Origin of the sequence: Flavobacterium celericrescens (genome assembly GCF_011392075.1) — a bacterium.
Lineage (GTDB): Bacteria > Bacteroidota > Bacteroidia > Flavobacteriales > Flavobacteriaceae > Flavobacterium > Flavobacterium celericrescens.
Map to the genome: position 1 here is coordinate 1 of NZ_JAAJBV010000003.1, position 57671 is coordinate 57671.

The 57671-nt window shown below is 31.8% G+C and carries 51 protein-coding genes and 1 other RNA gene (1 of these 52 running past the window's edge); 30 read left to right on the forward strand and 22 right to left on the reverse strand.

The window, feature by feature from the left end; all coding sequences use genetic code 11:
- The 4 genes from G4L40_RS04815 to G4L40_RS04830 form a co-directional block, all read left to right on the forward strand.
- On the forward strand, window positions 1-1436 hold a 1436-nt coding region (locus G4L40_RS04815; RefSeq protein WP_166236028.1), incomplete at its 5' end, for a gliding motility-associated C-terminal domain-containing protein.
- A gap of 34 nt (window positions 1437-1470) precedes the next feature.
- Complete coding sequence (locus tag G4L40_RS04820) at window positions 1471-2379, forward strand: PorP/SprF family type IX secretion system membrane protein (protein WP_166236368.1); 909 nt, start codon at window positions 1471-1473, stop codon at window positions 2377-2379.
- An 11-nt stretch (window positions 2380-2390) separates the two neighbouring features.
- Window positions 2391-4298, forward strand: coding sequence for an OmpA family protein (locus G4L40_RS04825; protein ID WP_166236029.1), 1908 nt, complete (start codon window positions 2391-2393; stop codon window positions 4296-4298).
- A 120-nt stretch (window positions 4299-4418) separates the two neighbouring features.
- Window positions 4419-4916, forward strand: coding sequence for an SMI1/KNR4 family protein (locus tag G4L40_RS04830; protein WP_166236030.1), 498 nt, complete (start codon window positions 4419-4421; stop codon window positions 4914-4916).
- Between the two features lie 206 nt (window positions 4917-5122).
- Here G4L40_RS04830 and G4L40_RS04835 read toward each other — a convergent pair whose 3' ends face one another.
- The 7 genes from G4L40_RS04835 to G4L40_RS04865 form a co-directional block, all read right to left on the reverse strand.
- Entirely contained in the window at window positions 5123-5614 is a 492-nt protein-coding gene (locus G4L40_RS04835) for a CAP domain-containing protein (RefSeq protein ID WP_166236031.1), read from the reverse strand.
- Between the two features lie 236 nt (window positions 5615-5850).
- The gene (gene pdxH / locus G4L40_RS04840) at window positions 5851-6495 is read right to left on the reverse strand and encodes a pyridoxamine 5'-phosphate oxidase (protein WP_166236032.1); all 645 of its coding nucleotides are present in this window, start codon (window positions 6493-6495) and stop codon (window positions 5851-5853) included.
- A gap of 26 nt (window positions 6496-6521) precedes the next feature.
- Entirely contained in the window at window positions 6522-7427 is a 906-nt protein-coding gene (locus tag G4L40_RS04845) for a ribonuclease Z (RefSeq protein WP_166236033.1), read from the reverse strand.
- Window positions 7428-7496: 69 nt separating this feature from the next.
- Entirely contained in the window at window positions 7497-7829 is a 333-nt protein-coding gene (locus tag G4L40_RS04850; RefSeq protein WP_166236034.1) for a ribonuclease Z, read from the reverse strand.
- Between the two features lie 30 nt (window positions 7830-7859).
- On the reverse strand, window positions 7860-8789 hold the full coding sequence (locus tag G4L40_RS04855) for an aspartate carbamoyltransferase catalytic subunit (protein ID WP_166236035.1): 930 nt from the start codon (window positions 8787-8789) through the stop codon (window positions 7860-7862).
- A 29-nt stretch (window positions 8790-8818) separates the two neighbouring features.
- The gene (gene pyrR, locus G4L40_RS04860) at window positions 8819-9358 is read right to left on the reverse strand and encodes a bifunctional pyr operon transcriptional regulator/uracil phosphoribosyltransferase PyrR (protein WP_166236036.1); all 540 of its coding nucleotides are present in this window, start codon (window positions 9356-9358) and stop codon (window positions 8819-8821) included.
- A gap of 94 nt (window positions 9359-9452) precedes the next feature.
- Complete coding sequence (locus tag G4L40_RS04865) at window positions 9453-11072, reverse strand: ABC-F family ATP-binding cassette domain-containing protein (protein WP_166236037.1); 1620 nt, start codon at window positions 11070-11072, stop codon at window positions 9453-9455.
- A gap of 156 nt (window positions 11073-11228) precedes the next feature.
- Here G4L40_RS04865 and G4L40_RS04870 point away from each other — a divergent pair, with 156 nt between their 5' ends.
- Window positions 11229-12632 carry a TlpA family protein disulfide reductase gene (locus G4L40_RS04870; RefSeq protein ID WP_166236038.1) on the forward strand — a complete coding sequence of 468 codons (1404 nt, stop codon included), beginning with the start codon at window positions 11229-11231 and terminating at the stop codon, window positions 12630-12632.
- A gap of 53 nt (window positions 12633-12685) precedes the next feature.
- Here G4L40_RS04870 and fsa read toward each other — a convergent pair whose 3' ends face one another.
- Both fsa and G4L40_RS04880 read right to left on the reverse strand, forming a co-directional pair.
- Window positions 12686-13342: a fructose-6-phosphate aldolase gene (gene fsa, locus G4L40_RS04875; RefSeq protein ID WP_026726663.1), complete on the reverse strand. Its 657-nt coding sequence runs from the start codon at window positions 13340-13342 to the stop codon at window positions 12686-12688.
- A gap of 153 nt (window positions 13343-13495) precedes the next feature.
- Window positions 13496-14299 carry an SDR family oxidoreductase gene (locus tag G4L40_RS04880; protein ID WP_166236039.1) on the reverse strand — a complete coding sequence of 268 codons (804 nt, stop codon included), beginning with the start codon at window positions 14297-14299 and terminating at the stop codon, window positions 13496-13498.
- A 130-nt stretch (window positions 14300-14429) separates the two neighbouring features.
- On the opposite strand from G4L40_RS04880, the gene gcvT reads away from it, so the two are divergent.
- From gcvT to G4L40_RS04925, 9 genes are all read left to right on the forward strand, one after another.
- Window positions 14430-15512, forward strand: a complete 1083-nt coding sequence (gene gcvT, locus G4L40_RS04885) for a glycine cleavage system aminomethyltransferase GcvT (protein WP_166236040.1) — start codon at window positions 14430-14432, stop codon at window positions 15510-15512.
- A 9-nt stretch (window positions 15513-15521) separates the two neighbouring features.
- Window positions 15522-17549 carry a S41 family peptidase gene (locus G4L40_RS04890; RefSeq protein ID WP_166236041.1) on the forward strand — a complete coding sequence of 676 codons (2028 nt, stop codon included), beginning with the start codon at window positions 15522-15524 and terminating at the stop codon, window positions 17547-17549.
- 10 nt (window positions 17550-17559) lie between these two features.
- Complete coding sequence (locus G4L40_RS04895; RefSeq protein WP_166236042.1) at window positions 17560-18597, forward strand: LIC11966 family surface protein; 1038 nt, start codon at window positions 17560-17562, stop codon at window positions 18595-18597.
- Window positions 18598-18680: 83 nt separating this feature from the next.
- The gene (locus G4L40_RS04900; protein WP_111567191.1) at window positions 18681-19400 is read left to right on the forward strand and encodes a YebC/PmpR family DNA-binding transcriptional regulator; all 720 of its coding nucleotides are present in this window, start codon (window positions 18681-18683) and stop codon (window positions 19398-19400) included.
- A gap of 148 nt (window positions 19401-19548) precedes the next feature.
- On the forward strand, window positions 19549-20127 hold the full coding sequence (locus G4L40_RS04905) for a hypothetical protein (protein WP_166236043.1): 579 nt from the start codon (window positions 19549-19551) through the stop codon (window positions 20125-20127).
- Window positions 20128-20203: 76 nt separating this feature from the next.
- A complete protein-coding gene (locus G4L40_RS04910; protein ID WP_166236044.1) occupies window positions 20204-20698 on the forward strand; it encodes a hypothetical protein in 495 nt (164 codons plus the stop codon).
- A gap of 539 nt (window positions 20699-21237) precedes the next feature.
- Window positions 21238-21657: a hypothetical protein gene (locus tag G4L40_RS04915; RefSeq protein WP_166236045.1), complete on the forward strand. Its 420-nt coding sequence runs from the start codon at window positions 21238-21240 to the stop codon at window positions 21655-21657.
- A gap of 81 nt (window positions 21658-21738) precedes the next feature.
- Window positions 21739-22188: an SRPBCC family protein gene (locus G4L40_RS04920; protein ID WP_166236046.1), complete on the forward strand. Its 450-nt coding sequence runs from the start codon at window positions 21739-21741 to the stop codon at window positions 22186-22188.
- A gap of 104 nt (window positions 22189-22292) precedes the next feature.
- A complete protein-coding gene (locus G4L40_RS04925; RefSeq protein WP_166236047.1) occupies window positions 22293-22688 on the forward strand; it encodes a hypothetical protein in 396 nt (131 codons plus the stop codon).
- A 54-nt stretch (window positions 22689-22742) separates the two neighbouring features.
- Here the strand turns inward: G4L40_RS04925 and hutH are convergent, their stop codons facing one another.
- Window positions 22743-24245, reverse strand: coding sequence for a histidine ammonia-lyase (gene hutH / locus G4L40_RS04930; RefSeq protein ID WP_166236048.1), 1503 nt, complete (start codon window positions 24243-24245; stop codon window positions 22743-22745).
- 240 nt (window positions 24246-24485) lie between these two features.
- Here hutH and dnaK point away from each other — a divergent pair, with 240 nt between their 5' ends.
- The 3 genes from dnaK to G4L40_RS04945 all read left to right on the forward strand — a co-directional run bounded on the left by dnaK (window position 24486) and on the right by G4L40_RS04945 (window position 28115).
- Window positions 24486-26369 (forward strand): molecular chaperone DnaK, encoded by a 1884-nt coding sequence (dnaK, locus tag G4L40_RS04935; RefSeq protein WP_166236049.1) that lies wholly within the window; start codon window positions 24486-24488, stop codon window positions 26367-26369.
- A 117-nt stretch (window positions 26370-26486) separates the two neighbouring features.
- Window positions 26487-27116, forward strand: coding sequence for a hypothetical protein (locus G4L40_RS04940; protein ID WP_166236050.1), 630 nt, complete (start codon window positions 26487-26489; stop codon window positions 27114-27116).
- Between the two features lie 48 nt (window positions 27117-27164).
- Window positions 27165-28115 carry an NAD(P)H-dependent flavin oxidoreductase gene (locus tag G4L40_RS04945; protein WP_166236051.1) on the forward strand — a complete coding sequence of 317 codons (951 nt, stop codon included), beginning with the start codon at window positions 27165-27167 and terminating at the stop codon, window positions 28113-28115.
- Here G4L40_RS04945 and G4L40_RS04950 read toward each other — a convergent pair whose 3' ends face one another.
- Both G4L40_RS04950 and G4L40_RS04955 read right to left on the reverse strand, forming a co-directional pair.
- Window positions 28116-28796 carry a carboxypeptidase-like regulatory domain-containing protein gene (locus G4L40_RS04950; RefSeq protein WP_166236052.1) on the reverse strand — a complete coding sequence of 227 codons (681 nt, stop codon included), beginning with the start codon at window positions 28794-28796 and terminating at the stop codon, window positions 28116-28118.
- A gap of 1 nt (window position 28797) precedes the next feature.
- Window positions 28798-29865 (reverse strand): glutaminyl-peptide cyclotransferase, encoded by a 1068-nt coding sequence (locus G4L40_RS04955; protein ID WP_166236053.1) that lies wholly within the window; start codon window positions 29863-29865, stop codon window positions 28798-28800.
- Between the two features lie 88 nt (window positions 29866-29953).
- Here G4L40_RS04955 and ffs point away from each other — a divergent pair.
- The 3 genes from ffs to G4L40_RS13180 all read left to right on the forward strand — a co-directional run bounded on the left by ffs (window position 29954) and on the right by G4L40_RS13180 (window position 31992).
- An RNA gene (gene ffs / locus G4L40_RS04960) (signal recognition particle sRNA small type) lies at window positions 29954-30051 on the forward strand.
- A 160-nt stretch (window positions 30052-30211) separates the two neighbouring features.
- Window positions 30212-31627 carry an L-serine ammonia-lyase gene (locus G4L40_RS04965; protein WP_166236054.1) on the forward strand — a complete coding sequence of 472 codons (1416 nt, stop codon included), beginning with the start codon at window positions 30212-30214 and terminating at the stop codon, window positions 31625-31627.
- Window positions 31628-31839: 212 nt separating this feature from the next.
- On the forward strand, window positions 31840-31992 hold the full coding sequence (locus tag G4L40_RS13180; RefSeq protein WP_394367764.1) for a hypothetical protein: 153 nt from the start codon (window positions 31840-31842) through the stop codon (window positions 31990-31992).
- Window positions 31993-31997: 5 nt separating this feature from the next.
- Here G4L40_RS13180 and G4L40_RS04975 read toward each other — a convergent pair whose 3' ends face one another.
- On the reverse strand, window positions 31998-33956 hold the full coding sequence (locus G4L40_RS04975) for a KUP/HAK/KT family potassium transporter (RefSeq protein WP_166236055.1): 1959 nt from the start codon (window positions 33954-33956) through the stop codon (window positions 31998-32000).
- A gap of 188 nt (window positions 33957-34144) precedes the next feature.
- Window positions 34145-34579, reverse strand: a complete 435-nt coding sequence (locus tag G4L40_RS04980; protein ID WP_166236056.1) for a nuclear transport factor 2 family protein — start codon at window positions 34577-34579, stop codon at window positions 34145-34147.
- 59 nt (window positions 34580-34638) lie between these two features.
- On the opposite strand from G4L40_RS04980, the gene panB reads away from it, so the two are divergent.
- The 6 genes from panB to G4L40_RS05010 all read left to right on the forward strand — a co-directional run bounded on the left by panB (window position 34639) and on the right by G4L40_RS05010 (window position 39829).
- Entirely contained in the window at window positions 34639-35457 is an 819-nt protein-coding gene (panB, locus tag G4L40_RS04985) for a 3-methyl-2-oxobutanoate hydroxymethyltransferase (protein WP_166236057.1), read from the forward strand.
- Window positions 35458-35459: 2 nt separating this feature from the next.
- Window positions 35460-36155, forward strand: a complete 696-nt coding sequence (locus G4L40_RS04990) for an RluA family pseudouridine synthase (RefSeq protein WP_166236058.1) — start codon at window positions 35460-35462, stop codon at window positions 36153-36155.
- A gap of 10 nt (window positions 36156-36165) precedes the next feature.
- Complete coding sequence (locus G4L40_RS04995) at window positions 36166-36936, forward strand: hypothetical protein (protein ID WP_166236059.1); 771 nt, start codon at window positions 36166-36168, stop codon at window positions 36934-36936.
- 41 nt (window positions 36937-36977) lie between these two features.
- Window positions 36978-37832 (forward strand): KPN_02809 family neutral zinc metallopeptidase, encoded by an 855-nt coding sequence (ypfJ, locus tag G4L40_RS05000; RefSeq protein WP_166236060.1) that lies wholly within the window; start codon window positions 36978-36980, stop codon window positions 37830-37832.
- A gap of 148 nt (window positions 37833-37980) precedes the next feature.
- Window positions 37981-39336 carry a hydroxymethylglutaryl-CoA synthase family protein gene (locus G4L40_RS05005; protein ID WP_166236061.1) on the forward strand — a complete coding sequence of 452 codons (1356 nt, stop codon included), beginning with the start codon at window positions 37981-37983 and terminating at the stop codon, window positions 39334-39336.
- Window positions 39337-39460: 124 nt separating this feature from the next.
- Entirely contained in the window at window positions 39461-39829 is a 369-nt protein-coding gene (locus G4L40_RS05010; protein ID WP_166236062.1) for an SET domain-containing protein-lysine N-methyltransferase, read from the forward strand.
- Here the strand turns inward: G4L40_RS05010 and G4L40_RS05015 are convergent.
- The 5 genes from G4L40_RS05015 to G4L40_RS05035 form a co-directional block, all read right to left on the reverse strand.
- Window positions 39815-40729, reverse strand: a complete 915-nt coding sequence (locus tag G4L40_RS05015; RefSeq protein WP_166236063.1) for an alpha/beta hydrolase — start codon at window positions 40727-40729, stop codon at window positions 39815-39817. The genes G4L40_RS05010 and G4L40_RS05015 overlap by 15 nt on opposite strands.
- A gap of 16 nt (window positions 40730-40745) precedes the next feature.
- Window positions 40746-42281: a YifB family Mg chelatase-like AAA ATPase gene (locus G4L40_RS05020; protein ID WP_166236064.1), complete on the reverse strand. Its 1536-nt coding sequence runs from the start codon at window positions 42279-42281 to the stop codon at window positions 40746-40748.
- A gap of 86 nt (window positions 42282-42367) precedes the next feature.
- Window positions 42368-44371 (reverse strand): protein-disulfide reductase DsbD family protein, encoded by a 2004-nt coding sequence (locus G4L40_RS05025; protein ID WP_166236065.1) that lies wholly within the window; start codon window positions 44369-44371, stop codon window positions 42368-42370.
- Entirely contained in the window at window positions 44371-45678 is a 1308-nt protein-coding gene (gene tilS, locus G4L40_RS05030; protein WP_166236066.1) for a tRNA lysidine(34) synthetase TilS, read from the reverse strand. Before tilS ends, G4L40_RS05025 begins: the two co-directional genes overlap by 1 nt.
- A 16-nt stretch (window positions 45679-45694) precedes the next feature.
- On the reverse strand, window positions 45695-46984 hold the full coding sequence (locus G4L40_RS05035; protein WP_166236067.1) for an anthranilate synthase component I family protein: 1290 nt from the start codon (window positions 46982-46984) through the stop codon (window positions 45695-45697).
- Between the two features lie 201 nt (window positions 46985-47185).
- On the opposite strand from G4L40_RS05035, the gene G4L40_RS05040 reads away from it, so the two are divergent.
- Complete coding sequence (locus tag G4L40_RS05040) at window positions 47186-48085, forward strand: DUF4349 domain-containing protein (RefSeq protein WP_166236068.1); 900 nt, start codon at window positions 47186-47188, stop codon at window positions 48083-48085.
- A 28-nt stretch (window positions 48086-48113) separates the two neighbouring features.
- On the opposite strand, the gene G4L40_RS05045 is transcribed toward G4L40_RS05040, so the two are convergent.
- Together G4L40_RS05045 and G4L40_RS05050 are read right to left on the reverse strand one after the other, a co-directional pair.
- Window positions 48114-48734 carry an L-threonylcarbamoyladenylate synthase gene (locus tag G4L40_RS05045; protein WP_166236069.1) on the reverse strand — a complete coding sequence of 207 codons (621 nt, stop codon included), beginning with the start codon at window positions 48732-48734 and terminating at the stop codon, window positions 48114-48116.
- 38 nt (window positions 48735-48772) lie between these two features.
- Window positions 48773-51100, reverse strand: coding sequence for an ATP-dependent helicase (locus G4L40_RS05050; RefSeq protein WP_166236370.1), 2328 nt, complete (start codon window positions 51098-51100; stop codon window positions 48773-48775).
- Window positions 51101-51278: 178 nt separating this feature from the next.
- Here G4L40_RS05050 and G4L40_RS05055 point away from each other — a divergent pair, with 178 nt between their 5' ends.
- Entirely contained in the window at window positions 51279-51803 is a 525-nt protein-coding gene (locus G4L40_RS05055) for a DUF7935 family protein (RefSeq protein WP_166236070.1), read from the forward strand.
- Window positions 51804-51834: 31 nt separating this feature from the next.
- On the opposite strand, the gene G4L40_RS05060 is transcribed toward G4L40_RS05055, so the two are convergent.
- On the reverse strand, window positions 51835-53898 hold the full coding sequence (locus G4L40_RS05060) for a M1 family metallopeptidase (protein WP_207785329.1): 2064 nt from the start codon (window positions 53896-53898) through the stop codon (window positions 51835-51837).
- A gap of 274 nt (window positions 53899-54172) precedes the next feature.
- Here G4L40_RS05060 and G4L40_RS05065 point away from each other — a divergent pair, with 274 nt between their 5' ends.
- The gene (locus G4L40_RS05065) at window positions 54173-56710 is read left to right on the forward strand and encodes a DUF559 domain-containing protein (RefSeq protein ID WP_394367763.1); all 2538 of its coding nucleotides are present in this window, start codon (window positions 54173-54175) and stop codon (window positions 56708-56710) included.
- Window positions 56711-56873: 163 nt separating this feature from the next.
- Window positions 56874-57671, forward strand: partial view of an efflux RND transporter periplasmic adaptor subunit gene (locus G4L40_RS05070; protein WP_166236071.1) — the 5' portion only. It continues 261 nt past the right edge of the window; only the first 798 of its 1059 coding nucleotides appear in the window; the start codon lies at window positions 56874-56876; its stop codon lies beyond the right edge, outside the window.

Consider the following 57671-nt stretch of genomic DNA (forward strand, 5'->3'; position numbering starts at 1 on the left):
GTGCTGTTTCGGTTGTTTTTACTGAAACCACTACAGCAGGTACTTGTGCTAATTCATATACGCTAACACGTACTTGGACGGCTACTGATGTTTGTGGAAACTCCGTATCGGATTCACAAGTAATTACAGTGCAAGACACCACTGCTCCAACATTCGATATGGTAATTCCAGCAGATGTAACAGCAGAGTGTAATGCTATTCCAACAGCTGCAGTGATTACTGCTTCAGATAATTGTGATAGTGCTGTTTCGGTTGTTTTTACTGAAACCACTACAGCAGGTACTTGTGCTAATTCATATACGCTAACACGTACTTGGACGGCTACTGATGTTTGTGGAAACTCCGTATCGGATTCACAAGTAATTACAGTGCAAGACACCACTGCTCCAACATTTACAAGTGAATTACCTAATGATATTAGTGTTTCATGTGATGCTATTCCTGAAGCACAAACTTTATATGCAATAGATTCTTGTGATAATGAAGTCACAATCTCTATGACTGATACAATTAATGCAGAAAATTCAAATTGTGCTGGTCAATACATAATTATAAGAACATGGACAGCAACAGATGATTGTAATAATAGTACAAGTTTTTCTCAAACTATCACTGTTTCCGATACAGCTGCACCAATTATTGTTACGCCTTTAGAAGCCGTTATCAATGTTAGTTGTTCAGAAATACCTGCAACTCCAATTCCTGAATTTACTGATAATTGTTCAGGAATATTTGAAGTAATTCATACTGAAACAACTAATACTATTTCAATCTATCAATATACCATTACACATGAATGGGTTGTATCTGATAATTGTGGAAATGAGGCAACCTTCTCTCAAATTATTAATGTAACCGTAGAAGATCCATTTGATGCTATTCCATATGCAATTTGTACAGAAGAGGAGCCTATAAATTTATTTACTATATTAGACGATTCAATTCCTACAAATGGAACTTGGATAGAGATTACAAATTCAGGTGGATTAGCTGGTAATATTTTTAATCCTGAAAATGTTCAACTTGGCTATTATACTTTACAATATATTGTTTCACAAGAAGATAGTGATTGTCCGATGATATATGAAATCTATCTTAATGTTAATGATGATTGTGTAGTTTTAGCTGCATGTGATATTACCGTTTATAATGCGGTTTCACCAAATGATGATGAGTCAAACGAAATATTATTAATTGATGGTATTGAATGTTATCCTGATAATACGGTTGAAATATACAACCGTTGGGGAATATTAGTTTATGATGAACAAGGCTATGATAATGCATTAAAATCTTTTAAAGGTAAATCTGAAGGTAGAAATACATTTAATAAAAACGAACTTTTACCAGATGGAACTTATTTCTATATTTTGAAATATACGGATGAAGAAAATAAAAAGCATGATAGATCAGGTTATTTATACCTTAACCGTTAAGAATTGAATTATGGCAACTAAAAATATGAACATGATGAAAACATATATCACTACAATTTGTGCATTCATTTTACATGGGTTGTGCTATTGTCAACAGGATTCTCAATATACCCAATATATGTATAATACAGCTAACGTAAACCCTGCCTATGCGGGTTCTAGAGGTACGTTAACTGCTTTTCTTCTACATAGAAATCAATGGGTGGGCTTAGATGGAGCACCTGTAACAAATAATTTTACCGTAAATTCTCCTCTTGGTGATTCAAATTTTGGTATTGGAGTTTCTTTTACAAATGATAAAATTGGACCAACTTCTGAAAACGAAATTTCTGCTGATTTAGCTTATTTTATTCAAATTTCTGAAAATTATAAATTATCTCTTGGATTAAAAGGTACGGCTAATCTATTTAACTTAGATGTCAATAAATTAACTATTTATGATCCATTAGATCCGCAATTTCAAAACGTTGATACCGAATTTTCACCAAACGTTGGCGCTGGATTGTATTTGTTTTCTGAAAATACTTATGTTGGCTTGTCTGTTCCTAATTTCTTTGAAAGTTATCGTTATAACGACAATAATGTTGCTATTACTAAAGAAAAAATGCACTTTTACTTTATTGCAGGTCATGTTTTCGAACTAAATCCAAACTTAAAATTCAAACCAGCATTAATGACAAAAGTAGTTGAAGGCTCTCCTTTACAAGCAGATATTACCGCTAATTTCTTATTATTTGACAAACTAACACTTGGAGCTGCTTATCGATGGGATGCTGCCGTGAGTGGATTAGCTGGATTTCAAATTTCGGATTCTTGGTTTATTGGATATGGTTATGATATGGAAACTACTAAATTAGCTAGATATAATTCAGGTTCACACGAAATATTTCTTCGTTATGAACTTTTCAATAGAACACGCGTTTCTGCACCTAGATTCTTTTAAACGATATGATTATGAAAGCAAAATATACTTTAATTTTACTTGTAGGCATAACACTTTCAGCCTTTGGACAATCTTCTAAATTAAAAACTGCCGATAAAAAATACGACACTTTTTCCTATATCGATGCAATTGAGATTTATGAAAAAGTAGCTGAAAAAGGTTACAAATCTGCTGATTTATTTCAAAAATTAGGAAACGCCTATTATTTCAATGGAGAATTAGATAAAGCCGCCAAATGGTATGGTGATTTATTTGCGCTTAATCAAGAAGTAGATCCAGAATACTATTTTAGATATGCACAAGCTTTAAAATCTCAAGAAAAATATGATAAAGCTAATGAGTACATGGAACTCTTCAATCAAAAAACCAACGATAATAGAGGAAAATTATTTGCCCAAAACAAAGATTATGTAGCTAATATTGATGCTGTTTCAGGAAAATACACAATGGATAAAACTGAAATCAACTCTGAATTTTATGACTACGGACCTTCTTTTTTGGGCGATCAAATTGTGTTTACATCTTCTCGAAGTGAAGGAAATTCTTCTTCAAGAATCCATGATTGGACCAATCAAAATTTTACCGATTTATTTGTAGCCACAATAGATAATAACGGAAAATTAGGTGGTGTTGAAAATTTTTCAAAAGAAATTAACACCAAATTCAATGAGTCATCCCCTATTTTTACTAAAGATGGTAAAACAATGTATTTTACTAGAAATAATTATAATAATGGTAAAAAAGGAAAAAGTGATGATAAAGTTAGTATTCTTGAAAAAATTTATAAAGCCGAACTAATTAACAACGAATGGACAAATATTACAGAACTTCCTTTTTGCAATGACAATTATAAAACAGCACATCCAGCTTTGAGTCCAGATGAAAAAACAATGTATTTTGCTTCTGATATGCCAGGAAGTTATGGAATGTCTGATTTATATAAAGTAACCATTGATTCGAATGGAAATTTTGGAACACCAGAAAACTTAGGAACTACAATTAATACAGAAGGGCGAGAAACTTTTCCTTTTATCGATGCAGACAATACTTTATTTTTTGCCTCTGACGGCCACCCAGGCTTAGGAGGTTTAGATGTATTTGAAAGTAAATTAGAAAATAAGCAATATTCAAAACCGCAAAATATTGGCAAACCAATTAATAGTTCAAAAGATGATTTTGGTTATACCAATAAAGAAAAACTTGGCTTCTTTACATCTAACAGAGAAGGCGGAACTGGATATGATGACATTTACACATTTACTATATGTACACATACGCTAAGTGGATTAATTAAAGATATTGATAATCAACAAATTTTACCAAATTCAAAAGTTGTATTATTTGATGAAAACATGACTAAAATTAGTGAAACAACATCTTCAGATAAAGGATATTATGAGTTCAAATTAGATTGTAATAAAAAATACTTCATTAGAGCTTCTAAAGAAGAATATGAGACTGCTGAAAAAACATTCAATCCTGCAACAACGTCTGGAAAATCGGAATTGGATATAGCATTAAAACGCAATATTATTCCAATTGAAAAAGGAACCGACTTAGCAAAAGTATTGAATATAAGTATCATTTATTTCGATTTAGACAAATGGAATATTCGCCCTGATGCAGCTGAAGATTTAGAAAAAATTATTGCGGTAATGAAACAATATCCTACCATGGTGGTTGACATTCGTTCGCATACCGATTGTCGCCAAACGCATCAATACAATGAATTACTTTCTGATAGAAGAGCAAAATCTACATTAGAGTTTATGGTAAAAAATGGCATCGAGCGCAACCGTTTAACCGCAAAAGGCTATGGTGAAACACAACTATTAAACAATTGTGCCGATGGAGTAAATTGTAGCGAAGAAGAGCATCAAAAAAATCGTAGAAGCGAATTCATTATCATAAAAATGTAAACACCTAAACACACAAAGATAGCAGTTATTTATAAAGAAAATAGCTGCTTTTTTATGTGAAAAATGTTGTATATCTTTGAGATGTTTACTAGTTAGTGGAAATCCAAAAAGAAAATCGAAGTGGAAGACAAAATCCTAAATACATACGAAGAATTATTAAAATTTTCAAATTCAATTTTGAACTTAGGAAGTCCAATAATTGACTCTCGAATTGAAGATTTTGAAAGCAAAATTGAATATAAACTGCCGAAGGATTTTAAATATTTTATTAAAAAAAACAATGGTTTTTCTTTAAGTGTAACAGAAGTATATGGAATTGGAAAAGAGTTTTTGAATTCTTCACTTGATGAAATATATGATTTTGAACATAATGAAGTCGGTAATCCTATGCCAAAATATTTTTTACCATTTTCACCTGATGGGTATGGAAATCATTATTGTATAGATTTATCTCGAATTGAAAATGAGATATGTCCAATTGTATTTTGGCAACACGATTGTAATTATGAAAATATTTCCGAAGTAGAAACTTGTAATAAAAACTTTGTTGAATGGATTAACGAAGTAATGATTGAATGGACTCTTGGAGAATATAATTTAGACGGAACAGAAAAGTAAAAATGGGCTATCCGCTAACACACGTTTAGCGCAATTGCGAATTTTGTAGTAAATTCACGTTTATATTTCGCAAGAAATCTTATCTTAGCAGAAAATAAGCCGTTACGAAGCTCGCAACAGACGCCAAGCGCCGAAACCTTTAACTCACAAAAAAAGCAGCTATTCTCTCAAATAGCTGCTTTTTTTTTATAAACAAACATGAAATCTTATTTTTTAATAAACATATTGGTGTAGTATTTTTTACCATCAGCATCCATTTTGATTGATGCTCCAAAATGTGTATAATTTCCTTCTAAATTAGCTTTATGACTTGGACTGTTTACCCAAGCGGCTACTGTAGATTGAGCTGATGAATAGGCATAGGCAACGTTTTCTCCTACTCTAGCCGCTCCAAGAACTTCTTGTAAATTGGCTTTTCTTTCTTCAAATCCATCATGGTTTACATCATGAATAGCAATCATATATTCATTATGCTCATTTGATTTGTATGAAATATGTTCAATGATTTGTAATGCATTTAATCCAACAGAAACTCTGTAAGCATTTACTTCGTCTAATAATTCTAATTCAGCGGCTGAATGGGAATAATTTTTTTCAGTTTCATTCGAGCCAGAAACACTTTCTGAATCAGATGAACATGAGGTTAATAATGGTAGGGAGATTGTAAGGGCAAAAAAGGTGATCATTATTTTTTTCATAATTTCCTTGTTTAAGAAACACTCTGCCAAAAAATAAAAAAAAATCGACTAAGTGTTTGATTTACAAGACAAATGTACGTAATCGTCGATAACATGCAAATAAAATCGATGAAATACACTAAAATTTAACATATTAACACCTTGTAATTCAAATACTTACAATTTTACTTACAAAAAATAAAAAATCTCGCCAAAGTTTGACAGGATGTAAATGTAAAAACATATAAAATTGATAATCAAGGTGATAATCGTTCAATTTTCCAGTTATAATCTTCTTGTAATTGATATCTTATGCGATCATGCAAACGATTAGGACGACCTTGCCAAAACTCTACTTCAACAGGTCTAACGATAAAACCTCCCCAATGTGCTGGACGAGGAATCTCTTTCCCTTCAAAATCTTTTTCTAATTGCTTTAAATTATTTTCCAAAAAAGTTCTATCCGGAATTACATCACTTTGTGGAGAAACAATAGCTCCAAGTTTACTGCCATCTGGTCTAGAGGCAAAATAATTATCTGAAATATTTGCAGCCGTTTTTTCTGCAATCCCTTTAATAATTATTTGACGCTCAACTGTAGGCCAAAAAAATGATAAACAAATATTAGGATTGTTTAAAATTGCTTTTCCTTTTTCAGAATTATAATTGGTGTAAAAAATGAAACCTTCCTCATTGAACTTTTTGAGCAATACCACTCTTGATTTTGGAAATCCATCCAAACCTATAGTTGAAACGGTCATTGCATTCACTTCATCTGCAGCATTTAATTCTTCTGCTTCATAAAACCATTTATGAAAAAGATTTATAGGGTCATCTGGAATTTGATTTTCCAGTAACTCACTTTTTTCATAGGATTTTCTGTAATTACTTAAATCTTTCATCTTTCTATTTGTAGAATTTGGAAGTACTAAAATACGAATTCTTTGCCATCATCGGCTAAAAGCACATTCTCAAAAATAGTTTTTGCTTCCGTTTTAAATGGATCAATAGAACCATATCTTGTAGAATAATGTCCTAAAATTAAATGCTTTACATTGGCAAGCTTAGCAATTTGTGCAGCTCCTTTTGCTGTAGTATGCTTGGTTTTTTCAGTATAATGCGCTTCTGAATCTAGAAAAGTTGCTTCGTGATACAATACATCTACATCTTTTATAATCGGTACAATCGATTCATCATACAAAGTATCGCTACAAAAAGCATAACTCATTGTAGCATCTGGAGGCAATGAAAGTAATTCATTATCAATTACTTCACCAGAATCTAAAGTCACACTTCCACCCGATTTGATTTTATCAAAATAACATTTTTCTATTTTATATTTTGCAACGGCTTCAATATTCAAATGACGTTTTCCTACTTTTTCCTGAAACAAAAATCCGTTCGTATACACACGATGATTTAGTGGAATAGTTTTTACAATTACCGTCTCGTCCTCAAAAATGACTTCACTTGCTGTAGATTCTAATTCATGAAAATATAAATTATATCCAGTAAACGAACCCGAAGCGCGTAATTGCAATAAAATAATTTCTTTGATTCCTTTTGGACCATAAACATGCAAATCATTTTCGCGATTTAGCAACATAAACGTTGAAATCAAACCGATTAATCCATAAAAATGATCACCGTGTAAATGGGAAATAAAAATATGATTAATACGAGAAAACTTGATTTTATGCTTGCGCAATTGCACTTGCGTTCCTTCGCCACAATCAATTAGAAACAAATGGTTTTTCATCTCTAAAACTTGTGATGTTGGATTTGTTATGGTTCTTGGGGTGGCTGCATAACAACCGAGTATTTGTAGTTTCATTTTTTAGTGTTCAGTCGCAGTTTTCAGTCGCAGTTACTGAATACTGTAAACTGAGACTGTAAACTTTTATTAAAATCCTAAATCGCGTTCAATTTCGTCCATTTCAATCATATCGTGGGCTTCTAAGACAGATGGAACTACGTTTAAATAATTAGGCACTTTATCAAAATCAACTGCATCAGAAACTATAATCATTGATTTTTTTGCCTCTTTATGATTTTTTGCCAATTCTTTAAAATGAACTAAATCTCCATTGGAAATTGCTTTGTCATGCGATAAGTCCAAAATTAAATTTTGACTTTGAAATACATGATATTCATTGGTAATCTTGCCCACAAAAGCTTCAATATTATTTTGCGTGTCTTTGATGATAGTGGTATGTCCTTTTTGATCGACTTTCATTTGTTGAATTTCTGATTTTATGCTAAGATACTAATTTTTAATCTTACTTGCCAATAAATAAATCACTGCCATACGAACCGCTACTCCATTTTCTACTTGCTCCAAAATAACCGATTGTTGTGAATCAGCTACATCTGAAGTAATCTCCACACCTCTATTAATTGGTCCCGGATGCATAATTACAATTTCTTTATTTAGCGAATCTAACAATTCTTTAGTTACACCATATTGCTGTGAATATTCTCTTGTAGTTGGGAAATAGCTCACATCTAAACGCTCATTTTGAACGCGTAACATATTTGCTACATCACACCATTCTAAAGCTTTACGTAAATTTGGCTCAACTGTTACTCCAAGTGATTCAATGTATTTTGGAATTAATGTTTTTGGTCCGCACACTTTCACTTCTGCGCCTTGCATTTGTAAAGCAAAGATATTGGACAAGGCTACTCTTGAGTGTAAAATATCGCCAACGATTACGATTTTCTTTCCGCCTACATCGCCTAATTTTTCTCTAATCGTAAAACTATCCAATAAGGCTTGAGTTGGATGTTCGTGTGCTCCATCACCAGCATTTACAATACTTGCCTTTACATTTTGTGATAAAAAATGAGCAGCTCCTGGGCTACTGTGACGCATCACCACCATATCTACTTTCATAGATAAAATGTTGTTAACCGTATCAATTAAAGTTTCTCCTTTTTTAACAGAAGATTGTGCTGCTGAAAAACTAATTACATCCGCAGAAAGTCGTTTTTGAGCTAATTCGAAAGATAATTTAGTTCTTGTACTGTTTTCAAAGAAAATGTTGGCAATCGTAACATCTCGTAAAGATGGTACTTTTTTGATGGGACGATTGATAACTTCTTTGAAATGGTCAGCCGTTTCGAAGATTAAATCAATATCTTGTTTGGTAATATATTTTATTCCGATTAAATGATTTACTGATAATTCTTTCATTTATATGTAGTTGTGTGTTTGTAGTTATGTTATTTTGTGATTAGATAAACGGCATCTTCTCCATCGTTTTCAAGCCATTTTACTAATACTTTTTCGTTGTTTATAGCATCTACTTGTCTTCCTCTATAATCAGGTTGAATAGGTAAATGACGGCTAAATCTTCTGTCAATTAAAGTTAATAATTCTACTTCTGATGGTCTTCCAAAGGATTGAATCGCTGTTAAAGCAGCATTGATACTTCTTCCAGTATATAAAACATCATCAATAAAGACTACTTTTTTATCTTCAACTAAAAAATCAATTTGGGTTTTGTTAGCTTCCAATGGTTTTTCGCCTCTTCTGAAATCATCACGAAAGAACGTAATATCTAAAAATCCCAATTGAATGTTGGATACTTGATACTCTGATTCTAAAATTTGTTTGATTCTTTCGGCTAAAAATTTACCTCTAGGTTGTAAACCGATTAAGATAGTATTTGAGAAATCTAAATGATTTTCAATTAGTTGACAAGCTAATCGATGCAAGATAATGTGTACTTCTTTTGAAGTGAGCAAAACTTTTTGACTCATAGTGTGTTGTTTGTACAAATTTAGAATTTATATTTCTAATAGCAATTGTAATGTAAAAAAAATCCCGTTACTAAAATTAGCAACGGGAATGATATTAAGAATACATTTTTTGTCTCAATTCTTTGATTTTATCATCTTCTAAATATTCATCGAATGTCATGTATCTGTCGATAGCACCATTTGGTGTTAATTCTAAGATTCTGTTGGCAACTGTTTGCGCAAATTCGTGGTCATGCGTTGTAAATAAAACCGAACCTTTGAAATTATTTAATGAATTATTAAAAGCCGTAATCGACTCTAAGTCTAAGTGATTCGTTGGTTCGTCTAACATTAATACGTTTGCTCTAATCATCATCATTCTTGACAACATACAACGTACTTTTTCTCCTCCAGATAAAACGTTACATTTTTTTAAGGCTTCTTCTCCAGAGAAAATCATTTTTCCTAAGAATCCACGAACATAAACTTCATCACGTTCTTCTTCTGTTTTTGCCCATTGACGTAACCAATCTACCAAGTTTAAATCAACTCCATCAAAAAACTCATGATTTTCAACTGGCAAATACGATTGTGTTGTAGTAATTCCCCAATCAAATGTTCCTGAATCAGGTGTCATTTTATTATTTAAGATTTCATAAAAAGCGGTTGTAGCTCTCGAATCTTTAGAGAAAACTACAATTTTATCGCCTTTCGCCATGTTTAAATCTACATTTTTAAACAACGTTTCACCATCTATAGAAGCTGCTAAATTTTGTACATTTAAAATTTGATCTCCTGCTTCTCTTTCTGTATCAAAAATGATGGCTGGATATCTTCTGCTTGAAGGTTTAATCTCGTCTAAATTTAATTTTTCAATCATTTTTTTACGAGAAGTAGCTTGTTTTGACTTTGCTACGTTTGCACTAAAACGACGGATAAATTCTTCTAATTCAGCTTTTTTCTCTTCAGCTTTCTTATTCTGTTGTGCTTTTTGACGGGCTGCTAATTGCGAAGATTCGTACCAAAACGTGTAATTTCCAGAATAATGTGTGATTTTTCCAAAATCAATATCCGAAACGTGTGTACAAACCGCATCTAAAAAGTGACGGTCATGAGATACAACTAATACTGTGTTTTCATAATTCGCTAAGAAATTCTCTAACCAACCAATGGTCTCAAAATCCAAGTCGTTGGTAGGCTCATCCATAATCAACACATCTGGATTTCCAAATAAAGCTTGTGCTAATAACACACGAACTTTTAGCTTTCCGTCCAAGTCACCCATTAATGTATAATGATGTTCTGCTCCTATTTCTAAGTTAGACAACATTGTAGCCGCATCACTTTCTGCATTCCAACCGTTCATTTCGTCAAATTGCAATTGCAATTCTCCGATTCTGTTGGCATTTTCATCTGTATAATCGGCATATAAAGCATCCATTTCAGATTTAATAGCATGCAATACTTTATTTCCCATCAAAACTGTTTCTAAAACAGTATATTCGTCAAATAAGTTGTGATTTTGGTTTAAAACCGACATACGTTTTCCTGGCTCAAGAATAACTCTTCCTGAAGTTGGCTCCATCTCTCCAGCAATGATTTTCATGAAAGTAGATTTCCCAGCACCATTGGCTCCAATGATTCCGTAGCAGTTACCTTGTGTGAAAGTTGTATTTACTTCATCGAATAAAATTCGTTTCCCAAATTGAACCGATAAATTTGAAACTGTTAACATTTTTGTATTTTTTTATAAAACTGTTGCAAAAGTAGTAAAAATAGTAGATTTTTGAACGCTTTATTTAGAATAAATATAGGTTTATTTTAACTGAACATTAACAAGCTAGTTTGAATATATCCAATACATTTGTTTTAGAAATTAATAATCTATTGAATGATTAAGAATTACATAAAATATTTTTTGCCCTTATCTATTGTTGTATTTTCTACTTTAACCTCTTGTAAAAAGACATTTGAAGCAGAAAACTATGTGGCATATTTTGGTGGCGAAGTACAAAATCCTCAATCAAAGTTTGTGCTATTTCTTAAAGATAACGAAGTTATTGATACTATTTATTTAGACAAAAACAATCGTTTCATGCACAAGTTTGACTCTTTAGCTCCTGGTTTATACACTTTTAAACACGAGCCAGAGTATCAATATGTTTATTTTGACAAAAACGATAGTTTAATGGTTAGAATGAATGCATTCGATTTTGATAACTCAATCGTTTTTTGTGGTCGTGGCGATGAAAAGAACAATTTCTTAATGGAAATGTATCTTAAAAATGAAGAAGATAAAGCTACCATGTTTGATGTTTTTGATCGAAATGTAAAATCATTTATAAAAAATATTGATTCAAGTTTTGCAATTCGTAAATCTTTTTATTTAAAAAGACGTGCAGAAATTGGTTGGGATGAAAACTTTGATGCAGTTGCAAAAGCTAGTTTAGATTTTCATCATATTACAAAAAAAGAAATCTATCCTTACGCACACCAATTCAGAACAGGCGAAAACATAAGAACTTCTTTACCGTCCGATTATTATACTCACAGAAAAGAAGTTGATTTTGAAAATAATAATTTGACTAATTTTTCTCCTTTTATAAAGTATATTAGTGTGATGTTGAATAATATTGCTTTTGAAAAAAACAAAGGTAGTATTGATGAAAACTCAATAGAAAACAACATTGAAAAACTAAACATTACCGATACACTAATCAAAAACAAAAAGGTAAAAAATGTTGTTCTTAATAACGTTGCTCTTATGTACTTGTTAGAAGATCAAAACATGTACAACAACCAAAAATTTATTGAGCGTTATTTACAACTTTCTACAGACAAAGAACAACAAAAAGAAGTAACCGAGATATATAATTCGGTACAAAATTTAAAAGTTGGCAATCATTTACCAATTATTGATCTTGTTGATGCCAACAATCAAAAAGTAGATTTAAAGGCTACAATTACAAAACCAACAGTACTTTATTTTTGGACAACTCATGCAGAATCACACTTAGTAATTGCTCATGATAAAATTAAAGAATTAAAAGAAAAATATCCAAACTACAATTTCATAGCCATTAATATTGATGATACCCAGCCTAACTGGAATAATGCCTTAAAAAAATATAAACTTAGCCCAACAAATGAATTACATGCAGTAAATTTTGAAGCAATTAGAAAGAAATGGGTAATTACTAAAGTGCATAGAATCATTATCTTAAATAATGATGGTACGATAAAAAATGGTTTTGCAAATTTATTTGACATGAATTTTGAAAACAATTTGAAATAAAAAAAGCGTTCTGAAATTCAGAACGCTTTTTTTTGTTTTATATACTTCAGAAATTATTTATTTCCTTTTTCGTAATCCGCAATAAACTGAGCAATTCCAATATCAGTTAATGGATGTTTTAACAATCCAGTAATTGATGATAAAGGTCCGGTCATAACGTCAGCACCAATTTTAGCACAGTTAATAACGTGCATGGTATGACGCACAGAAGCTGCTAAAATTTGAGTTTCAAATCCGTAGTTATCATAAATTTGACGAATTTCATCAATTAAATTTAAACCATCTGTAGAAACATCATCTAATCTTCCTAAGAAAGGCGAACAATATGTTGCTCCCGCTTTTGCCGCTAATAAAGCTTGTCCAGCAGAGAAAATTAAAGTTACATTCGTTTTAATTCCTTTATCAGAGAAATATTTACATGCTTTTACACCTTCTTTAGTCATAGGTAATTTCACTACGATTTGTTCGTGTAAATCAGCTAACTCCTCACCTTCTCTAATCATTCCTTCTAAATCCATTGCATTTACTTCTGCACTTACATCACCGTCAACAATGTTGCAAATATCTACGTAATGTTTTAGGATGTTATTTTTTCCTGTAATGCCTTCTTTAGCCATTAACGATGGGTTTGTAGTAACGCCATCTAAAATTCCTAATTCTTGTGCTTCTTTAATTTGCTCTAAATTAGCTGTGTCAATAAAAAATTTCATCTTTTTTAAATTTTAATGTATTGTGTGTTGTTTTGAAATGCAAAAGTAAGAAATCAAAATGCAATGGCAATGACAATTTCAAAAATCAATTTCAAAAACAAAATAATTCATTTAAACAATTGATATTGAACTTGATATTGAATTTTGATATTGTTAAAGCTTATAATGATTCATCAACATTTTTTCATACACCGTATCCGGTAAAATGCGTTTTAGAACAATAGAAAACTTTTGCATGAAAGCCCCAACTTTATAATGTACTTTTGGTTTATCGGTTTGAATGATAGCAAAAATTGCTTCTGCCATTTCGTTTGGATTACTGCCGCTATCTACGTGTGAATCCATTTCTTTTAAGGTATTTCCGTAAGGAACTTCGTAGGCCGAACCTTTAACCACCGGAGCATGAAAACGTCCTGCTGCTATGTTTGTAGCAAAATCGCCTGGAGCTACATTAGTAATTTGAATTCCGAAGGATTTTACTTCCATTCGTAACGCTTCGGTGATTAATTCTAAAGCGCCTTTTGAAGCGGAATAAATGCCACGATAAGGCAATCCCATATAACCTGCAATTGAAGTAATATTGATAATTAAACCCGATTTTTGCGCACGCATTTGAGGTAAAACCGCTTTCATCACTTCAATTGGACCAAATAAATTCGTTTCGAAATTATTTCGGATTTCCTCTGTTGGGATTTCTTCAATTGGCCCTGTAATTCCTACTCCAGCATTATTAATTACTATATCTAAGCGTCCTGATTTCTGAATCACTTCTGCTACGCAATTTACAATACTTTGCTTATTGCGAACATCCAATGCTACCAATGGAAATATCGAATTTGCAATTTTTTCAGGATTTCGACTTGTACCATATACTACAAAACCTTTTTCATGCAAAAACTCGCCAATTGATTTTCCAATTCCTGAGGAACCACCAGTAATTAATACTACTTTGCTCATGATATTAAATTTGAATTGCAAATGTATTTAAAAAAAACACAACAAACTATACCAATTAAATAAGAAGAAATCGTGAGTTTTTTCATAATTTTTAATACATTAGCAGTCTCAAATTATTCAACACTAAATCATGAAAAATACAGCGTTAACGCACATTCACGAAAGTTTAGGAGCTAAAATGGTTCCATTTGCAGGATACAATATGCCTGTGCAATATGAAGGAGTAAATGCAGAACACGAAATCGTTAGAAATGGCGTAGGCGTTTTTGATGTTTCTCACATGGGAGAATTTTTCTTAAAAGGAGAAAACGCATTAGCATTAATTCAAAAAGTAACCTCAAATGATGCTTCAAAATTAGTTGATGGAAAAGCGCAATATTCTTGTTTACCAAATAACGAAGGTGGAATTGTTGACGATTTAATCGTATATAAAGTAGCTGACAATCACTATATGTTGGTTGTAAATGCTTCAAACATTGAAAAAGACTGGAATTGGATTTCATCTCACAATGATTTAGGAGTTGAAATGCAAAACCTTTCAGATGACTATTCATTGTTAGCAATTCAAGGACCTAAAGCTGCTGAAGCAATGCAATCATTAACATCAATTGATTTAACAAATATGGGATATTATACATTCCAAATTGGTGATTTTGCAGGCAAAAGTGATGTAATTATTTCAGCAACTGGATATACTGGTTCTGGCGGATTTGAAATTTATTTTAAAAACGAAGACGCAGAATACATTTGGAATAAAGTTTTTGAAGCGGGTGAAGCATTTGGTATTAAACCAATAGGATTAGCTGCTCGTGATACATTACGTTTAGAAATGGGATTCTGCTTATATGGAAATGATATCAACGACACTACATCTCCTTTAGAAGCTGGATTAGGATGGATTACTAAATTTGATAAGGAATTTACCAATTCTGAAAATCTTAAAAAGCAAAAAGAAGCTGGTGTTTCTAAAAAATTAGTTGGTTTTGAAATGATTGAAAGAGGAATTCCTCGTCATGACTATGAAATTGCTGATGCAGCTGGAAATGTTGTAGGAATTGTAACTTCTGGAACACAATCACCATCCATGGGAATTGCTATTGGAATGGGATATGTACCAACAGCTTTAGCTACTCCAGATTCTGAAATTTATATCAGAATTAGAAACAAAGACATTAAAGCGAAAGTGGTTAAAATGCCTTTTTATAAAAAATAATCGCTTTTAATGACAAGATTCTTCTATTTCGCAGTGCTTTTTCAGTGTGGCCTTTTTGCTCAAAACGCTGAAAAAGCCTGTGTTACAATTAAAAAAATAAACACCTTAATCAAAGAAAATCATTATAAACCTAAAGTCATTGATGATAGTCTTTCTGTATTTGTTTACGATAATTTTTTGGAGTATTTAGACGAAGAAAAAATATTATTTACTGAAACCGAAATTTCAAAATTAAAAAAACATCGCCTTAAAATTGATAACTACATTATTGATAAAGATTGTTCTTTTTTAGATGAAATTGCAAACACTTATAAAACTGCTTTACAAAGAACGCTCTCAGTAGTTGAAGGACTTGAAAAACAAAGTATTATATTGAATACTAAAGATACTTTGTTTTTTACTAAAAAAAATATTCGCTATTTAAAAGATGATACCGATGTAAAACGTTTTATAAAAAAGAAGATTACCTACGAAATACTTATTGATATTGCACAACAAAGCAAAAATAAAGACTCTCTAACCGCAAATTTTACAACAATTTCCGAAACATCTAGAGCTAAAATATTTGAAAATTACAAATGCAAACTTAATGGTTTAATAAAAGAAGAAACAACTTTCTATAGCTCTTTTTTAAGCAGCTTTTATGTTGTGTACACTAATTTTTTTGACCCACACACTACTTATCTTTCATACAATGATAAGGTTAATTTCATTTCATCCGTAAGTGCTGATAATAGCTCAATTGGAATTCTTTTTCAATTAGACGATAAAGACAATGTAGTTGTTGCAGAAATTATTCCTGGAAGCCCTGCTTTTGATGTACATAAAATTGATGCTGGCGATCAATTATTAAAAGTGAAACACAAAAGAGATGAATTTTACAGTAACTGTGCTTCTTTAGAAAAAATTTCAGAATTGCTTTCATCAGATAACTTCAAAACATTAGAGATTACTTTAAGAAAGAAAAATGGAGAAGTTTTTACAGTTTCATTAGAAAAAAGAATCATGAAAGCTACAGGAAATCTTGTTTATAGTTATGTAATTGAAAATGTAGATAAAAAAGTTGGCTACATAAAAATTCCAAGTTTTTATAATGATGAAAATGGCACCAATACACTTTCAAATGATGTGGCAAGAGAAATTATTAAACTTCAAGAAGATAAAGTTAGCGGTATCATAATTGACTTAGATGATAACGGTGGTGGTAGTGTAACTGAAGCAATGAAATTAGTTGGAATGTTTATAGACATTGGCCCAATTGCTATCATGAACGATAAGTTTAATAATATAGAAACATTAAAAGATTATAATCGTGGTGTGGTGTATAATGGACCACTGGTTGTTATTGTTAATGGGTTTTCAGCATCTGCAAGTGAATTTTTTGCGAATGCAATTCAAGATTATAACAGAGGAATTATTGTTGGTAATCCAACTTATGGAAAAGCATCAATGCAAAGTATAATTCCTTTTGAAGAAACCTATTCAAATCAAGATTTTGTAAAAATTACAGGTCAAAAATTTTATCGCATTACTGGGAAAAGTAGTCAAAAAGAAGGTGTAATTCCATCTATAAAATTACCTTATCTCTTTAATGATTTAATGCCTAGAGAATCCTCTTCTAAAAATGTATTAGAAAATGATACTATTGTTCCTAAATTAAGTTTTAAAAAATGCCCAAACGATTTTTCTAAAGCTATTGAAAACAGTTCAATTAGAATCAAAAACAATCCTTATTTTACTGAAATTGAAAATTTAAATAAGGACATCTATAACTTTGTAAATGAAGAAAGAAAACCTTTATTATTAAAATTTAGTACAGTTTTTGATGAAGTGCACAAATCAGATAAATTATATACTGAAACAGAAAAAATTAGCGCAAAAACTTTTGGTTTACTTATTAAAAATAATTCATCGGATATCGAAAAAATAAAATTTGACGAATATCTCAAAAAAGATAACTCAGAAAAAATCAAACTCATTGATACAAATGGTCGCATTTATGAAGCCGTAAATATTATACATGATTTAACTCACTAATAACTCAATTATGAAAAACATTTCTTTTCTACTTGTTTGTTTCTTATTGACAGCAAACAACTTATTTTCCCAAGATTTCAAAACACCTGTAGAATACCTCAATTACATTAGTAAAGAAGAAGATGCAATTTCTAAAAACATGTGGAAATACACCAAAACAATTGCACATTCTAAAAGCGCTCGAAAAATTGATGCTACTAGAAAAAACTTGGTAAAAAGTATTCAATTAGCTAAAGCCAATATTGCTAAACTTAAAAATGGTTACAAAGGAGACACTGAATATAAAGATCAAGTAATCAACTATTTGTCTGTATCTGAAATTATTATCAATGAAGATTATAGCAAAATTGTTGATATGCAAGAAGTTGCAGAACAATCTTATGATTTTATGGAAGCCTACATTATGACTAGAGATTTAGTAAATGCTAGAATGGATAAAGAACACGAAGTGGTGGTAGCTGGACAAAAAAAGTTTGCCGAAAAATATAATATTACACTAACAGAAGGTGATTCTGAATTAGGCAAGAAAATGAAATTATCAAATGAAGTTTTTTCATACCATACTGAACTTTTTCTAGTTTTCTTTAAATGCAATATTACAGATATAATGCTTTTAAAAGCAGTAGAACAAAAAGATATCGCAGGTATTCAGCAAAATGCTAGTTCACTCCTACTATATGCTGATGAAGGTTTACAAAAATTAACTCAAATGCAACCCTTTAAAAAAGATGCTACACTATTAGAAAGCACTAAAAAAAGTTTAGAAATGTATAAAAAGGTAGCTAATGAATATGCTCCTGAGGTTATTAATTTCTTATTGTTCAATACAAAATTTGAAGAAACTAAAACTTCTTTAGAGAGAAAATCTGATAAAGACAGAACAAAAGAAGAAATAGACAACTTTAATCAAATGGTTAAAGACATCAATAAAAAAGTCAACGATTACAATAAAATGAATACCAAATTCAATCAAGATAAAAACAACATGATCAATCAATGGAATGCTAGTGGTGACCAATTTATTTCTCGTCATGTTCCAAATGATTAATTTCTTGTTCAAACAATAAAAAAGTTTAATTTTGCCAAGAATTTAATAAATCACAATTTCTAACAAGAATCATACAATACAAAATGGGAAGAGCGTTTGAATTTAGAAAAGCCCGCAAAATGAAACGTTGGTCAGCAATGGCAAAAACGTTTACACGCATTGGAAAAGACATTGTAATGGCCGTTAAAGAAGGCGGACCAAATCCTGAAACCAACTCACGTTTAAGAGCAGTTATTCAAAATGCAAAAGCTGCCAATATGCCAAAAGATAACGTAGAACGCGCTATCAAAAAAGCATCAGATAAAGACACAGCTAACTTTAAAGAAGTCTTGTTTGAAGGCTATGCGCCTCACGGAATAGCGATTCTAATTGAAACTGCTACCGATAACAATAACAGAACAGTTGCTAATATTAGAAGTTACTTTAACAAATGCAACGGAACGTTTGGAACACAAGGTTCGGTAGAATTTATGTTTGATCATACGTGTAATTTTAGAATTCCAGCAGAAGGACAAGATGTGGAAGAATTAGAATTAGAAATGATTGATTTTGGTGTAGAAGAAATCTTTGCTGACGAAGACGGTATTTTAATGTACGCGCCTTTTGAAAGCTTTGGTGCTATCCAAAAAGAATTAGAATCTCGTGGATTAGAAATTTTATCTTCAGGATTTGAAAGAATTCCACAAGTAACCAAAGAATTAACACCAGACCAAGTAGCTGATGTTGAAAAACTATTAGAAAAAATTGAAGAAGATGATGACGTAATGAACGTTTATCACACGATGCAAGAAAGCGCTGAGTAATTCTTTTTCTATCTTATATACGAAATCCTCGCAAGAAATTGTGGGGATTTTTTTATATATTAGCGTAATTGAAATACACATTATGATAAAATTAATTAGTTCGAATTAATTCTCTAAAACCTAACAAAATCAGCAATTAACAAAACAAATGAAAAGAAAATATTTCAATAAATACGTTTATTTACAATGTGTAATTCTATTTTTCCTGTTCTCTTGTAACGATAACGAAAAGGAGATTAATCTTGGTAATAATTTTTTTTATATTCCATCTCAAGAAATAATTTTTGATGTTACAACTTTTGATGGAAATGGAATATATCTATGTGAAAACAATAAAAAAATTCCTGTTATTTTACCTGAAATTGAAGAATATAAATACAATTCAGATTTTATTATAATTAAACAAAATTTCAATAACGAACAGACAAAACGCTTAATAGAAAACATGTTATTTATGCCTAAAGTATATTTCACATATGACAAAAATTATATTAAACTGAATGAAGACTATTTAGCAAAATTAGATCAGACAGAACAAAACAGTATTTACTCTGAAAAATTCACTAATGAACTTTTAAAAAATTCAACTGAAATTCAAAAAATGAAGATTAACAAGGAAAATTTTTATATAATTGAGAAAAAAGAATTAAAAATTTATGGCCCATTAAGCGTCAGTGAATTTGAAATCGCTAAACAGAATTTTAAAATAAATTTGAATTTTGATTAAATGAACTGCCTTTCTTAAAATAAAGATAGAAGTCAAATATGTCAATAAAAAAAGTAAACTCTAGAACGTTAACATTATGAAAAATACAATATTATTAATAACTATATTTACAATATGCATATTTGAACTAAATGCACAATCTATAAAAAAATCAGATTTAAAAAAAACAAAATGGTTTGCTAACAATGAAAATTTTTATAAATCGGATACAATTTCACTTATTCAAATTCTAAAATTTAATAGCGAAAACGTAAAAACTAATGAAACTTATTTAAAACTTCAACAAAATAATAATGAAAACATAACTGAATTAAACTTTAAAAGTAGCGGAAACTTAACCGTTGAGGATTTACATGTTAAAGATTGGACTGTTTCAAAAATTGTTGGAAAATGGAAATGGAAATTTGATTCTAAAAATCAAATTTTAAATCTTTATTTCAATAGAAAATTAAGGCATTCATTCCGAATTGATTCTCAGAAAAAAGATAGTTTAATTTGTAAATCAGAAAACAATAATAAAAATGAATCCATAGTAAATCTATTGATATTAAAATTAATCAGAATAAATTAATATATACTATACTACGAAACTGTATTCCGTAATCTTAAAAATAAAATGTACACAAAATTATACTTACAATATCTCAATTTCTTGAAATTAAAAAAGAATATAGATCCAACGTTTAGTGCAAGTTGTATTGTGTTTTTGTCGCAATGTGTTCATTTTTTTCTCGGAATGCTAATTTTGAGTAAACTATTTAATTTTAAAATTTCTAGCTTTAGCAGTGACAACTCAACTAATAAATTGTTTTTTATGCCAGTTGCCGCTATTTGGCTTTATTTAGTCCATAAAACATTTTCTGCTAAATCTAAAAAAGTTGATTTTAAAAAAGAGAAAATTTATGAACTAAATAATCTTCAATTTCTTATTTTAGTTGTAGTTACTATACTAATTCCACTTTATTTTATTATTATACTTTCTGGTGGACAAATATGGAAGTAATTAAAAAGTATTGCTAAAAACAATTTTTAAAAAGAACATAAATAAGACAAAATGGAGGTAAAACCCGATGGCGTGAAATTATCAAATAACATTATCAAAAAAATAATATGAAAATCCTAATTTTATTCTTTCTCATATTTACAAATAGTTATTCTCAAGATTTTACAGGTAAATGGAAAATCATTTCACTTGAAGATAAAACAATTTACGTAAATAAATTAACCGATTCTATATATATTAAAGATTCTAATAGTAAAACCACTATTAAAGAATTGAAAGAAATGTCAGAGCAATTTATTTATCCAACAACATTTATCTTTGGCGAAAATGGAGATTTTGAAAGTTATAATCCACTAGAAGGAATTTCTAAAGGAAATTTTGTGGTAGATAGAAAAAAAAATACACTTACAATAATTGAAGCTAATGGAAAACGAAATGAAGCAATATTTTTATTTAATAATGGAATCCTATTTCTTCAACCAATAAAAGAAAAAGGTGAAACAAAAATTGGTTTCAGAAAAGAATAAAATAAACCAGATACTAATGTAATTGAATTCCATACCTTCAAAAAATTAATCTATTTTTTCGTAAATTAGTAATAAAAAAATATGGCAGATAATTTTGTTTCGTTACATCGCGTAGTAACGGCTCCACCTGAAAAGGTGTTTCGTGCATTTACAGACAAAAATGCAATGGCTTCGTGGATTCCACCGTATGGTTTTTTGTGTGAGGTTCACAGTATGGATGTGAAAATTGGCGGCGGTTTTAAAATGTCATTCATCAATTTTACAACGGGTAACGGGCATTCTTTTGGTGGAAAATATTTAGATATCAAACCAAACGAGTTTATAAAATACACCGACACTTTTGATGACCCCAACTTACCAGGCGAAATGACAACTTCGGTTTGGTTGAAGGCTGTTTCTTGTGGCACAGAAATCAAAATACTACAAGAGAATATTCCAGCAATGATTCCTACTGAGATGTGTTATTTAGGTTGGCAAGAATCTCTAGAAAAATTAAAAAAATTAGTAGAACCTAATATTCCAGATAATTAAAACTAACTAAATATCAAAAAAGGTTGCTTTTAAAATATAATACTTGAAAACTCCGTCACTTCTCGGAGTTTTTTTTATATTTGGTTCAAACAAAAAATCACTCAATGAAAAAAATTCAATTTCTTCTATTTTGTTGCAGCTTTATATTTTTCTGCAATTTTGGAACCGCTCAAATCAAGGATTGCAAAAAGTTTAAAAATGGAACCTTTAAATTAGTAGATAAAAACTCTGGAACAACTTACATTATAAAGCGTAAAGGCGATATTCAGTATGAAGAAATCGAAGGTAATTCTAAACAACTTAGTTTTCATATTAAATGGATTGATGACTGCAAATACACTGTTTTACCAACCAAAGAAACAATGGATTATGATGCTAGATTTGCGGGATTATTAGTTATTGAAATTATAGAAGTTCGTGAGAAATCTTATATCATGAGAGCCACAATGCCTGATTATCCTAATTTTGTAATGGAAAGTGAAATGTTATTAATGGAATAAAAAAAACGCTATTGAATCAAATCAATAGCGTTTTTTTATTTATAATTTCTTGTATTAATCTTCTATATCTATTTGAAAACTATTTAAGAAAGAAATTGATTTTTCAATATCATAATGTAAAATTCTATCTTCTGAAACAAATGGAACTTCCTCACGATACGATTTCACAAAGCTTTCTATAAATTCACTCGATTTTAAAGGTCTTCTAAATTCTAATGCTTGCGATGCGTTTAACAACTCTATTGCTAAAATTCGCTCCAGATTATCAACGATGCGTAGCGTTTTTGTAGCTGCATTAGCTCCCATGCTCACATGATCTTCTTGTCCGTTTGAAGAAACAATACTATCAATACTTGCCGGAGTTGCTAATTGTTTATTTTGACTAGCAATGCTTGCCGCAGTATATTGAGGAATCATAAATCCTGAATTCAACCCTGGGTCGTTCACTAAAAAAGCTGGTAATCCTCTTAAACCCGAAATTAATTGATAAGTTCTTCGTTCTGAAATACTTCCTAATTCGGACAAAGCAATTCCTAAAAAATCTAAAGCTAAAGCTAAAGGTTGTCCATGAAAATTTCCACCAGAAATAATTAAATCTTCTCCAACAAATACATTTGGATTATCGGTTACCGAATTTACTTCTGTACGAAAAACTCTTTTTACATAATCAATAGCGTCTTTTGAAGCACCATGTACTTGCGGCACACATCTAAACGAATAAGGATCTTGAACATGTACTTTAGGTTGTGCAATAATTTCGCTGTCTTCTAAAATATCTCTAAAAAATTCAGCCGTTTTAATTTGTCCTTTATGTGGCCTTATTAAATGAATTAAATCTGTAAAAGGCTCTATTCTACCATCAAATCCCTCTAATGAAATTGCAGCAATAACATCCGCCAAATAAGACAACTTACATGATTTAAGCAATGTATAAACACCATAAGCACTCATAAATTGTGTACCATTTAATAAAGCTAAACCTTCTTTAGATTGCAAAACAATGGGGTGCCATCCCATTTTTTCCAAGACTTTATTTGCTGGTTGTCTAAATCCATCATGATATACTTCTCCTTCACCTAATAAAGGCAATGATAAATGTGCTAAAGGTGCCAAATCACCGGAAGCACCTAAAGAACCTTGGGTATAAATTACTGGGAAAATATCATTATTATAAAAATCAATCAACCTATCAACAGTAACTAATTGCACACCAGAATGACCATAACTCAATGACTGAATTTTAAGCAACAACATTATTTTTACAACCTCACTTGGCACTTCCTCCCCTGTTCCACACGCATGCGATTTCACAAGATTCTCTTGAAGTTTAGATAAATTTTCATTAGAAATCTTTACATTACAAAGCGAGCCAAATCCTGTATTAATTCCATAAATAGGATCGCTGTGTGATTGCATTTTATCATCTAAATACTTTCTGCACTTTTCAATATTAACTCTTGCTTCTTCTGATAAAGCTAATTTTTGCCCTTGAAAAATAATTTCATTGATTTTTTCTAAAGAAAGTAAATCAGAACTGATATAATGTATGGTTTCCATTGTAAAATTTTAAAGTTCAAAATTCCGTAAACCAACCTAAAAAAGCAAATATTACTTTTACTATTTTCAAGATTAATATACGAAATAATGAAAACACTGCAAAAAATGACATCTTGTCAGTACGTTTTTTACTGACAAAACAAATATCCTGACATTTTTAATCTAAATCGTAGTTGGCACAATCATTGAATTAGAGTCATCGAGTTTAAAATTGAAATTTAAAATCTAACTAGTATAAAAATGAGTAAAATTATTGGAATCGACTTAGGAACAACCAACTCATGTGTGGCTGTTATGGAAGGTGGAGAACCTGTTGTAATTGCAAACGCAGAAGGTAAAAGAACAACACCATCTGTAATTGCTTTTGTAGAAGGTGGAGAAATTAAAGTTGGAGATCCGGCAAAAAGACAAGCAGTAACTAACCCAACAAAAACGATTGCTTCGGTAAAACGTTTTATGGGTAACAAGTATACTGAAAGTGCAAAAGAAGCTTCAACAGTAGCTTACAAAGTGGTTAAAGGTGACAACGATACACCTCGTGTTGATATCGATGGTCGTTTATATACACCACAAGAATTGTCTGCAATGACACTTCAAAAAATGAAAAAAACAGCTGAAGATTATTTAGGTCATTCAGTTTCTGAAGCAGTTATTACTGTTCCAGCTTACTTTAACGATGCACAACGTCAAGCTACGAAAGAAGCGGGTGAAATTGCTGGTTTAAAAGTAATGCGTATCATCAATGAGCCTACAGCAGCAGCTTTAGCTTATGGATTAGACAAACAAGGAAAAGACCAAAAAATCGCAGTTTACGATTTAGGTGGTGGTACTTTTGATATTTCTATCTTAGAATTAGGAGACGGAGTTTTTGAAGTATTATCTACAAACGGAGATACACACTTAGGTGGAGATGATTTTGACCAAGTAATTATCGATTGGTTAGCTAACGAATTCAATACTGCTGAAGGTGTTGATTTACGTAAAGACCCAATGGCATTACAACGTTTAAAAGAAGCGGCTGAAAAAGCTAAAATTGAATTATCAGCTTCTACTCAAACAGAAATCAACTTACCATATGTAACAGCTACGGCTTCTGGACCAAAACACTTAGTGCAAACGTTAACAAGAGCTAAATTCGAACAATTAGCTGAAACTTTAGTAAAACGTTCTATGGAACCAGTTGCTAAAGCGTTAAAAGATGCTGGTTTATCAGTTTCTGATATCGACGAAGTAATTTTAGTTGGAGGTTCAACTCGTATTCCTGTTATCCAAGAACAAGTGGAGAAATTCTTCAACAAAAAACCATCAAAAGGAGTTAATCCTGATGAAGTAGTAGCAATTGGAGCTGCAATTCAAGGTGGAGTTTTAACAGGAGAAGTAAAAGACGTATTGTTATTAGACGTTACACCACTTTCATTAGGTATTGAAACTATGGGAAGTGTTATGACAAAATTAATTGAGTCTAATACTACAATTCCAACAAGAAAATCACAAGTTTTCTCAACAGCAGCAGATAACCAACCATCGGTAGAAATCCACGTTTTACAAGGAGAAAGACCAATGGCAAATGATAACAAAACAATTGGTCGTTTCCATTTAGATGGTATTCCACCAGCACCAAGAGGAGTTCCTCAAATTGAAGTAACTTTCGATATTGATGCGAATGGTATCATCAAAGTTTCTGCTACAGATAAAGGAACAGGAAAATCTCATGATATTCGTATCGAAGCTTCTTCAGGTTTAACTCCAGAAGAAATCGAAAGAATGAAAAAAGATGCTGAAATGAATGCTGAAGCAGACAAATTAGCTAAAGAAAGAGTAGATAAGTTAAACGAAGCTGATTCAATGATTTTCCAAACAGAAAGTCAATTAAAAGAAATTGGTGATAAATTAACTGCTGAACACAAAACAGCTATCGAATATGCTTTAACTGAGTTGAAAATGGCTCATGAGAATCAAGATTTAGAAGCTATTCAAAAAGGTTTAGACAACGTAAATGCAGCTTGGAAAACAGCTACAGAAGAAATGTACAAATCACAAGAACAAGGAGCTTCTCAAGCTGAGCCACAAGCAAACGCTTCAGGAGACCAAACACAAGATGTAGATTTCGAAGAAGTGAAATAATCTATAAATTGTAATAATTTAAAAACCGAGTCAGTAATGATTCGGTTTTTTTATTTTAAAAAAACAAGCGTATCTATTTTTTTGTATATTAGGAACTTAATTCAATAACCTACTATTATGAAAAAAGTCTTTCTATTTCTTGCATTGGTACTAATTTCAACTGCAACATTTGCTCAAAAATCAAAATCAAAAACTACTACAACCAAAAAAGTTGTTCTAGCTACAGCAGATAATGTTACAGCAGAAATAATTACCCTAAACAAAGAAAAGAAAGTAGTTCTATTTGTAAAAAACGTTAGTAAAATTGATACTTTAGAAATTAAAAAAATTACTACACCCGATTTTAAACCTTCCAGTTTTACACTAAAAAGTTACACCACAAATGGAAAAAAATTCTATCATGTAAACTGGAAAGAAGAAATTAAAGTAGATACCAAATTAAAAAAAGAAAATGGCGTTGTAACCGAAGATCAGCTTTGGGATATCGAAAACAAAACATTATTGCTGGGTAACATCCACAAATCATCTCATATCAAAGAAACTGTTTTTTTAGATGCAAATAAAACCGCCTCTCAAGATGTAGAAAAAAATAGAAGTGAAGGTTTTGAATTTACGCTTAATACAGATGGAAGTTTTAATTTAAAAACAAAAACACAAAATAGTGTATATGTTTATAATACATCTTCTGGTAAATATGAAATTAAAGGAGCTCCCAAAACTACAACTGCTCCAAAAAAGAAAAAGTAATATGCGTGCATAATATTTTTTACTATATTTGAAAAAAAATCAAATAGTATGGAAAAGCAATCGCTAACTTCACTTTTACAAATTACACATCCAGTAATTATGGCTCCTATGTTTTTAGTATCCAATACTAAAATGGTAATTGAAGGTATGAAAAGTGGCATTGCAGGTTGTATTCCAGCATTAAATTATAGAACATTAGAAGAATTAAGAGCTTCAATCCATGAATTAAAAGCAGCTAAAGTTCCTGGAGGAAGTTTTGGTTATAACTTAATTGTAAACAAATCAAACGTTAAATATAAAGAGCAGTTGCGTATTTTATGTGAAGAAAGAGTAGATTTCATTCTAACATCGCTTGGTTCGCCAGAAGAAACAATTCGAGAAGCGCATAAAGTTGGTATCAAAGTTTTTTGTGATGTTACTGATTTAGCCTTTGCAAAAAAAGTAGAAAGTCTAGGAGCTGATGCACTTATAGCGGTAAACAATCAAGCTGGTGGTCACCGTGGAAATATTGATCCTGAAACACTCATTAAACAATTAAACGAAAACACCAAACTACCTGTAATTTCGGCTGGTGGTGTAAGCAAAAAATCAGATTTAGATACAATGCTGAGCTATGGTGCTGTTGGTGTTTCTGTAGGTAGTCCGTTTATTGCATCTAATGAAGCTGGAGTTTCACAAGAATACAAACAAGCTTGTGTAGATTATGGTGCAAAAGATATTGTAATGACAGAACGTATTTCGGGAACACCTTGTACGGTTATCAATACGCCTTATGTTCAAAAAGTAGGAACGAAACAATCTTGGATTGAAACCGTATTAAATAAGAATAAAAGCCTTAAAAAATGGGTAAAAATGATTCGTTTTTATATCGGAATGAAAGCAACTGAAAAAGCTGCGACACAAGTGACTTATAAAACGGTTTGGGTTGCGGGTCCTAGTATTGAAAACACTACAGCAATTTTGCCAATAAAAGATATTGTAAAAAAAATAGTTTCTTAATTATCTAAACCAATTGCGAATACTTTGAATTTGTCTTCCAATGAAGGTTTGTTTTTTGATATAAACAATTTCTCCTATAAGCATTGGTGGGTCAAAAATAATTTCATAATTATTTTTATTTTTTTCTATCTGAATTTCTTTTTTACTGCCCAAAAATGTAGCAATTAGAATTTCTCCATCTGTAACTTCAATTTCAAATTTACCATCAAAGTCAGTTTTTGTTTCTCTAATTGTTCCTTTTACAGAGACATTAGCTTCTAATACTGGACCTAATTCATCTATAACAATTCCAGTAATTTTATGCAAAAGGTTTGGATTTAAAATAGAATCTTTCGTAAAAGAAGTTACTTTATCCGTTTGAATCGTGTCTTGTTTTACCTGAGCATAAGAGTTATGAGAGCCAACTCCAAAAAAACTTAATAATCCAGTTGTAGCAATTACCCAATAGGACGATTTTTGCTTAGCAACAATTAAATCTCTATTCAATTGTACATTCAAAAATCTACCACAAGTATTTTTATTATGGTTTAAATGCGCTATTATTTCTTTGTCTGAAGCATTTGTAAAATCAAAAACCACTTTTGAACATGAATGGCAATACCTTCCTTTATCAACATGAGACATCTCTTCCCAATTTTCATGACAAGGTTCAGGAATCGATATGTTAATTTTTTTTGTCAAATTATTCTATTACAATTTCGAAGGTTTTATCCCAATTTTTACCTGTAACAAAAATTGTTTTTGTTTTTGGATTGTATGCAATTCCATTCAAAACATCAATATCTGGATGATTGGTAACTTTTGATTTAAGTTCACTCAAATTCAATACACCTTCTACTGAACCATTAGCTGGATTGATAATTGCTATGGCATCTTTACCATAAATGTTGGCCCAAATTTTACCGTCAATCCATTCCAATTCATTAATAGATTCAATTTTTGAATTTTGAGTATATACCGAAATAAAATCCGTAACTTTTAATGTTTCAGGATTATAAATATAGATTTTTTCAGAACCATCACTCAAATACAATTGTTTTCCATCATTAGTTAAACCCCAACCTTCTGTTTCGTAGGTAAATGTTTTCTCTTTCTTAAAAGTAGCCGCATCATAAACATAACCTTCTTTATTTTGCCATGTTAATTGATAGACTTTATTATTTAAAATCGTAATTCCTTCTCCAAAATATTGATCAGCTAATTCAATAGTTTTTAGCACTTTTCCAGTTTTATAATCTGTTTTTCTTAAGCTTGATTTTCCTCTTGTACCAGTGCCTGCTCCTGCTCCATTTCCGGTTCCCTCAAATAAAGTATCACGATAAAACTCAAAGCCTTGTGTATAAGCTTTCATATCATGTGAATAAGTATTAATTATCTTGTAGCTTAATACTTTCGGCGTAATACTTGAAAAAATAGTAAAACTATCAGTAATGTCAATGTTTTTACCTTCAAAGTAAACCAAAGCTTTAATGTCTTGGTTACCCAATTTTTGCTTCTCTAATCCAAAATGAAACTTCTCATTCCCTTTTACAGCACCAATTTTATTTTCATTAATAAAATAAACTACTGAATCAATAGTCTTGTTTTTTTCATTTGACAATACTAAATCAACACTTTCTTCTAACTTATATACCTGTTTTAAATGCGATGCATCAAAAGAAAATAATTTTTTTAACTCATTTTCATCTTCTTTACAAGCCGAAGAAACTACACTTAATACTATGAAAGCGAATAGCTTAACTTTTAACATGATTAAAATATTTTATAACGTAAATATACAATGATTTTTTATACTCACAATTGACTTGCAAAAATATAAAAAGATTGTATATTTGCACCGGCAAGTCCTACACGACCAGCTCCTGCAGACTCCTCCAGGGTGGGAACACAGCAAAGGTATGTGGTTGTAGCGGTGCGATGTAGGTCGCTTGCCATTTTTTATTTCTTATATCTGATAGTCTCCCTTTGTGGAGATTTTTTATTTTATTCACAAAACGTAAAAAAACACTTCTTTTTTTGTGATAAAACTAAAATTACCAAACTATTTTACGAATTCCTAATTATATTTGTATTTATATTATACAACTCTTTTAGGTATGGAATGTATTTCTGTTTTTGATATGTTAAAAATTGGTGTAGGTCCTTCAAGTTCTCACACCTTAGGGCCTTGGCGTGCTGCTGAAAATTTTTTAGCCGAATTACGCGAAAAAAACATAATTGATTCTATCAATCGTGTAAAAGTCGATTTATATGGTTCACTATCATTAACAGGAAAAGGACACGCAACTGATTTAGCCATTATGCTAGGATTAAGTGGTGCTGACCCTGAATATGTTCCAGTAGAAAGTATTGACGTTATTATTTCTGCAATTAAAAACAAAAAAGAAATTTTCTTAGGCAACGAAATTATCATTCCCTTTTGTTTTGAAAAAGATATTGTTTTTAATCGAAATTTTTTGCCTTTTCATGCAAATGGGCTAACATTCACTGCTTTTACAGATTCTGGTGAATATGCTGCTACATTTTATTCAATTGGTGGTGGATTTGTAATTAAAGAAGCGGAAGACAAGTCTAGCGAAACAGTCAAATGTGCTTTCCCATTTCCTGTTGAAAAAGCAACAGAGTTATTGGAATTTTGTGCAGCTGAAAACAAGAAAATATCTGAAATCGTCTACGAAAATGAGAAATCAATGCGTAGCGAAGAAGAAATACATAATGAATTACTCCGTATATGGGATACTATGCTAGAATGTATGTATATTGGTTGTCACACAGAAGGAATTTTACCCGGCGGTTTAAACGTTAGAAGACGTGCTTATGACATGCACAAAAATTTAATAGGTGTATTGCCATATGACAATCCATATACTTGGTTACAAAATATTCGTCAAACAGAAGTGAAATTTCGACAAATATTAAAATGGGTAAGTTGTTTTGCTTTGGCAGTAAATGAAGTAAATGCATCTTTAGGTCGTGTAGTCACTGCTCCTACCAACGGAAGTGCTGGTGTTATTCCTGCTGTACTAATGTATTATTTAGTAATTGAAAATCACAATGCAGGAGAAAAAGAAATCAAACAGTTTTTAATGGTTGCAGGAGAAATTGGAAGTATTTTCAAAAAAGGAGCTACCATATCAGCCGCAATGGGTGGTTGCCAAGCAGAAATTGGCGTATCATCTGCCATGGCTGCAGCAGCTTTGTGCGAATTGATGGGCGGCACACCAGAGCAAGTTCAAATGGCAGCCGAAATAGCGATGGAACATCATTTAGGATTAACATGCGACCCTATTGGCGGATTAGTACAAGTTCCTTGTATTGAGCGAAATACAATGGGAGCTATAAAAGCAATAAATGCAGCAGAACTTGCTCTAGAAACTGACGCTAAAAATGCAAAAGTACCTTTAGACAAAGTAATCAACACTATGTGGGAAACAGCAAAAGATATGAATTCTAAATATAAAGAAACTTCTGAAGGAGGCTTAGCAGTAGGTGTTGGATTGGCCGATTGTTAATATGCGTATCACCTATTTTTATATAATAATCCTAACCATAATTATTGGAATACTTTCAAGATCAAACAATAGCGTCCCTTTATTTATAGGAGATATTTTATATGCAATATTAATTTATTTTGGATTTCGTTTCCTATTTATAAATTCAAAAAAAAACAACTTCACTCCTATTAGGTTTAATCTTTTGTTTTTGCATTGAGATCTCACAATTAATTCAATTAGATTGGCTAGTTACCTTACGTAAAAATGCCCTAGGACATTATATCTTAGGGCAAGGATTTTTATTCATCGATTTAATATGTTTAGCAATTGGAACTATTGCCGCCTATTTCATCGATTATTATGTGTTAAAAATTAATAAATAGTTATACTACTCTTCATTCTTAATATGTAACTTTCTCTTTAGTACTAAATCAGTTACAGGGTGGAAAATTAGAGGAATCTCTTCTACTACCACATCACTTTTATCTAATCCAAAAGCTTTTTCATCAGAAACACCTAATCCTTTTAAACTAAAATAAGAATTTAATAAGAAACCTTCTTTAAATGAGAATTCATTTTCAAAAGAGATGAATTTTTCTAATACCACAAATTTAAAGTCTGGTTCAGCATTATATTTAGAAGAACCATCAGGTCTAATGTGTAAGTCTAATTCTTTATTATCAACTAAATCTTTAATGATATTTTTAAAATACAACTCTACTTTAGGCTGAACTCTAAAACCAGCATTGATGTTAACTTTAATTACTTTATCGTTAATCAATTCAATTACCTCATAATCAAGAGTAAAAGGTTCTTCTGTTCTATGAATATGTAAGAACCAGTATACATCAGCACGTTTTGGTTTTTTAGCAAATATAGACTTCATAATCTTTTCTTCTATCTCAGAAGTTTTATCTGCTTTGGTTAAATAAACCAAGTGAGTGGCATATTTTGTATATGTATTATCTGCTGATAATTCTACTAATAAATCTCTATAATTACTCAAAGGAACATATTTGGTAAAATTATTATTTAATCTTCTACCAAAGAAAATGATATACATTACTGTAAAAAATAGACCTGAAATAATTAATGTCACAAAACCTCCTTCTGGAAACTTCTTCATATTTGCAATAAAGAATGATATTTCAATAAAAGCAAAAAGCATGAAAATAACCAAAATGATATACTTATTAAAACGCAAACGATAATACAAATAATACATCAACAACAAGGTAGTCATCATCATAGCAAGCGTTATCGCTAAACCATAAGCTGCCTCCATATGTGCCGAATTCTTAAAGTATAAAATCATAGCCACGCAACCAACCCATAAGATTAAGTTGATGGATGGAATATAAATTTGCCCTTTATTATTAGTTGGATTTTTTAATGTAATTCTTGGCCAAAAGTTTAAGGAAATTGCCTCGTTTATTAACGTAAACGATCCACTAATTAAGGCTTGAGAGGCAATAATTGCAGCCATTGTTGCAATAGCAATTCCAAATAATAAAAACCACTCTGGCATAATTTTAAAGAATGGATTTCTACCTTCTAAGAAATTATTTTGTTCAGACATTAACCATGCTCCTTGCCCTAAATAATTAGTTACCAAGCATATCTTAACAAATACCCAAGTAATTCTAATATTATTTTTTCCACAGTGACCTAAATCAGAATATAAAGCCTCTGCTCCTGTTGTACATAAAAAGACAGCTCCCAATAGCCAAAACCCGTGTGGATACTCAACCAATAAACGATAAGCATACATTGGATTTAAGCATTTTAAAATTTCAGGATGGTTGATAATTTGAGAAAAACCTAAAACAAAAAGCATTGAAAACCAAATCACCATAGCTGGTCCAAAAAAGAAACCAACTTTTTGAGTTCCAAAACGTTGAAACAAGAAAATACCAGACAAAATTGCAATTACAATTGGAATAGTAGGGATATCTGGAATTATTACTTCTAATCCTTCAACTGCTGAAGCCACAGAAATAGGCGGTGTAATAATACCATCTGCAAGTAAAGTTGCTGCTCCTAAAATTGTTGGAATTACCAATCTTCCTTTACCAAAACGTTTTACTAATGCGTATAACGAAAAAACGCCTCCCTCACCATGGTTATCAGCGTTTAATGTTAAAATAATATATTTGAATGTTGTTTGAAAAGTCAATGTCCAAAATACACACGATATTCCTCCATAAACTAATAATTCTGAAATTGGTCGTTTATCTACAATCGCTTTCATTACGTACAAAGGACTTGTACCAATATCTCCGTAAATAATTCCTAAGGCTACTAATAATGTGGCTGCTGTAACTTTTTGTGTAGTTGAATGTCCCATAAAATTGGAAAATAATTAGCTAACTTTTTATCTAGAATAACTTATTTTAAAAGTCTTTCAAAAGAAATTTTTTAGATTAATAATCTAATAGATACTTTATTAGGGCTAATAAAAGGATTTATGTATTCTAATTTTTCGATTGCAAATATACAGAGGAGTTTATATTTTTTAATATTTTTTTAAGAAATTTATTTTCTTCTGCGGGTATCAATCAAATGAATGATTTGCCAACTTCCGTTATCATTATAAAGGGTAAATGAATTTGCGCCAATATGACTCAATTTATCATTTATATAAAACTCATATGGCGTCCATACATGTGCTAAGTTTCCATCAATTTCTACCTTATAATCCAATAATTTTTCTTGAAATTTCATGTTAGTAGGAATTGTTGTTAACGATTTTAAAAAATCACTAAATCCTTCAGATTCTAGTTTGTTTCCTTCTTTCGTATTGGCAATTGTTTGTAAAATAATTTCAGAATGACAATATTGCTTTATTGTTGTAGTATCCTTTGCATGAAAAGCTGAAAAAAAATCATCAACTACTTTTTTTGGACTAGATTCTTGAGCTATAACAGGCTGAATCGTTATAAATGATAAGATAAAAAGTAAATTCTTCATAAATTGGTTTTTATTATAAGTATTTAAAAGTTAATTTTGTTACATTAAAATAGTACAAAATGTCAGTAGCAAAAAAAGATTACAAAAGAATTACTACAAAATCATTAATTGATATGAAAAGTAATGGAGAAAAAATCTCCATGTTAACTTCCTATGATTATACCATGGCAAAAATTGTGGATAGCGCTGGCGTTGATGTAATTTTAGTTGGTGATTCAGCAAGTAATGTAATGGCAGGTCATGAAACTACACTGCCAATTACACTTGATCAAATGATATATCATGCCTCAAGTGTGGTTAGAGCCTGCGAAAGAGCTTTGGTAGTAGTAGATTTACCTTTCGGAAGTTACCAATCGGATTCTAAAGAAGCTTTGCGTTCATCCATTAGAATAATGAAAGAAAGTGGCGGACATGCTGTTAAATTAGAAGGTGGAAGTGAAATAAAAGATTCAATTAAAAAAATATTAAATGCTGGAATTCCTGTTATGGGACATTTAGGGCTAACACCTCAGTCTATTTATAAATTTGGTACATACACAGTAAGAGCTAAAGAAGAAGCTGAAGCTGAAAAATTATTAGAAGATGCTAAAATGCTTGAGAAATTAGGTTGCTTTGCATTAGTTTTAGAAAAAATACCTGCTGCATTAGCAGAAAAAGTAGCAAAAAGTATTTCAATACCAGTCATTGGAATTGGTGCTGGTGGTGGCGTTGACGGACAGGTTTTAGTAATCCATGATATGTTGGGCATGAATAATGAATTTAGCCCAAGATTTTTACGTCGTTATTTAGATTTATACGATCAAATGACAAAAGCCATTGGTCAATATGTAACAGACGTGAAATCACAAGATTTTCCTAATGCTAATGAACAATATTAATTGTGTCTACGAAAGAAATTTCAACAAAAAACAACCTTCAAATCCTTCACGAAGACAATCACATTATTGTCATCAATAAACGTGTAGGTGATATTGTACAAGGAGATAAAACAGGTGATAAACCATTATCAGATGTTGTAAAAGAATACATCAAAGAAAAATACAACAAACCTGGAGATGTTTTTTTAGGAGTAGTACACCGTTTAGACAGACCTACTACCGGAACAGTAGTTTTTGCAAAAACTTCTAAAGCTTTAACTCGTTTAAACGAAACTTTTAAAAATCGAGAAACGCAAAAAACGTATTGGGCAGTAGTGAAAAATTGTCCTCCAAAAGAAAAAGACACGCTAATCCATTTTTTAAAACGAAATCCAAAAAACAATACTTCTAAAGCCCATTTAAAAGAAGTACCCGATAGCAAAAAAGCTAGTTTAACTTATCAAATCATTAAAAAATTAGACAATTATTTTGTTTTAGAAATTGATTTGCACACTGGTAGACACCATCAAATTAGAGCCCAACTACAAGCTATTGGCTGTCCTATAAAAGGTGACTTAAAATATGGTTTTGATCGAAGTAACCCAGATGGAGGTATTCATCTACACGCAAGAAAATTAGAAATCATTCATCCTGTTACAAAAGAAAAATGTATTTTTATTGCAACCACTCCAAATGATGTAATTTGGAAATCTATTTAAATTAATAACTATGAGAGAAACTATTGAAAACAAAGTAAAAGAAGGGTACAATTTAGATTTAGGAAGCCTTATTGACGAAAGTTTTGCAACTTTTAAGAAAACATTCCTTATTGCAGGATTAGGAATGCTACTTATATCTATAGTCATGATTATCGTTTATATGGGAATTTTTGGCGCTATCTATGGGTTCGCAAACATTACAGAAACCATGACCTCAATTGAAATGATGGCAACTGAACCTACTTTTATCATAGGTAATGCAATTGTAACAATGTTTTTTAGTGCATTGTTTGCCCCGGTCACTGCAGGTTTTATTCACTTAAATCATTTAGCAAATACCAATCAAGAAATTCAAATAGGCGCAATCTTTGATTTTTACAAAGCCCCTTATTTTAAACAAATCTTCATGAGTTATTTAATAATTGGTTTTACAACGGCGGTAATTACATCTTTATTATCCATTTTAGAACTTGAATTATTAAATATGTTATTTCAAATAGTTATTGCTTTATTTTCAGTATTCACAATCCCTTTAATTATTTACGGAGAGCAAAATTATATCGAAGCTATTACAAAGAGTATCCAATTATTTATCAAAAAGCCTTTTATTATTATCATTGCTCTCATAATTGCTGGAATTGGGATGCTGTTAGGAATATTTGCATTATGTATTGGTCTTATTTTTACTATTTCATACATTTATTCAATGTATTATGCTATTTATGCACAAGCAATCGGTTTTGATGACAAATCTGCAATAGATGAAATTGGATTAGAATAATTTTATATATTTGATTAAACAAATCCCTAAAATAATTAAGTATGAAATGGAGAGGAAGACGTCAAAGTGACAATGTGGAAGACCGTAGAGGAATGTCTGGCGGTGGTAAAATAATTGCTGGTGGTGGTGGTTTAGCCATTGTTTTTCTATTGGTAAAAATGTTCTTTCCTGATGCCGCACCTTTTGTAGACAGTATTCAGCAAAGTCAAGCTAATCAACAAACGGAACAAGTTGAACAACGCGAATTGACTGCTGAAGAAAAAGAAATGGGAGAATTCGTTGCTACTGTTTTTGCTGATACCGAAGATATTTGGACTAAGATATTTGAAGAAAATAATCTGGGTACTTATGAACAACCAAAAATGGTATTATTTTCAGGAGCTGTTGAAACTGCTTGTGGTGGAGCCAGTTCAGCTTCTGGTCCGTTTTACTGCCCTGGTGATCATAAAGTCTATATGGATTTGACTTTTTTTGAAGAACTTCGCACACGTTTTGGTGCCAAAGGAGGCGATTTTGCTATTGCATATGTAATTGCTCACGAAGTTGGACATCACGTGCAAACATTATTAGGAACTTCAGCAAAAGTAAGACAATTGCAACAATCAAAAAGTGAAGCTGATGCCAATAAACTATCCGTTTGTCTAGAATTACAAGCCGATTTTTACGGAGGTCTATGGGCACATTATAACAAAAGTAATCTTGAAGTTGGTGATATTGAAGAAGCACTAAGTGCGGCTCATGCTGTAGGTGATGATGCCATTCAAAGTAAAATGCAAGGACATGTAGTACCCGATTCATTTACTCACGGAACCTCTGAACAAAGAATGAAATGGTTTATGAAAGGATTCAAATCAGGTGATATCAAACAACATGATACATTTGCTGAAGAATTATAAAGTTTTGAGTTTATTTTTTAACAGATTAAAAAAATAACTATTTGTTTTTACATTATTCGTAAATCGATTATTGCAAAGAAATTTTTAAGGTATGTTCAAGCATTTTTGAGCATACCTTTTTTAATTTTGGTAATTAATTTTCAGAAAAATGAAAGTAGGAATAGATGCAATCCAATTTGATATACCAAAGCTATATTTACCAATCTCAACATTAGCAACTCATAGAGCAATTGAACCAGACAAATTAATCAAAGGCCTGGGTTTGCAAAAAATGAGTTTTTTAGATGTTAATCAAGATGTAATTACACTTGGGGCAAATGCTGTTTTTAAACTTATTGAACAAGAAAATATCAATCTTGCATCTATAGCAAAAATATATATAGGTACAGAAAGTGGTGTTGACAATTCAAAACCCGTAGCTTCATATATTTTAAATTTAATTGAATCTAAGTTTGGAGAAAATTCTTTACAAAATTGTGATGTAGTAGATTTAACCTTTGCTTGCATCGGTGCAGTTGATGCCTTACAAACCTGTGTCGATTATATTCGATTAAACCCAACAAAAAAAGCTATTGTTATTGCTTCCGACAATGCCAAATATGACTTAAATTCAACTGGAGAATACACACAAGGTGCGGGAGCAATTGCCATGTTAATTAGTCTAAACCCAAAAATAATTGATTTTTCTAAAGAAACTGGTGTAGCTACTTCTGGCGTTTTTGATTTCTTTAAACCAAAACAAACCATTCAAAAAGAAGCAATTACTGGAAAGACTACAAACGAAAATTGGTTTGATATTTTAGAATCTGAAATCACTATTGTAAAAGACCAACCCATTTTTGATGGTCAATATTCCAATGCTTGTTACATCAACCGAATTACAGAAGCTTACAATCATTATAAAACAGAAAGCAAACAAAAAGAAATCATTTTTAATCATTGGGAATTAATCTTGATGCACCTTCCCTACTGTTTTCAAGGCAGAAGAACATTCATCGAAATTTTTGCAAAAGAAAATCAAGAATTATTAGACAAACAAGAAGGTGCTTCTTTCAAAGATAAAATGAAAGCTTTGACAAAATCTCCAGAATATTTAGCGTTGGTGCAATCTAAAATTTATCCTTCAGAAATTGCCTCTGGAGAAGTTGGAAACATTTACACAGGATCAATTTTCTTAGGATTACTATCCGCTTTATATTATTCTGCAAATGAAAACAGCGATTTAACACATAAAAAAATAGGCTTTATAGCGTATGGAAGTGGTTCAAAATCGAAAGTATTTGAAGCAGAAATACAACCTGATTGGAAAAACAGTATCTTAAAAACAAACCTTTTTGAAACCCTAGAAAATCGCACTGCCATTGATTTTATAACCTACGAAAAGCTACATAAAAAAGAATTGAAATCTGCAGTTTTGCAACCTAAAAACGAATTTGTTTTGGAACGTATTGAAAATGACAATCCTCTCTTAAAAGGTGCTCGTTATTATAATTTTATAGAATAGTTTTGTTTCAAGTACTTTGTCTATATTTGTTATACAACAACTAAATATTTGACTTCTGAAACATTTTTCTTTAAAAATTGAAGCTCCTGAATCTGATTATTTATACATTGAAAATTCTCAATTAATGAATGCTGGCAAAGGTTTGTATACTGCAATTAATATTTATAAAGATGAAATTATTGCCATTTTCAAAGGAGAGATTCTATCGGAAGAAGAAATAAACTTTCGTATCAAAAATGGAAATGATAAGTATTTTATAAACATGATTGATGGTTCTATTATGGATTCAATGTTGGTAGACTGTTTTGCTAAATATGCTAACGATGCTGAAGCCTTTTCAAAATCACTATTTAAAAATAACGCAAAAATTGCACTTGACGAAGAAAACAACGTTTGTGTAATTGCTATTAGAAACATTAAATCTGGTAGTGAAATTTTTTGCAGTTATGGAAAAAAATACTGGAAAAAACATTCAACCCTACTTTCCAAATAGAAACACAAAAGGAATATCAAGACGCTTTTGCCATGCTAGTTCGGAATGATTTTCACCTTCAAACTTTCTGGTCATCCAATTTGTTGCAGCATACCCTTTTTTCAGCATTATTTTATCTACTTCATTTTGCAAGGGCTCATATACTGCATCTAATGTTTCCGTACCAAAATCAAAATAGATTTTATGATTTTTAGGATTGGGTAAATTTTCATTCAAATAGCGATAAAAAGCCTTTGGAATCGGGTTATTAGCAACATGAAAAACACCAGGCCAATGCGTTGATAAACAAGCGGCTCCACCAAAAATGCTTGGATATTCGCAAATAGCATACATCGAAATCAAACCGCCCATACTGCTACCCGCAATAAAGGTGTGCTCTTTATCCTGATACACAGCATATTTTTTATCAATCATCGGCTTTAATTCCTTTACAATGAATTGTAAATAATTATCTGAATTTACTTTTCCATTAAAATACTTCACACCTTCCGAACGTTCCAAATTATAGATTGAATCTTGTTGTTTTGGTGTCAGCATTTCAAATGCTTTTTGTGGAAAATAATCAAAATGTCTGGTTTCAACGCCATTCCAAATACCCACAATTATAACATCTTGGATCTTATTTTCAGCTAATAAATTAGCCATAACTACATCTACTTCCCATGCTTGTTTATTCCATGTTTGTTCGGCATCATAAAGCATTTGTCCATCGTGCATATACAAAACATTATATTGCTTCGTGGATGAATAATCATCCGGTAGCCAAATATCTATATTTCTGGATGTGACAAAATTAGATTGAAAATTTTCAATACGTTCAATGGTTCCTGAAGTAACTTGTGGAAGTTCTTGTGAATACACAAGATTTGAAAACAATAAAAATAAAAAAAATGATTTCATATAATTTACTTTAATATTAACCCAACCAGCCTTCTCTATCCAAACTTCTATATTGTATAGCTTCAGCAATATGGTGGGATTGTATGGTTGCTGCGGTTTCTAAATCAGCAATCGTTCGAGCAACTTTTAAAATGCGATCATAGGCTCTAGCTGATAAATTTAATCGCTCCATTGCTGTTTTTAATAATTGTAAAGAAACTTCATCTAAAGTACAAAATTCTCTAATTAATTTGCTACTCATTTGTGCATTATAATGAATATGTTCAAAATTTTCAAATCGTGCAGATTGTATTGCTCTAGCCATTGTAACTCGTTTTCTAATTGCAATACTGCTTTCCGCTTTTCGAGTTTCGGTCAATTTTTCAAATGGAACTGGAGTAACTTCAATATGAATATCTATTCGGTCCAACAATGGTCCTGAAATCTTACTCAAATACCGTTGCATTTCCATTGGAGATGAACTTACCGGTGCGTTTGGGTCGTTAAAATAACCGCCGGGACTCGGATTCATGCTTGCTACCAACATAAAAGAAGATGGATAAGTAATTGTAAATTTAGCTCGTGATATCGTTACTTCTCTATCCTCCAAAGGCTGACGCATGACTTCTAACACTTCTCTTTTAAATTCGGGTAGTTCATCTAAAAACAAAACACCATTGTGTGCCAATGAGATTTCGCCGGGTTGTGGATAACTTCCGCCACCAACTAAAGAAACTGAACTCGCTGTGTGATGCGGACTTCTAAAAGGACGTTGTGCCATTAAACCAACATCTTTAGTTTTACCTGCTACGGAATGAATTTTCGTTGTTTCCAATGCTTCTCGCATAGTCATAGGTGGTAAAATACTTGGTAAACGTTTGGCTAGCATTGTTTTTCCAGAGCCTGGAGGTCCAATTAAAATTATATTATGTCCGCCAGCTGCAGCAATTTCCATACAGCGTTTAATAGACTCTTGTCCTTTCACATCGCTAAAATCATGCTCTGGAAAATCTAAAATTTTATTAAATTCTTCAGAAGTATCAATTGTAGTAGGTATCAAATCATGTTTCCCTTCAAAAAAATTAATGACTTGTAACACATTTTCAACACCATATACATCGAGTCCTTCTACTATAGCTGCTTCTTTCACATTTTGAAATGGTAAAATCAATCCTTTAAAACCTTCTTCTTTGGCTTTAATAGCAATAGACAAAGCTCCTTTTATAGGTTGCAATCCACCATCAAGAGACAATTCGCCCATGATGACATAGTTGTGAATTTCTTCTGATTTGATTTGAGATGAGGCTGCTAGAATACCAACTGCTAACGTTAAGTCATAAGCAGAACCTTCTTTTCGTAAATCGGCAGGTGCCATATTTACAGTGATTTTTTTTCCCGGAAATTGATAATTGTTATTTTTAAGAGCAGCAGCAATGCGATAACTACTTTCTTTTATTGCAGAATCTGGTAAACCTACCAAGTGGTAGCCAATTCCTTTATCGATATTTACTTCTACAGTAATGGTGGTGGCTTCTACACCAAAAACGGCGCTTCCGAATACTTTTACTAACATGGCTTATAATTTTTTTAAATGGCTTATATCGTTGCAAATATAGAAAAGTTTTTGAAATAAAAAATCCCGATTACTCGGGATTTAATTTATTTTTTGAATTTTGAAATACCAACTTCTAACCACTTCTTGTATTCTTCTGCATTTGGTGTGTAACCAATTTGATCTGTTAAATCTGTTCCATCACTGTCAAGAATTATGTAATATGGTTGCGCATTATTTTTATAACGTGTAATCTGATAATCACTCCATTTGTTTCCAATGGTTTTAATTTCTTTACCTGTTTCTTTAGACACATATTGCTCGTTTTTAGGTAATTCACGCTTATCATCAACATACAAAGAAATTAAAACTACTTTGTCTTTTAAAATTGGTAAAACTTCTGATTTTGACCAAACATGTTCTTCCATTTTCCTACAATTTACACAAGCATGACCTGTGAAATCTAACAAAACTGGTTTGTTTACTTTTTTAGCATAGGCTAAACCTTGTTCATAATCATGGAAAGCAATTATCTTATGAGGTCCATAATGTGCATGTTCTGGAAGTTCTTCGCTTGCTCCAGTTGATGAACCTCCCACTCCGTATGGACTTTCGCTATAACTCATTGGTGGCGGAAAACCAGAAATTATTTTTAATGGTGCTCCCCATAATCCTGGTATTAAATATACTGTGAATACTGAAACTAATATTGCTAAAAATAATCTTCCAACTGAAATATGACTCAATGGACTATCATGAGGCAACGTTAATTTACCAAATAAATAAACCGCCCAAACCCCAAAAATTACTATCCATATTGCAAGAAAAACTTCTCTTTCTAACCAATGCGATTGTAATACTAAGTCAGCATTTGATAAAAATTTAAATGCTAAAGCTAATTCTAAAAATCCTAAAGAAACTTTTACCGTATTTAACCAACCACCCGATTTTGGCAAAGAGTTCATCCAGCCAGGAAACATTGCAAATAACATAAATGGCAATGCTAATGCTGATGAAAAACCAACCATTCCAACAATTGGAGCAATACCTCCTTTAGAAGAAGCTTCAACCAAAAGCGTTCCTACAATAGGTCCAGTACATGAAAACGATACTATGGCTAAAGCTAACGCCATAAATAAGATGCCTACAAAACCACCTCTATCGGCTTGTTGATCTACTTTGTTTGCCCATGAATTAGGTAATACAATTTCAAATGCTCCTAAAAAGGATGCAGCAAAAAATACTAATAATCCAAAGAAAATTAAATTGAACCAAACATTTGTTGACAATGCATTTAAAGAATCTGCACCAAAAATACCCGTTACCAATGAACCTAAAAGCACATAAATTAATATAATTGATATTCCGTATAAAATTGCATTTCTTTTACCTTCTGCTTTTGTTTTACTTTGTTTGGTAAAAAAGCTTACTGTCATTGGAATCATTGGAAATACACATGGCGTCAACAATGCTGCAAAACCTCCTAAAAATGACAAAATAAAAATTGACCATAGTCCTTTTTTCTCTTCTTTTACAGGTGATGTAACACTAGCACTTGCAGCTTTTTTTAATTGACTATCATCTTCAACTATCAATGAGTCTTTAGCAGAATCATCTTTTTTTACTGAATCAACTACTGGAGGAACTACTGTAGCTTCTACTGATTTTATTTCAGGAATATCAAAACTCAATTCTACATTATCATTTATACACTGTGTTTTACAAGCTTGAAAATCTATATTGACCTTAATTTTACCCACTTTAGGATTCAAAATTTGAACTCTTTGAGTCAAAGTAGCCTTATTTTCAAAATAATATTCATCAACACCAAAATCTTCATTAAAGTGTTTTTTATAAGGACTTTCTTTTGCTTTTCCTATTAATTTGAAATTACCTTTTGAATTTTTGAATGTTAAAACAATTGGTAACGAACCATCTTCTGGAGTAAATTGTGAATAAACATGCCAATCTTTTTCAATTGTGGCATTCATAATCAGATTAAATTCTGTATCTGATATCTTCTCAACTTTAGAACTCCATACTACTGGTTTTTGTATTTGACCTTGTGCAAAAAAGGTAAGTAATAATAAAATGTAGGTTAGTTTTTTCATTATTTTAATTCTATTTTTAATAGCTGTTGTGTTGTTTCGTGTGCAATATAGCGATTATCAGCTCGTTTTCCAATCACCCAAACAATTTGGTCATTTGAACATAATAACCACTGATTTTCTTTATCTAAAAGTGAATATTTTTCATCTTTAAAATACTTGCTCAGCTTCTTTTTTCCGTTCATTCCTACAGGATAAAAATAATCGCCTTCTTGCCATTTACGCAATTCTAAAGGAAATTGAACTTTATCTGCATCAACAAATATAGTATGATTTCCATTTAAAGAAATGTTAACAGCTTTTGAAAAAACGAGGTTTAAGGGAAAATTAAGATTAGACTGCTCTTTTTCAATCTTATAAACTACTTGCGCATCATACTTATTTTTTGGATAAAGCAGCAATATTGTTCTATCTTTTAATAAAACATGTGTTTCAGAAAATACTTGTTTGCCTGATTGCGCTTGAACTAAATCATAAACATCATTCCATGAAGTAAATCCATATCCTTTCAGCCATTGAAACAAATACGCTTTATAATTTTGGTATTCAAGCAATGGTTTCAAATGAATTTCTAATTGATTCTCTTTCTCAACTACAACTTTTTCATAAACCAATTTAGAAGCATCGTTAACCAAAGATTCTGCTTGTTGCAAATAATTTAAGGTATTTTGAAACGAATCTAAAAATCCCGTATTCAATTCTTTTAAAATGGGAACAATGTCGTGACGCAGTTTATTTCGGAAATACTTATCCGAAGCATTACTAGAATCTTCTCGCCATTGAATTTTATTTTCTAGCGCATAATTTTCAATTTCCAAACGAGAAAAAGGCAACAACGGACGAATAATGTTTCCATTTTGAGATGGAATTCCCGACAAACCTTCTAAACCAGTTCCTCTGATGAAATTGATTAAAAATGTTTCGACATTGTCATCCAAATGATGAGCGGTAACCAAATAATCCAATTGGTTTTCAGCTAAAAGTTCATGAAACCAATCGTAACGCAACTTTCGAGCTGCTAATTGAATAGACAGCTTGTTATCTCTGGAATATTTTTCTGTATCAAATGACGTAATAAAATAAGGAATATATCCGTCTTGGCATATTTTTTTAACCAACATTTCATCTCCATCACTCTCATTTCCACGCAATTGAAAATTACAATGTGCAATGGAAATATCATAAAGCAATTGCTGAAACAAATGCATCAAAACCATACTATCAATGCCACCACTAACCGCCAAAAGCAATTTCTTGTTTTTCAGTTGAGGAAAATTAGTATTGAGATGTCTTTGAAATTTTTTAAGCATGACCAAAAATAAGGAATTATTTGGATTGCAGCACTTCAAACATCGCTTTTGCTTTTAACAAGCATTCTTCATACTCGTTTTCAGGAACAGCTTGAGAAGTAATAGCACTTCCAACAGAAAAAGATAAATACTGACTTTTAGAATTATATAAAATACTTCGAATGACCACATTAAAATCAAAATCGCCAATTGGAGTAAAATAACCCACTGCCCCACTGTATAATCCTCTCTTGGTTTCTTCTAATGCTTCAATAATTTGCATTGCCGAAATCTTTGGTGCGCCTGTCATACTGCCCATTGGAAAAGTACTTCTCAGAATTTCAATTGGTGAAGTGGTATTTTCTACTTCGGAAACGATTGTCGAAATCATTTGATGCACTTGCTTAAACGTATAAATCTGGCACAATTCTTCCACTTGAACACTTCCTTTTGTAGCTGTGTGCGCTAAATCATTACGAACCAAATCAACAATCATAATGTTTTCCGAACGCTCTTTTTCGTTTTGAGCTAAATCAACTTTAAGTTGTTCGTCTATAATTGTAACTTCACTTCTTTTAGAAGTTCCTTTTATAGGCTGAGAAATTACTTTGTTGCCTTCCTTACGCAAATAACGTTCAGGTGAAGCTGAAAGCAAATAGTGATGGTCATTCTTAAAATACACCGCAAAAGGTGGTTCGGAAATGGCATTCAATTTTTGATAGATTTCCAAAGGTTCGATATGAGCATTTTCGGCAAAAAATTCCATACAGAAATTAGCTTCATAAATGTTGCCACGATGAATGTGTTCTAGCATTTTGGAAACTTTGGATAAATAATTTTCTTTTGAGATGCGTTGTTCTATTGTGATGGAAGTTGGAAGTTGGAAGCTGGAAGTAAATGAAAGAATTTCTTCGAAATCAGATTCTATTTCATCATCACACATTCGTAAATACTGCATTTCAACTTGATTTCCTTTAATTAGAAACAACTTTTTAGGTTGAAAGAAAAACAAATCAGGAAATACTAATCCATCATAATTATTGGATTGTAAATCTTCGGTATCATTTTTTAAATCGTAGGACAGATAACCAAACAACCAATCTTTCATTTGACTTTGATATTGATACAAATCCTGAAACGCATTTTTAACATCGGTTTTAATAGAAGTGAAAGCTTCAACAGCCAAAACTACATCATAACTCGAATACTTTTGATGATAAGCATTTGAATCTAAAAAAGCAACCTCTCTGTGTTGGTTTGACCAATGTAAAAGTTGGTTTTTAAAATTGGAAAACTGGGAAACATCTTTTGTAATTACTGTTCTCAAATTGGAAAATTTACGCTCCAAAAGTACAATAAAAAAATAGTTGTTGAAAATGATTACAATTGTTAAAATTTGGCACGATTTTTATTTTATCTGAAATAAGTCCAACCACTTTAAAAATTCATATTGTCATTGATTAAAAAATTACTCATTTACAAATTATTAAATCAAATTAATTAATCTATAACTTTAAAATGAATTTTTATGAACAAAAACACCAAAACCGTTTTGACTTTGCTAGCTATTGGCTTAGTCTTTTCTTGCAAAGAAGCTGCTGAAAGAACAGAGGCAAGTGCTGATTATGCTGCCGAAACTACTACCGACAGTACTAGTGTAATTTCTTCTTCAGCCGCAGTAGAAAACAAAAATAGTGACCGAAAATTTGTCCGAACCGCAGATGTAAAATTCAAAGTTAAAAATGTAGCCAAATCTACTTATGCCATTGAAGAAGCAACCTCAAAATTTGGCGGCTTTGTTACTTATACCAATTTACAAAGCAACATTTATGATGAAGACAAAACCAAGGTAAGCCAAGACAGCACTCTAGTTACCACAAAATACAAAGTAGACAATAACATTACAATACGCGTTCCTAATACCAAAATGGATACGGTGATTAAAACCATTGCTAAGCAAATTAACTTTTTAGATTATCGTATTATCAAAGCAGATGATGTTTCTTTACAAATGTTATCCAATGAAATGGCGCAAAAAAGAAACAATACCTCCGAAAAAAGAATCGAAAAAGCAATTGACAACAAAGGAAAAAAACTAAACCAAATCATAAACGCGGAAGAAAATCTAGCTACTAAAAGAGAAGAAAATGACGCTACCAAACTGCAAAATCTATCGTTAAAAGATCAAGTGAATTATAGCACTTTAACCTTAAATATCTACCAAGACGAAAGCATTAAACAAGAAATGATAGCTAATGAAAAAAGTATTAATGCTTACCGACCAAATATTGGATTACAAATATGGGATAGCCTAAAAACAGGTTGGTTTATGCTCGAAAACATTCTTTCGTTTATTGTGGTACTTTGGCCGTTTGCCTTAATAGGTTTTATTGGATTTTTGGGATATAAAAAGTATCTAAAGAAATAAAAAAAGCGTCTCAATTGAGACGCTTTTTTTATATAATATCCAAACTTCCTTTTCCTTCACGAATAACTTCGGGCTCATAACCCGTTAAATCTATAATCGTTGAAGCTATATTATCTCCATAACCACCATCAATAATCAAATCAACTTTATTATGCCATTTTTCAAAGATTAACTCTGGATCTGTAGAATACTCAATTACATCATCTTCATCATGTATTGAGGTAGAAACGATAGGATTACCGAGTAGCTCTACAATTTGCAAAACTATATTATTCGCAGGAACACGAATCCCTACTGTTTTTTTCTTTCTGAATTCTTTTGGTAAATCGTTATTTCCTGGTAAAATGAACGTATAAGGTCCAGGCAAAGCGCGTTTTAAGATTTTAAATGTCGAAGTATCAATTTGCTTCACATAATCCGAAAGATTACTCAAACTCGAGCAAACGAAAGAAAAATTCGCTTTTTCCAACTTAACTCCTTTGATTTTAGCCAATTTTTCAAGCGCACGAGAATTGGTAATATCACAACCTAAACCATAAACGGTATCGGTAGGATAAATAACTAATCCACCATCTTTCAATACTTCAACTACTTTCTTTATAGCAGCTTCACTGGGCTTGTCTTCGTATATTTTTATGAATTCTGACATATTTTTTGCTTTATGCCTTAAGCTTTATGCTTAAAGCGTTAACCTATTACCTCTAATTTTGCAAATCGTAACAACAGCTTCTTTAATCCGCCAACATCAAAACGAATTTCTGCTTTTTTATCGGCTCCTATTCCTTCAATATTTACGATTTGACCTTTTCCAAAACGTTCGTGCATAATAATATTACCAACATTTAAATTCGCATCCACTGCATTAGAACCACCACTAGTATTAGATACCGGCTTTAATCTCCTGATGTTGGCGATTGGACTCGGTTGATCTTGTGTTAAATATTTTGGAGGTGTTCCTGCGGTTGGTTTTGCTAAGCGTAGTTTCGATTTATCAATATCGCCAAAAACATCAATATCCATAACCGGTTTGTAACGATAACCCGAATCCACAGGATTCAAATATTCTAAATATTGGTCGTTGATTTCTTCAATAAAACGTGAAGGTTCGCTATCTACTAATTTTCCCCAACGATAACGCGATTGTGCATAGGTTAAATACGCTTGATGTTCAGCACGAGTTAAAGCGACGTAGAACAAACGACGTTCTTCTTCTAATTCGCTTCGGGTGTTCAAACTCATCGCACTTGGAAATAAATCTTCTTCTAATCCTACAATAAACACATGCGGAAATTCTAATCCTTTGGCCAAGTGAATCGTCATTAGTGCTACTCTATCATCATCACCTGTATCTTTGTCTAAATCGGTGGCTAAAGCAACGTCTTCTAGGAATTCAGCTAACGCTCCTCTTGCTCCGTCAATTTCTTTTTGTCCTTCGGTGAAATCTTTGATACCGTTTAGTAATTCTTCTATATTTTCAATCTTCGCAATTCCTTCTGGAGTGCCATCTTTTTTAAGTTCTTGAACTAATCCGGTTTTCTTCGTAACATGATCGGTTAAGAAAAACGCATCCTGATTTTCATTGATAACTTGAAAACTCTTAATCATCGTAACAAAATCATGGATTTTAGTTTTCGTTCCCGTATTTAGTTTCAAATCAATCTTATCGATATGTTCCATTACTTCAAAAATAGAACGCTTGTAATGATTGGCTGCAACTGTTAATTTTTCAACTGTTGTGTCACCAATTCCTCGTGCTGGATAATTAATCACACGCACTAAAGCTTCTTCATCTTTTGGATTAATCACCAAACGCAAATAGGCTAAAACATCTTTGATTTCTTTACGTTGATAGAATGACAAACCACCATAAATTCGGTACGGAATATCGCGTTTACGCAACGCATCTTCCATAGCACGAGATTGCGCATTCGTTCGATATAAAATAGCAAACTGTCCGTTTAGCATTTGGTTTTGCATCTTTTGTTCAAAGATTGTAGCGGCTACAAAACGCCCTTCTTCACTATCCGTTAAACTACGGTGTACTTTAATCTTTGGTCCATCATCATTGGATGTCCAAACGATTTTATCTAACTTGGTTTTATTCTTATCGATTACGTTATTCGCCGCTTCTACAATATTTTTAGAAGAGCGATAATTTTGCTCCAAACGATACAATTGCACGTTTTCGTAATCTTTCTGGAAATTTAAAATGTTGTTGATATTCGCACCTCGGAAGGCATAAATACTCTGCGCATCATCACCCACCACACAAATATTTTGAAATCTATCCGACAACGCACGAACAATCAAATACTGCGAGTGATTCGTATCTTGGTACTCATCTACTAAAATGTATCGAAATCTGTCTTGATATTTCGCTAATACATCTGGATAAAGATTCAATAATTCATTGGTTTTCAATAACAAATCATCAAAATCCATCGCACCCGATTTAAAACAACGCTCTACATATTGCTGATAAATTTCACCCATGCGAGGCTTTTTGCTCATGGCATCGGCTTCTTGCAATTCGGGATTATTGAAATAGGCTTTTACCGTAATTAATGAGTTTTTATACGATGAAATTCTCCCTAAAATTTGCTTTGGTTTATAAATATCTTTGTCCAACTGCATCTCTTTGATAATAGCACCTATCAAACGTACAGAATCTTGTGTATCATAAATCGTGAAATTTGAAGGATATCCTAATTTATCAGCCTCACTTCGCAATATCTTTGCAAAAACCGAGTGAAAAGTTCCCATCCAAAGGTTTTTAGCTTCATTGTTTCCTACGATATCTGCAATACGCTTTTTCATTTCACGTGCAGCTTTGTTGGTAAAAGTTAAGGCCAAAATATTAAATGCATCTACACCTTGACTCATCAAGTTAGCAATACGAACAGTTAACACACGTGTTTTACCAGAACCGGCGCCCGCAATTACAATCATGGGACCGTCTTTCTGCAAAACAGGTGCTTGCTGTGCTTCGTTTAATTGGCTGATATAGCGTTGCATTTCATTCATAGGATTCGATAACTTTTAACTAATTTACAAAAATACACTTTGGTAAGTGTTTTTACAAGTTTTTATTTTGAAGTTGGGAGTTGAGTGATGGTGTTTAGAAATTTGAAATTTGATTTTTGAATTTTAATAATTTTAATCTTAATTTGCGACATATTTAAAACTATTAAAAATGACAATCGAAGATAAATTATTAGAAATTGCTGCTTACACCCTACCTGCTTTAATTACAGGCGGTGTAGCTTTTGTAATGATGCAAAAATTTTACAACAGCGAAGAAAGCAAACGCAAATTTGAATTACTAAGAGAAAATCAAAAACAAGCCTTACCGATTCGTTTGCAAGCCTATGAACGTATGGTGCTATTTTTAGAGCGCATTAATCCAACACAATTATTGCTTCGTGTGGCACCTACTAGCAAAAGTAAAGATGATTATGCAACAATATTATCACACCACATTCAAACAGAATTTGAGCATAATTTAACCCAACAAATTTATTTAACGGCTGAAACTTGGGATATCGTATTAAAAGCAAAAAACAGTACGGTACAATTAATTCGTAAAAATGCACTTCGAGAAGATGTTGCCGATGCTGACAAACTAAGAGAAGCCATTATGTTAGAACTAACAGAAACCGAAGCACCAAGTACTATTGCAATTAGTTATTTGAAAGAAGAATTGAAAAGAGTATTTTAATAAAAATCCCGAGTTGTAGCTCGGGATTTTTTTATTTCTCATTCAAAAACTTTAAATACAAAGCTTTCATGTTTTCATCTGATGTCGATGCCAATTGTTCCACTTTAGCTCTATATTCAGTGTTTTTAAGTAATTCACGGATTTTTGTTCTTGCAAAAAGTGTAAACTGCCACTTGTGATGGTTTGTTGCTAAAAACAATTGTGTAATTACTTTTTCATTCATGAAATCTATTGAAAGAAGTAATTCCAATGCATTTTGCCTAACAGAACTTTCATATTGAGACGATGCGTAATGTAACAATTCTAAATAAAAATCTAACCTTTGAGTTTCAAGCGCTGGCGTTTCATAAGCTAACTTTAGCCACGTAATTCGTAAACTTTTATCGTTATTTCCTTTTAAATATCTAGTTTGAAATAAATATTTTTCTCTATCTTCAGGAAAATTTGTACACAAATTAACCAACGCAATTTCTTTGGTTTGATACGAACTATCTTCCAACAACGTTTCATATTGCGATTTAAAAACTTCTGGAATAACTGGTGTTGATTCCGCAACGGCTCTTCGTACTAAAATATCATTTGTTGCTAAAGCGGTTTCTAAAATAACTTTTCGCTCTTCAAAAGGAATATTTCGCGTTTGATAAACTATATATTGCTTGATAGGATAATATGCATTCGATTTTAAAATTTCTGTCAACTCGGATAACGATTTTTTACTTTTCCTTAAAGCAAAATAGTCTTGAATGAATTTGTTTTTTGATAAATATTTTTGAGCGATTTCCATTTCAAATCCAGATTTTTCAAGCCAAACTTTCTTGAAATTTTCTACATCATAGCCTGAAACTTCTTTTACAATTTTCAAGAAATCATCCGTGTTCACGTTTTTATATTGGTATTTTTTTAAATACTTTTTAACCGCTTTTTGAAAGTTCTTCGCACCAATATCTTCTCGCATCACATGTAATGCCCAAGCCCCTTTTTTGTAAAACGACAACGAACTCGCCTTTTCATTCATCACGGGAATCGTATCGGTTTTGGAAGCATGTTTCAATTGTTCGGCATAATCATACAATTCTTCGTAAAAATAATCATCGCCAAACAAATGACGTTCTGCCAATAAGGCATAATACGTAGCAAAACCTTCCTGCAACCAATGGTGTTTTCCTGATTGCGCCGTAATTAAATCGCCAAACCATTGATGGGCTAATTCATGTGCGTTAACATTTATATAATTTCTGTCGTTAAAACCAATGGAATCTACCACAAAATCTTGTGCGAAAATCGTAGAAGTCGTATTCTCCATTCCCGCATACAAAAAATCTCGAACGGGAACTTGGCGGTAAATGCCCCAAGGATACTTCACGCCTATTTCTTGCTCCAAATAATCAAACATTTGTATGGAATAGCGATACGTAGATTCAAATTTTGAAACATCGCTTTTATCTATATAAAATTCTAACGGCGTTCCTGATTTAGTTGTTGTAGTTTGCTTTGCGAAATTTCCAATGGCCAACATTGCTAAATAAGATGACATTGGTTTTTGCATTCTGAAATTCCTAATAGAATTTGAATTGGAAAGCGGTGCATAAAGTCCGTTTGACTCATGAATACCATTCGAAATAGCAGTTAAATTAGGATCATATGAAATATTGAGATTAAAAACAATTTTCTCATTCACATCATCAAAACTCGGCAACCAATTACTGGTATAACGCCCTTGTCCTTGGGTCCAAATTTGTAAATTTTCATCATAACCTGTAAAATAAAGTGTTTGTTTCGGCTTTGCTGAATAGTTGAAAGTTAGTTTATTCTTTCCTTTTTTAAATCCTTCAAATAAATTTAATGTCTTTCCTGATTTTTTGAATTTCACAGATTTTCCATTAATCATAACACCAGAAAATTCCATATTGATAGCATCAATTTTAATGGTATCAATTGCTTTTTTTACTTTAAATTCATACGTAATCGTTCCAGAAATTGATTTTTCAGCATGATTCGGAGCAACCAAAGCATCACATTTGATAAAATCAACTTTATCCGTTTGTTGGGCAAATGAAAAACTTACTAGTAATAAAGAAAAAAGAATACGAAACATCTTAATGGATTTTAATAAGGTACGAATATAAACATTTTCAATTTCTCTAATTTCATATGGCGCTAATTATTGTTTTTTTTGTCATATGTTATCGCCTTTTTTTTTAATGGTGTTTGTTTACAACAAACTAGTTTTTCTATGGCGATTTCTAAATTAACAAATTATAAACTATCTTCGCTTTTGGTTTTAGAACGCAGATGACACTGATGTAACGGATTCACACTGATTTTCTATGTTAACTCTGAAAACTGAGACTGAAAACTGAACACTGAAAATGAATCTACTCGAAACTCCCATAGAATATCTCAAAGGCGTTGGTCCGCAGCGTGGCGATTTATTGCGCAAGGAGTTGGGCATTCATAAATATGCCGATTTACTGAATTTATTTCCAAATAGATACATTGATAGAACACGTTATTACAAAATAAACGAACTACAAAATAGCAATTCCGAAGTTCAAATTGTTGGAAAAATCATCAATATTAAAACCGTTGAACAAGGTAAAGGGAAATCGAGATTAGTAGCGACATTTGTAGATGATACCGGCCAAATGGAACTCGTATGGTTTCAAGGTCAAAAATGGATTCGTGAAAGTTTAAAAATCAATGTTCCGTATGTCATTTTTGGAAAAGTTACCCAATTTGGTGCCACTTACAACATGGCGCATCCCGAAATGGAATTATTGGAAGAACACAAAGCCAGTCTTCGTTCCGCCATGCAACCGGTTTATCCAAGTACGGAAAAATTAGCTAATAAAGGCATTTCGAACAAAGTCATCAATAAAATGATGCAACAATTGTTTGTGGAAACCCAAGCTTTGTTCTCTGAACATTTACCGAATTATCTTTTAGATGAATTAAAATTGATTCCTAAAAATGCTGCTTTATTCAACATTCACTTTCCAAAAAGTCAAGATTTATTAGCTAAAGCGCAATTTCGATTGAAGTTTGAGGAGTTGTTTTTCATTCAATTGCAATTGATTACGAAGAATCTTATTCGTAAACACAAAATCAAAGGAATGCCGTTTGAAAAAGTGGGAGAAAACTTCAATAATTTTTACAAAAATCATTTGCCTTTCGATTTAACGAATGCTCAAAAAAGAGTATTAAAAGAAATCCGAAACGACTTAGGAAGCAACGCCCAAATGAATCGTTTACTTCAAGGTGACGTAGGTTCTGGAAAAACTATTGTAGCTTTAATGTGTATGCTTTTGGCAAAAGATAATGGTTTTCAAAGTTGCTTAATGGCTCCAACCGAAATTCTAGCCAACCAACATTTTAACGGAATTTCAGAATTATCTAAAGAACTGAATATTAATATAAAAATACTAACTGGTTCAACTAAAACTTCAGATAGAAAAATTATCCACGAAGAGCTTGAAAACGGCACTTTAGATATTTTAATTGGAACGCATGCCTTGTTAGAAGACAAAGTCCAATTTCAAAGTTTAGGTTTAGCGATTATAGATGAGCAACACAGATTTGGTGTGGAACAACGTTCAAAACTGTGGGAAAAAGCCTCCCCTAACCCCTCCAGAAGAGGGGAAACGGAACGTGTAATACAAAAATACCAAACAGCACGTCCTTCAACCTATGCGCTTTTAAAGGAACTAAAAACTGAAAATAAAAAAAATAGCACCCAAGCAGAAAATGTTCTTTGGGAATATTTAAGAAATAAAAATCTAAAGTATAAATTTAGAAGACAGCATGTTATAGATATTTTCATTGCTGACTTTGTTTGTTTAGAAAAAAATCTAATAATTGAAGTTGACGGTGGTTATCACAATACTTTAGAACAAAGAGAAGCCGACGAATTACGTACTCAAATACTAAATGAAATTGGTTTTAAAGTTATTCGTTTCACCAATGAAGAAGTCATTAATAATACGGAAAACACATTAAATAAAATATCCGCAATCTTGGAAAGCCTCCCTTCTGGGGAGGTTGGTGGGGCTACTATTCCTCCTCATGTCTTAGTCATGACTGCGACTCCTATTCCTCGAACTTTAGCCATGAGTTTGTATGGTGATTTGGATATTTCAGTGATTGATGAATTACCTCCTGGTAGAAAACCCATTCAAACCGTACATCGCTATGATTCGAACCGATTGAAGGTTTGGAAATTCCTGAAAGATGAAATAGCAAAAGGTCGCCAAGTATATATTGTGTATCCGTTAATTCAAGAATCGGAAAAAATGGATTACAAGGATTTAATGGATGGTTATGAAAGTATTTCAAGAGATTTTCCTTTACCTCAATATTCTATTTCCATTGTTCACGGGAAAATGAAACCTGCTGATAAAGACGAAGAAATGCGTCGTTTTGCGGAAGGAAAAACCAACATTATGGTCGCAACTACGGTAATTGAAGTTGGTGTGAATGTACCCAATGCTTCCGTAATGGTAATTGAAAGTGCGGAACGTTTTGGTTTATCCCAATTACATCAATTACGTGGACGTGTAGGTCGTGGTGCTGAACAAAGTTATTGCATCTTAATGACAAGTCATAAGCTTAGTAACGATAGCAAAATCCGAATGGAAACGATGGTTCGTACGAATGATGGTTTCGAAATTTCTGAAGTTGATTTAAAATTGCGCGGTCCTGGAGATATCATGGGCAAACAACAAAGCGGTGTTTTAAATCTTCAAATTGCTGATTTGGTAAAAGACAAAGAAATTCTACAATTGGCGCGTCATCATGCTATCAAATTACTGAAAGACGATGCTCCTATGGAAAAACCAGAGCATGCCAAATTAAGAGAAGCATTTATAGAATTGAGCAAGAAAAAAACAATTTGGAACTACATTAGTTAGCTGAAATTTTTCAAAACTATTTCTTCTTAAACTTTTAAACAACTTAACATTTTAACTTCTTTCAACATTTGTATCTACAACATTGTTAAATAAATCGTAAGTTTTTCGCATTTTTGAATAGTAAAACCTAGCTTTGTACAAATCAAAGTTTAGCGTATTCAAAATGAAAATAAAAACCCTTACCCTAACAGTAATTACTCTTTCCCTACTGGGTTTAATCGGATATAGAATTATATCAAACAAAGCCGAAGCAGCAAAAAATGATAAAAAAGGGGACAAAAAACCACCTGTAATGGTTGATGCTATTATTGTAGCCGAAAAAGATTTTGCCAATGCTATTTCGTTATCAGGTGCAATAGAAGCCAATGAAAATGTCGAAATTAGAAGTGAAGTTTCGGGTATAGTAGAAAAAATCTATTTCACTGAAGGGACAAATGTAAGTAAAGGTCAGGTTTTAGTAAAAGTAAACGATATTGAATTACGCGCCCAACTATCGCAAGCGGTTACCAAACAAAATTTAGCCGCTGAAAACGAAAGAAGAGCAAAACTATTACTACAAAAGGAAGCCATCTCTCAAGAAGAATATGACATCGCTAGTGCCGAATATAGAAGTCTAAAGGCACAAACACAATTAATTCAAGCGCAGATAGCTAAAACAGCCATCAAAGCACCTTTTTCAGGTAAAATTGGATTACGCAATATTTCTCCAGGAACTTACGTAACACCTACCACTTTAATCACTAAATTAGTCAGTGCCAATCAACTGAAAATTAGCTTTTCAATTCCTGAAAAATATGCTTCTGAAGTGGAAAACAACTCGCCTATTCAATTTACAATACCGAATAACCCACAAAAATTTACAGCAAAAATTTATGCCATAGAACCTGAAATTGAAACTACCACACGTACGTTAAAAATCAGAGCGATTGCAGATAATCCAAATGGAAAACTATTAGCGGGA

Coding starts and splice junctions, on each gene's coding strand:
- G4L40_RS04820 (WP_166236368.1), top strand. CDS start 1,471: ATGAAAACATATATCACTACAATTTGTGCATTCATTTTACATGGGTTG.
- G4L40_RS04825 (WP_166236029.1), top strand. CDS start 2,391: ATGAAAGCAAAATATACTTTAATTTTACTTGTAGGCATAACACTTTCA.
- G4L40_RS04835 (WP_166236031.1), bottom strand. CDS start 5,614: ATGAAAAAAATAATGATCACCTTTTTTGCCCTTACAATCTCCCTACCA.
- pdxH (WP_166236032.1), bottom strand. CDS start 6,495: ATGAAAGATTTAAGTAATTACAGAAAATCCTATGAAAAAAGTGAGTTA.
- G4L40_RS04845 (WP_166236033.1), bottom strand. CDS start 7,427: ATGAAACTACAAATACTCGGTTGTTATGCAGCCACCCCAAGAACCATA.
- G4L40_RS04850 (WP_166236034.1), bottom strand. CDS start 7,829: ATGAAAGTCGATCAAAAAGGACATACCACTATCATCAAAGACACGCAA.
- G4L40_RS04855 (WP_166236035.1), bottom strand. CDS start 8,789: ATGAAAGAATTATCAGTAAATCATTTAATCGGAATAAAATATATTACC.
- pyrR (WP_166236036.1), bottom strand. CDS start 9,358: ATGAGTCAAAAAGTTTTGCTCACTTCAAAAGAAGTACACATTATCTTG.
- G4L40_RS04865 (WP_166236037.1), bottom strand. CDS start 11,072: ATGTTAACAGTTTCAAATTTATCGGTTCAATTTGGGAAACGAATTTTA.
- G4L40_RS04870 (WP_166236038.1), top strand. CDS start 11,229: ATGATTAAGAATTACATAAAATATTTTTTGCCCTTATCTATTGTTGTA.
- fsa (WP_026726663.1), bottom strand. CDS start 13,342: ATGAAATTTTTTATTGACACAGCTAATTTAGAGCAAATTAAAGAAGCA.
- G4L40_RS04880 (WP_166236039.1), bottom strand. CDS start 14,299: ATGAGCAAAGTAGTATTAATTACTGGTGGTTCCTCAGGAATTGGAAAA.
- gcvT (WP_166236040.1), top strand. CDS start 14,430: ATGAAAAATACAGCGTTAACGCACATTCACGAAAGTTTAGGAGCTAAA.
- G4L40_RS04890 (WP_166236041.1), top strand. CDS start 15,522: ATGACAAGATTCTTCTATTTCGCAGTGCTTTTTCAGTGTGGCCTTTTT.
- G4L40_RS04895 (WP_166236042.1), top strand. CDS start 17,560: ATGAAAAACATTTCTTTTCTACTTGTTTGTTTCTTATTGACAGCAAAC.
- G4L40_RS04900 (WP_111567191.1), top strand. CDS start 18,681: ATGGGAAGAGCGTTTGAATTTAGAAAAGCCCGCAAAATGAAACGTTGG.
- G4L40_RS04905 (WP_166236043.1), top strand. CDS start 19,549: ATGAAAAGAAAATATTTCAATAAATACGTTTATTTACAATGTGTAATT.
- G4L40_RS04910 (WP_166236044.1), top strand. CDS start 20,204: ATGAAAAATACAATATTATTAATAACTATATTTACAATATGCATATTT.
- G4L40_RS04915 (WP_166236045.1), top strand. CDS start 21,238: ATGAAAATCCTAATTTTATTCTTTCTCATATTTACAAATAGTTATTCT.
- G4L40_RS04920 (WP_166236046.1), top strand. CDS start 21,739: ATGGCAGATAATTTTGTTTCGTTACATCGCGTAGTAACGGCTCCACCT.
- G4L40_RS04925 (WP_166236047.1), top strand. CDS start 22,293: ATGAAAAAAATTCAATTTCTTCTATTTTGTTGCAGCTTTATATTTTTC.
- hutH (WP_166236048.1), bottom strand. CDS start 24,245: ATGGAAACCATACATTATATCAGTTCTGATTTACTTTCTTTAGAAAAA.
- dnaK (WP_166236049.1), top strand. CDS start 24,486: ATGAGTAAAATTATTGGAATCGACTTAGGAACAACCAACTCATGTGTG.
- G4L40_RS04940 (WP_166236050.1), top strand. CDS start 26,487: ATGAAAAAAGTCTTTCTATTTCTTGCATTGGTACTAATTTCAACTGCA.
- G4L40_RS04945 (WP_166236051.1), top strand. CDS start 27,165: ATGGAAAAGCAATCGCTAACTTCACTTTTACAAATTACACATCCAGTA.
- G4L40_RS04955 (WP_166236053.1), bottom strand. CDS start 29,865: ATGTTAAAAGTTAAGCTATTCGCTTTCATAGTATTAAGTGTAGTTTCT.
- G4L40_RS04965 (WP_166236054.1), top strand. CDS start 30,212: ATGGAATGTATTTCTGTTTTTGATATGTTAAAAATTGGTGTAGGTCCT.
- G4L40_RS04975 (WP_166236055.1), bottom strand. CDS start 33,956: ATGGGACATTCAACTACACAAAAAGTTACAGCAGCCACATTATTAGTA.
- G4L40_RS04980 (WP_166236056.1), bottom strand. CDS start 34,579: ATGAAGAATTTACTTTTTATCTTATCATTTATAACGATTCAGCCTGTT.
- panB (WP_166236057.1), top strand. CDS start 34,639: ATGTCAGTAGCAAAAAAAGATTACAAAAGAATTACTACAAAATCATTA.
- G4L40_RS04995 (WP_166236059.1), top strand. CDS start 36,166: ATGAGAGAAACTATTGAAAACAAAGTAAAAGAAGGGTACAATTTAGAT.
- ypfJ (WP_166236060.1), top strand. CDS start 36,978: ATGAAATGGAGAGGAAGACGTCAAAGTGACAATGTGGAAGACCGTAGA.
- G4L40_RS05005 (WP_166236061.1), top strand. CDS start 37,981: ATGAAAGTAGGAATAGATGCAATCCAATTTGATATACCAAAGCTATAT.
- G4L40_RS05010 (WP_166236062.1), top strand. CDS start 39,461: ATGAATGCTGGCAAAGGTTTGTATACTGCAATTAATATTTATAAAGAT.
- G4L40_RS05015 (WP_166236063.1), bottom strand. CDS start 40,729: ATGAAATCATTTTTTTTATTTTTATTGTTTTCAAATCTTGTGTATTCA.
- G4L40_RS05020 (WP_166236064.1), bottom strand. CDS start 42,281: ATGTTAGTAAAAGTATTCGGAAGCGCCGTTTTTGGTGTAGAAGCCACC.
- G4L40_RS05025 (WP_166236065.1), bottom strand. CDS start 44,371: ATGAAAAAACTAACCTACATTTTATTATTACTTACCTTTTTTGCACAA.
- tilS (WP_166236066.1), bottom strand. CDS start 45,678: ATGCTTAAAAAATTTCAAAGACATCTCAATACTAATTTTCCTCAACTG.
- G4L40_RS05040 (WP_166236068.1), top strand. CDS start 47,186: ATGAACAAAAACACCAAAACCGTTTTGACTTTGCTAGCTATTGGCTTA.
- G4L40_RS05045 (WP_166236069.1), bottom strand. CDS start 48,734: ATGTCAGAATTCATAAAAATATACGAAGACAAGCCCAGTGAAGCTGCT.
- G4L40_RS05050 (WP_166236370.1), bottom strand. CDS start 51,100: ATGCAACGCTATATCAGCCAATTAAACGAAGCACAGCAAGCACCTGTT.
- G4L40_RS05055 (WP_166236070.1), top strand. CDS start 51,279: ATGACAATCGAAGATAAATTATTAGAAATTGCTGCTTACACCCTACCT.
- G4L40_RS05060 (WP_207785329.1), bottom strand. CDS start 53,898: ATGTTTCGTATTCTTTTTTCTTTATTACTAGTAAGTTTTTCATTTGCC.
- G4L40_RS05065 (WP_394367763.1), top strand. CDS start 54,173: ATGAATCTACTCGAAACTCCCATAGAATATCTCAAAGGCGTTGGTCCG.